Annotated in this window: 44 protein-coding genes and 4 pseudogenes (1 of these 48 running past the window's edge); 17 read left to right on the top strand and 31 right to left on the bottom strand. The window is 71.4% G+C overall.

Annotated features, from left to right (window positions below; all coding sequences use genetic code 11):
- Window positions 1-300 precede the first annotated feature (300 nt).
- Genes OUQ99_RS13080 through OUQ99_RS13070 form a run of 3 tightly spaced genes read left to right on the top strand, consistent with a single transcriptional unit; the run spans window position 301 to window position 3,159 of the window.
- Window positions 301-1,341, top strand: coding sequence for a FecCD family ABC transporter permease (locus OUQ99_RS13080; RefSeq protein WP_267950366.1), 1,041 nt, complete (start codon window positions 301-303; stop codon window positions 1,339-1,341).
- A complete protein-coding gene (locus OUQ99_RS13075; protein WP_267949713.1) occupies window positions 1,341-2,168 on the top strand; it encodes an ABC transporter ATP-binding protein in 828 nt (275 codons plus the stop codon). Before OUQ99_RS13080 ends, OUQ99_RS13075 begins: the two co-directional genes overlap by 1 nt.
- The gene (locus tag OUQ99_RS13070; protein ID WP_267949712.1) at window positions 2,149-3,159 is read left to right on the top strand and encodes an ABC transporter substrate-binding protein; all 1,011 of its coding nucleotides are present in this window, start codon (window positions 2,149-2,151) and stop codon (window positions 3,157-3,159) included. Before OUQ99_RS13075 ends, OUQ99_RS13070 begins: the two co-directional genes overlap by 20 nt.
- Window positions 3,160-3,288: 129 nt before the next feature.
- On the opposite strand, the gene OUQ99_RS13065 is transcribed toward OUQ99_RS13070, so the two are convergent.
- From OUQ99_RS13065 to OUQ99_RS13055, 3 genes are read right to left on the bottom strand one after another with little or no spacing between them, the layout of a single operon-like run.
- Window positions 3,289-4,329, bottom strand: a complete 1,041-nt coding sequence (locus OUQ99_RS13065) for a pyridoxal-phosphate dependent enzyme (protein WP_267950365.1) — start codon at window positions 4,327-4,329, stop codon at window positions 3,289-3,291.
- 2 nt (window positions 4,330-4,331) lie between these two features.
- Window positions 4,332-5,153: a Rossmann-like domain-containing protein gene (locus OUQ99_RS13060; RefSeq protein WP_267949711.1), complete on the bottom strand. Its 822-nt coding sequence runs from the start codon at window positions 5,151-5,153 to the stop codon at window positions 4,332-4,334.
- Window positions 5,150-5,908, bottom strand: a complete 759-nt coding sequence (locus OUQ99_RS13055; protein ID WP_267949710.1) for a methyltransferase — start codon at window positions 5,906-5,908, stop codon at window positions 5,150-5,152. The genes OUQ99_RS13060 and OUQ99_RS13055 overlap by 4 nt, the downstream gene beginning before the upstream one ends.
- Window positions 5,909-6,163: 255 nt before the next feature.
- On the opposite strand from OUQ99_RS13055, the gene OUQ99_RS13050 reads away from it, so the two are divergent.
- The gene (locus OUQ99_RS13050) at window positions 6,164-7,396 is read left to right on the top strand and encodes an MFS transporter (RefSeq protein ID WP_267949709.1); all 1,233 of its coding nucleotides are present in this window, start codon (window positions 6,164-6,166) and stop codon (window positions 7,394-7,396) included.
- 199 nt (window positions 7,397-7,595) lie between these two features.
- Here the strand turns inward: OUQ99_RS13050 and OUQ99_RS13045 are convergent, their stop codons facing one another.
- Genes OUQ99_RS13045 through OUQ99_RS13035 form a run of 3 tightly spaced genes read right to left on the bottom strand, consistent with a single transcriptional unit; the run spans window position 7,596 to window position 10,446 of the window.
- A complete protein-coding gene (locus tag OUQ99_RS13045; RefSeq protein WP_267949708.1) occupies window positions 7,596-8,441 on the bottom strand; it encodes a citryl-CoA lyase in 846 nt (281 codons plus the stop codon).
- Entirely contained in the window at window positions 8,438-9,658 is a 1,221-nt protein-coding gene (locus OUQ99_RS13040; protein WP_267949707.1) for a CaiB/BaiF CoA transferase family protein, read from the bottom strand. Before OUQ99_RS13040 ends, OUQ99_RS13045 begins: the two co-directional genes overlap by 4 nt.
- Complete coding sequence (locus OUQ99_RS13035; RefSeq protein WP_267949706.1) at window positions 9,655-10,446, bottom strand: IclR family transcriptional regulator; 792 nt, start codon at window positions 10,444-10,446, stop codon at window positions 9,655-9,657. Before OUQ99_RS13035 ends, OUQ99_RS13040 begins: the two co-directional genes overlap by 4 nt.
- Window positions 10,447-10,751: 305 nt before the next feature.
- Here OUQ99_RS13035 and OUQ99_RS13030 point away from each other — a divergent pair, with 305 nt between their 5' ends.
- The 4 genes from OUQ99_RS13030 to OUQ99_RS13015 all read left to right on the top strand — a co-directional run bounded on the left by OUQ99_RS13030 (window position 10,752) and on the right by OUQ99_RS13015 (window position 14,628).
- Entirely contained in the window at window positions 10,752-11,744 is a 993-nt protein-coding gene (locus OUQ99_RS13030; RefSeq protein WP_267949705.1) for a Bug family tripartite tricarboxylate transporter substrate binding protein, read from the top strand.
- Window positions 11,741-12,373 (top strand): tripartite tricarboxylate transporter TctB family protein, encoded by a 633-nt coding sequence (locus OUQ99_RS13025; RefSeq protein ID WP_267949704.1) that lies wholly within the window; start codon window positions 11,741-11,743, stop codon window positions 12,371-12,373. Before OUQ99_RS13030 ends, OUQ99_RS13025 begins: the two co-directional genes overlap by 4 nt.
- 1 nt (window position 12,374) lies before the next feature.
- A complete protein-coding gene (locus OUQ99_RS13020; protein WP_267949703.1) occupies window positions 12,375-13,943 on the top strand; it encodes a tripartite tricarboxylate transporter permease in 1,569 nt (522 codons plus the stop codon).
- 382 nt (window positions 13,944-14,325) lie between these two features.
- Window positions 14,326-14,628 (top strand): hypothetical protein, encoded by a 303-nt coding sequence (locus OUQ99_RS13015; RefSeq protein WP_267949702.1) that lies wholly within the window; start codon window positions 14,326-14,328, stop codon window positions 14,626-14,628.
- 142 nt (window positions 14,629-14,770) lie between these two features.
- Here OUQ99_RS13015 and OUQ99_RS13010 read toward each other — a convergent pair whose 3' ends face one another.
- The 7 genes and pseudogenes from OUQ99_RS13010 to OUQ99_RS12985 form a co-directional block, all read right to left on the bottom strand.
- Entirely contained in the window at window positions 14,771-16,426 is a 1,656-nt protein-coding gene (locus tag OUQ99_RS13010) for a serine/threonine-protein kinase (RefSeq protein ID WP_267949701.1), read from the bottom strand.
- A 75-nt stretch (window positions 16,427-16,501) separates the two neighbouring features.
- Window positions 16,502-19,723, bottom strand: coding sequence for a type I restriction endonuclease subunit R (locus tag OUQ99_RS13005; RefSeq protein WP_267949700.1), 3,222 nt, complete (start codon window positions 19,721-19,723; stop codon window positions 16,502-16,504).
- Between the two features lie 11 nt (window positions 19,724-19,734).
- The gene (locus OUQ99_RS13000; protein WP_267949699.1) at window positions 19,735-20,706 is read right to left on the bottom strand and encodes a restriction endonuclease subunit S; all 972 of its coding nucleotides are present in this window, start codon (window positions 20,704-20,706) and stop codon (window positions 19,735-19,737) included.
- A gap of 87 nt (window positions 20,707-20,793) precedes the next feature.
- Window positions 20,794-21,015: pseudogene (locus tag OUQ99_RS31680) on the bottom strand (hypothetical protein); the annotation flags it as partial.
- A complete protein-coding gene (locus tag OUQ99_RS12995; protein ID WP_267949698.1) occupies window positions 21,012-23,042 on the bottom strand; it encodes a type I restriction-modification system subunit M in 2,031 nt (676 codons plus the stop codon). The gene OUQ99_RS12995 and the pseudogene OUQ99_RS31680, both read right to left, overlap by 4 nt.
- Entirely contained in the window at window positions 23,039-24,772 is a 1,734-nt protein-coding gene (locus tag OUQ99_RS12990; RefSeq protein ID WP_267949697.1) for an N-6 DNA methylase, read from the bottom strand. The genes OUQ99_RS12995 and OUQ99_RS12990 overlap by 4 nt, the downstream gene beginning before the upstream one ends.
- Window positions 24,773-25,239: 467 nt before the next feature.
- Window positions 25,240-26,847, bottom strand: coding sequence for an endonuclease NucS domain-containing protein (locus tag OUQ99_RS12985; protein ID WP_267949696.1), 1,608 nt, complete (start codon window positions 26,845-26,847; stop codon window positions 25,240-25,242).
- 139 nt (window positions 26,848-26,986) lie between these two features.
- Between OUQ99_RS12985 and OUQ99_RS12980 the strand changes: the two are divergent.
- Window positions 26,987-27,762 (top strand): annotated as a pseudogene (locus OUQ99_RS12980) (IS5 family transposase).
- Between the two features lie 357 nt (window positions 27,763-28,119).
- On the opposite strand, the pseudogene OUQ99_RS12975 reads toward OUQ99_RS12980, so the two are convergent.
- The 12 genes and pseudogenes from OUQ99_RS12975 to OUQ99_RS12920 form a co-directional block, all read right to left on the bottom strand.
- Window positions 28,120-29,267 (bottom strand): annotated as a pseudogene (locus tag OUQ99_RS12975) (IS3 family transposase).
- Between the two features lie 96 nt (window positions 29,268-29,363).
- Window positions 29,364-29,720 (bottom strand): annotated as a pseudogene (locus tag OUQ99_RS12970) (transposase); the annotation flags it as partial.
- Window positions 29,721-30,341: 621 nt separating this feature from the next.
- Window positions 30,342-31,214, bottom strand: a complete 873-nt coding sequence (locus tag OUQ99_RS12965; RefSeq protein WP_267949695.1) for an HpcH/HpaI aldolase/citrate lyase family protein — start codon at window positions 31,212-31,214, stop codon at window positions 30,342-30,344.
- Window positions 31,211-32,419, bottom strand: a complete 1,209-nt coding sequence (locus tag OUQ99_RS12960; protein WP_267949694.1) for a CaiB/BaiF CoA transferase family protein — start codon at window positions 32,417-32,419, stop codon at window positions 31,211-31,213. The genes OUQ99_RS12965 and OUQ99_RS12960 overlap by 4 nt, the downstream gene beginning before the upstream one ends.
- Window positions 32,416-34,545 carry an SUMF1/EgtB/PvdO family nonheme iron enzyme gene (locus OUQ99_RS12955; protein ID WP_267949693.1) on the bottom strand — a complete coding sequence of 710 codons (2,130 nt, stop codon included), beginning with the start codon at window positions 34,543-34,545 and terminating at the stop codon, window positions 32,416-32,418. Before OUQ99_RS12955 ends, OUQ99_RS12960 begins: the two co-directional genes overlap by 4 nt.
- Window positions 34,542-35,909 carry an ADP-ribosylglycohydrolase family protein gene (locus tag OUQ99_RS12950; RefSeq protein WP_267949692.1) on the bottom strand — a complete coding sequence of 456 codons (1,368 nt, stop codon included), beginning with the start codon at window positions 35,907-35,909 and terminating at the stop codon, window positions 34,542-34,544. Before OUQ99_RS12950 ends, OUQ99_RS12955 begins: the two co-directional genes overlap by 4 nt.
- Window positions 35,906-37,096, bottom strand: a complete 1,191-nt coding sequence (locus tag OUQ99_RS12945; protein ID WP_267949691.1) for an ADP-ribosylglycohydrolase family protein — start codon at window positions 37,094-37,096, stop codon at window positions 35,906-35,908. Before OUQ99_RS12945 ends, OUQ99_RS12950 begins: the two co-directional genes overlap by 4 nt.
- A 130-nt stretch (window positions 37,097-37,226) precedes the next feature.
- Window positions 37,227-38,498 (bottom strand): ABC transporter substrate-binding protein, encoded by a 1,272-nt coding sequence (locus tag OUQ99_RS12940; RefSeq protein ID WP_267949690.1) that lies wholly within the window; start codon window positions 38,496-38,498, stop codon window positions 37,227-37,229.
- Between the two features lie 47 nt (window positions 38,499-38,545).
- Complete coding sequence (locus tag OUQ99_RS12935) at window positions 38,546-39,373, bottom strand: carbohydrate ABC transporter permease (RefSeq protein ID WP_267949689.1); 828 nt, start codon at window positions 39,371-39,373, stop codon at window positions 38,546-38,548.
- Between the two features lie 2 nt (window positions 39,374-39,375).
- A complete protein-coding gene (locus OUQ99_RS12930) occupies window positions 39,376-40,338 on the bottom strand; it encodes a carbohydrate ABC transporter permease (protein ID WP_267949688.1) in 963 nt (320 codons plus the stop codon).
- Window positions 40,335-41,393 carry a LacI family DNA-binding transcriptional regulator gene (locus OUQ99_RS12925; RefSeq protein ID WP_267949687.1) on the bottom strand — a complete coding sequence of 353 codons (1,059 nt, stop codon included), beginning with the start codon at window positions 41,391-41,393 and terminating at the stop codon, window positions 40,335-40,337. Before OUQ99_RS12925 ends, OUQ99_RS12930 begins: the two co-directional genes overlap by 4 nt.
- A 235-nt stretch (window positions 41,394-41,628) precedes the next feature.
- Window positions 41,629-42,069 carry a nitroreductase family deazaflavin-dependent oxidoreductase gene (locus OUQ99_RS12920; RefSeq protein WP_267949686.1) on the bottom strand — a complete coding sequence of 147 codons (441 nt, stop codon included), beginning with the start codon at window positions 42,067-42,069 and terminating at the stop codon, window positions 41,629-41,631.
- A gap of 309 nt (window positions 42,070-42,378) precedes the next feature.
- Here OUQ99_RS12920 and OUQ99_RS12915 point away from each other — a divergent pair, with 309 nt between their 5' ends.
- Complete coding sequence (locus OUQ99_RS12915) at window positions 42,379-45,450, top strand: alpha-mannosidase (protein WP_267949685.1); 3,072 nt, start codon at window positions 42,379-42,381, stop codon at window positions 45,448-45,450.
- A 23-nt stretch (window positions 45,451-45,473) separates the two neighbouring features.
- Complete coding sequence (locus OUQ99_RS12910) at window positions 45,474-46,253, top strand: IclR family transcriptional regulator (protein ID WP_267949684.1); 780 nt, start codon at window positions 45,474-45,476, stop codon at window positions 46,251-46,253.
- 70 nt (window positions 46,254-46,323) lie between these two features.
- On the opposite strand, the gene OUQ99_RS12905 is transcribed toward OUQ99_RS12910, so the two are convergent.
- Window positions 46,324-47,076, bottom strand: coding sequence for a metal-dependent hydrolase (locus OUQ99_RS12905; protein ID WP_267949683.1), 753 nt, complete (start codon window positions 47,074-47,076; stop codon window positions 46,324-46,326).
- A 120-nt stretch (window positions 47,077-47,196) separates the two neighbouring features.
- Between OUQ99_RS12905 and OUQ99_RS12900 the strand changes: the two genes are divergently transcribed.
- Window positions 47,197-47,331, top strand: a complete 135-nt coding sequence (locus tag OUQ99_RS12900) for a hypothetical protein (RefSeq protein WP_267949682.1) — start codon at window positions 47,197-47,199, stop codon at window positions 47,329-47,331.
- Window positions 47,332-47,534: 203 nt separating this feature from the next.
- Here the strand turns inward: OUQ99_RS12900 and OUQ99_RS12895 are convergent, their stop codons facing one another.
- Genes OUQ99_RS12895 through OUQ99_RS12880 form a run of 4 tightly spaced genes read right to left on the bottom strand, consistent with a single transcriptional unit; the run spans window position 47,535 to window position 51,751 of the window.
- The gene (locus OUQ99_RS12895; RefSeq protein WP_267949681.1) at window positions 47,535-48,395 is read right to left on the bottom strand and encodes a carbohydrate ABC transporter permease; all 861 of its coding nucleotides are present in this window, start codon (window positions 48,393-48,395) and stop codon (window positions 47,535-47,537) included.
- A 5-nt stretch (window positions 48,396-48,400) separates the two neighbouring features.
- Entirely contained in the window at window positions 48,401-49,339 is a 939-nt protein-coding gene (locus OUQ99_RS12890) for a carbohydrate ABC transporter permease (RefSeq protein ID WP_267949680.1), read from the bottom strand.
- Window positions 49,340-49,362: 23 nt separating this feature from the next.
- Entirely contained in the window at window positions 49,363-50,715 is a 1,353-nt protein-coding gene (locus OUQ99_RS12885) for an ABC transporter substrate-binding protein (RefSeq protein WP_267949679.1), read from the bottom strand.
- Window positions 50,716-50,743: 28 nt separating this feature from the next.
- Window positions 50,744-51,751 carry a LacI family DNA-binding transcriptional regulator gene (locus OUQ99_RS12880; protein ID WP_267949678.1) on the bottom strand — a complete coding sequence of 336 codons (1,008 nt, stop codon included), beginning with the start codon at window positions 51,749-51,751 and terminating at the stop codon, window positions 50,744-50,746.
- A gap of 167 nt (window positions 51,752-51,918) precedes the next feature.
- Between OUQ99_RS12880 and OUQ99_RS12875 the strand changes: the two genes are divergently transcribed.
- Window positions 51,919-52,917, top strand: a complete 999-nt coding sequence (locus tag OUQ99_RS12875; RefSeq protein ID WP_267949677.1) for an ADP-ribosylglycohydrolase family protein — start codon at window positions 51,919-51,921, stop codon at window positions 52,915-52,917.
- The gene (locus tag OUQ99_RS12870) at window positions 52,907-53,941 is read left to right on the top strand and encodes an ADP-ribosylglycohydrolase family protein (protein WP_267949676.1); all 1,035 of its coding nucleotides are present in this window, start codon (window positions 52,907-52,909) and stop codon (window positions 53,939-53,941) included. Before OUQ99_RS12875 ends, OUQ99_RS12870 begins: the two co-directional genes overlap by 11 nt.
- A 420-nt stretch (window positions 53,942-54,361) precedes the next feature.
- Here OUQ99_RS12870 and OUQ99_RS12865 read toward each other — a convergent pair whose 3' ends face one another.
- Window positions 54,362-54,751 (bottom strand): ArsR/SmtB family transcription factor, encoded by a 390-nt coding sequence (locus tag OUQ99_RS12865; protein ID WP_267949675.1) that lies wholly within the window; start codon window positions 54,749-54,751, stop codon window positions 54,362-54,364.
- A gap of 165 nt (window positions 54,752-54,916) precedes the next feature.
- Between OUQ99_RS12865 and OUQ99_RS12860 the strand changes: the two genes are divergently transcribed.
- From OUQ99_RS12860 to OUQ99_RS12850, 3 genes are all read left to right on the top strand, one after another.
- The gene (locus OUQ99_RS12860) at window positions 54,917-56,023 is read left to right on the top strand and encodes an NADH:flavin oxidoreductase/NADH oxidase (RefSeq protein WP_267949674.1); all 1,107 of its coding nucleotides are present in this window, start codon (window positions 54,917-54,919) and stop codon (window positions 56,021-56,023) included.
- Window positions 56,024-56,196: 173 nt separating this feature from the next.
- Window positions 56,197-56,634 carry a DUF6892 domain-containing protein gene (locus OUQ99_RS12855; RefSeq protein WP_267949673.1) on the top strand — a complete coding sequence of 146 codons (438 nt, stop codon included), beginning with the start codon at window positions 56,197-56,199 and terminating at the stop codon, window positions 56,632-56,634.
- A 147-nt stretch (window positions 56,635-56,781) separates the two neighbouring features.
- Window positions 56,782-57,209 carry the 5' portion of a PepSY-associated TM helix domain-containing protein gene (locus OUQ99_RS12850; protein ID WP_267949672.1) on the top strand. It continues 1,006 nt past the right edge of the window, so only the first 428 of its 1,434 coding nucleotides appear in the window; its start codon is at window positions 56,782-56,784; the stop codon falls past the right edge of the window.

Raw genomic sequence — 57,209 nt, 5'->3', positions numbered from 1 at the left:
GATTCCGGCCGGGCCCCCGCGCTCGCGGCCTCGCCGGAACCCCTGCGGGTCCGACGTTCTACCCCCTTGTCCCTTTCGGGCCCTTTTCGCCCTTCGGACCGGCGAATCCGTGCCCCGATCACGTGCGCGAGTGGTGCAATTCAAGCCTAGAATGATAACCATTGTCATTATCGCGCATATCGGAAGGGAGACCCGGTGCGCCAACTGTCCGTCCCCCCGGACGAACCACGGCAGGCACACAGTCCCGACCCCCGCTCCGCTTCCACCCCCGCCCCGGCGGGCCCGCGCCGGGTCCGCCGCCTGTCCACCCCCGCCGGCGCCGCGCTGGCCGCGGTCGTGCTCGGCGCCGTCCTGGCCGTGTCGATGGTCCTGGCGATCGGACTGGGTTCGGCGCTCGTCCCGCCCGGCGAGACCGTGCGCTACCTGTGGGCGGCCCTCACCGGCGGCGCCATCCAGGCCGACGAGGTCGTCCGGTACCAGATCATCTGGCAGATCCGGACGCCGCGCGTGATCCTCGCCGCCCTGGTCGGCGCCGGCCTCGGCGTCGTCGGCGTCGCCGTCCAGGCGATGGTGCGCAACGCGCTCGCCGACCCCTACATCCTCGGCGTCTCCTCCGGGGCCTCCGTGGGCGCCGTCCTCGTCGGCGTGTTCGGGGCCCTCTCGGCCCTGGGCGTCTACGCGGTCTCCGCCGGCGCCTTCCTCGGGGCCCTCGTCGCCACCCTCCTCGTCTACCTCATCGCCTACTCCCGGACGGGGGTGACACCGCTGCGCCTGGTGCTGACCGGTGTCGCCCTGTCCTTCGGGTTCCAGGCGGTCATGAGCGTGATCATCTACCTCGCCCCCAGCAGCGAGGCCACGAGCACGGTCCTGTTCTGGTCCATGGGGAGCTTCGGCGCGGCCACCTGGGGCTCCCTCCCCGTGGTCGCGGCGGTGGTCGTCCTCGGGGCGGTGATGCTCCGCGGCCTGGCACGCCCGCTCGACGTCATGGCGCTGGGCGACGAGACGGCGGCCAGCCTGGGCATCGGCGCGGACCGGCTGCGCCGGTGGCTCTTCGCCCTGACCGCCGTCATGACCGGGGCCATGGTCGCGGTGAGCGGGGCGATCGGGTTCGTCGGCCTCGTCATCCCGCACATCGTGCGCATGCTCGTGGGCGCCGACCACCGCCGGGTCCTCACCGTCGCCCCGCTGGTCGGCGCGGTCTTCATGGTGTGGGTCGACCTCGCGTCCCGCGTGGCCGCGGCCCCCCGCGAGCTCCCGCTGGGCGTCATCACCGCCCTGATCGGCGTCCCGGTGTTCATCACCCTGATGCGCCGCAGGGGCTACCTGTTCGGAGGACGCTGATGGACCTGCGCCTCGACGGCCTGTCCGTCGAACTCGGCGGCGAACCGATCGTCCGCGCGCTGACACTGGACGTCCCCGACGGGCAGGTGGTGGGGCTGGTCGGCCCCAACGGCTCGGGCAAGTCCACCGCCCTGCGCTGCGTGTACCGGGCCCTGCGCCCCGACGCGGGCCGGGTGTGGCTGGGGGCGGAGGACCTGTCCTCCCTCAGCCTGCGCCTGAGCGCCCAACGGGTCGCGGCGCTGACCCAGGAGAGCGGCAGCGACCTGGACTTCACCGTGGAGGAGGTCGTGGCCCTGGGCCGCGCCCCCCACCTGCGGGGCAACCAGGCGCTCAGCGCCCGCGAGCGCGACCTGTGCCGCAACGCCATGGAGCTCCTGGACGTGGCGCACCTCGCGCACCGGGGCGTGCTCGAACTGTCCGGCGGGGAGCGCCAGCGGGTCCTGGTGGCCCGCGCCCTGGCCCAGGAGCCCCGGGTGCTCGTCCTGGACGAGCCCACCAACCACCTCGACGTCCGGCACCAGGTCGAACTCCTGTCCCTCGTACGGGGGGCCGGGATCACGGTGCTCGTGGTCCTGCACGACCTCAACCTGGCGTCGGCCGCCTGCGACCGGATCGGTGTGCTCTCCGAGGGCGCCCTGGTGGCCGCGGGCACCCCCGACGAGGTCCTGACCCCCGCCCTGCTCCGCGAGGTCTTCGGCATCGAGGCCTCGGTGGTGCCCCACCCCCTGACCGGCGACCCCCAGGTGCTGTACCGGCTCCCTCCCCGTCCAGGCCACCTGGACTCCGTGATGTCGAGAAAGGCGTCCCATGACGACCAGCGTTCGTGAAGGCAGTTCCCCCTGGCGGTCCGTGCTCCCCGTGGCGGCCGTCTCCGTCCTCCTCGCCGGGTGCGGCGCCCAGGTCCAGGAGGGCTCGGCGGCCGCGGACACGGTGACCGTGGAGCGCTGCGGCGAGGAGGTGGAGTACACGACCCCGCAGCGCGCCGTCGCCTACGAGGGCGGCAGCGCCGACAAGCTGTTCGCCCTCGGGCTGGCCGACCAGGTGCACGGCTACGTGATGCCGCCGGCCAACCCGCCGGTGGAGGAGTCCCCCTGGGCGGAGGACTACGCGAGCGTCGAGTTCCTCGGCGACGACCTCCTCGACCGCGAGACGGTCGTGGACGCCGAGGCGGACCTGGTGGTCGCGGGCTGGAACTCCGGGTTCAGCGACCAGCGCGGCATCACCCCCGAGATCCTGGACGGCATCGGGATCCAGAGCTTCATGCACGCCGAGTCCTGCTTCAACTACCCGGGCTTCCCCGAACGCGTCACCCCCTTCGAGGGCCTCTACACGGACCTGGACCGGCTGGGCCGGATCTTCGGGGTCGAGGAGCGGGCGACGGAGCTCGTGGAGGGCTACAGGGAGCGGGTCGCGGCGGTGGAGGAGCAGGTGCCCGAGGGCGACCCGGTTCCCGTCTTCCTGTACGACTCGGGCGCCGACCAGCCCTTCACCGCCGGCAGCCAGGTGCCGCCGAACGACATCATCTCCTCTGCCGGGGGCGAGAACATCTTCGGCGACCTCGACGAGCGGTGGACCCAGGTCGGCTGGGAGGCGGTCGTGGAGGCCGAGCCGGAGGTCGTCATCATCCTCGACTACGGCGACCAGCCCGCCCAGGAGAAGATCGACTTCCTGACCTCGTTCCCCGCCATGTCCGAGGTCCCGGCGGTGGTCGAGGAGAACTTCTTCGTCCTGGACTACAACGAGGGCATCTCCGGCCCGCGCAACATCGACGGACTGGAGAGTTTCGCCGAGTACCTGCGGGAGCTGGAGCGGGGCTGAGCCCGGTCCGGCCGTGAGGCGCACCGGCCCCGCGATCGCGTGGCGGTGCCGGTGCGCCCGGCCCGCCTCCCCGTGCGCGGGCACGCGCACGGGGAGGCGCCCGCCGGAGGGGGACTCCGGCGGGTGTCCTCACCCCTCCAGGGACGTGACCAGGTCGTCGGTGTGGACGGCGCGGGAGGGCGGCGCGGCCCCCTTCCACTCCATCCGCGACCACGGGAGCTCCAGGTCGTCCGGATCGAGGACCTCCCGCGGAGCCAGGTCCTCGATCGCCGCGGCCTCCCCGTGGCGCGCGAACACCGACTCCACGTACCGGTGGCCGGTGTCCGGCGCCAGGAACACGACGCGGCGCCCCGGGCTGCGGCGGGCCTCCCACCGCGCCACGAGGTGGGCCGCCCCGGTGGAGAGCCCCGCGAACACCGCGTGGCGGCGGAGCAGGTCGACGCTCCCCGCCAGTGCGGCCGAGAACCCGGTCCAGTGGACGGTGTCGTAGAGCGAGTGGTCGACGTTGCCGAACGGGATGGAGCTGCCGATGCCCGCGATGATGATGTCCCGGTCCTCGACGCCGTCGCCGCCGAACGTGACGCTGCCGAAGGGCTGGACCCCCACCAGCGCGGTGCCGGGCTCCCTCTCCCGCAGGAAGCGGGCCAGGGCCCCGGTCGAGACGCCCGTCCCCACGCCGCCCACCAGGGTCAGCGGCTCGCCCCCCGTCTCCCGGGCGATCATGTCGGCGGCCTCGCGGTAGCCGAGGGCGTGGACGTCGTCGTGGTACTGGCGCATCCAGTGGAATCCGGGGTTGTCCCGGATCACCTCGCGGACCCTGCGCACCCGGCGGTTCTGGTCGAGCCGGAGGTCGTCGGAGGGCGGCATCTGCTCCAGGGTGGCGCCGAGCACGGCGAGCTGGACGCGCAGGGTCCGGTCGACCGTCGTGGAGCCGATGATGTGGCAGCGCAGGCCGTAGCGGTGGGCCGCCAGGGCCAGGCCGTGGGCGTACATGCCGCTGGAGCTGTCCACGAGGGTGTCGCCCGGGCGGACGGCCCCCGTGTCGAGCAGGTGGCGGACCGCCGCCACGGCGGAGGCCACCTTCATGGACTCGAAGCGCAGGCAGGCCAGCCCCCCGCCCAGGTCGATCAGGTCGGGTCTGCCCACGGCCTCGGAGAAGTGCTCGTCCACGGTCACCCCTCCCCTCCCCCGGCCGTTCTCCGGTCCGCACCGTGGGCCCGGTAGCGGTAGAGGGAGGTCGGGTCGGCGCTGAACTGGGAGAACGGGAAGGGTTCGGCCGACAGGGCGCTCACGCCCGCGCCGAGGAACGCGCGGGCCACGGCCGCGCCGCTCTGCGCGTAGACCACGAGCGGGACGTCCCGTTCGCGGCAGCGCTCCAGGATGCGGTCGAAGGTCCCGTTGCCCAGGGTCATCCCGGTGGCGACGACGGCGTCGGCCTCGGAGAGGACCTCCTCCATGTCCGGGGTGACGGGGTCGCCCCACTGCGTGCTCCGCAGGTTCAGGTCGCAGGGAAGACAGCGCCCTCCCCTCTCGTGGATGGCGGCGACGAGGGGGTTCACCACGCCGATGAGGCCGACCTTGCGGCCGTCGGGCTCGGGGACGAGACCGGCGACGGCCGCGTCGCGTGCCAGGGCCCGCTCCTCCGGGGTGCCCCGGGGCAGGACGACCTCCTCGGCGCGGGGGTCCTCGGCGTGCGGCGCGGCCTGTCCCAGGTAGGCGTCCAGGGCGGCGAGCCGCAGCGGGAGCGGCCCGTGCAGGAGGAGGTCGCGCAGGGGGGCGCCGGAGGCCTCGGCGCAGACCGCGGGGTCCAGGGCGCCCTGCTCGAAGGCGCACGCGCCGAAGGCCCGGCCGACCCTGACCAGGACGTACTGGTTGAGGTAGGTGACCCCTCCCCCCGCGAGCCGGGTGCCGTGGTGGACCCAGAACACGCTGGTCGCCGGGGGCAGGTCGGGCTCGGCCAGCACCGACCGGAAGAGTGTGTCGAGGTCCTTCATCGGACGGCCTCCAGGTCGCGGTCCCCGTCCCCGGCCCCGGCGGGTCCGCGGGTCAGCCGGAACAGGTGGGTGAGGACGCCGTCCTCCCAGTCGTGCAGGTGGTGGATCTGTGCCCTGAACCCGGTGGCGGCGGCGTGGCCGATGATGCGGCGCAGGTCGGCGGTGTTGGACACGATGAGGTAGACCTCCCCGCCGGGGGCCAGCAGGTCGCGTTCGGCGATCTGCGAGAAGAAGGCCTCGGTGACCGCGGCCCCGGCACACACGTTGCGGACCACGTCGGGGTCGTCGCTCACCGGCTGGCTGACCGCCGGGGGGTTGAACGTGACGACGTCCGCCTGGTGGCCCTCGGGGAAGCCCGCGAAGACGTCGGAGACGACCGGGACGAACTCCGGCGCCTGCGCGCCGGTGACGAGCCTGCGGTAGTTGTCCCCGGCCGCGCGGACGCTGTCGGCGTGCACGTCCACGGCGTAGACCCGCGCCGCTCCGCGCAGGCCCGCCACGGCGGTCTCGACCCCCAGGCCGACCCCCATCGCGGCGTAGCGCCTGCCCCGCACCGCGATGTCGCCGTCGAGGAGGCGCTGGTGGATCATCCGGCTCGTCTCCCCCGGCATGAACACGCCGGGAGGGACGGTGAAGTCCCATCCGTTCCAGGTGTAGGTGCGGTGGGTGCGGAGGTCGGCCTTGGGCTGGTTCATGCCGATGATCTGCTCGGCCGGAAGAGGGGGAGGGAGCTGGGCGATCAGGGAGGGATCCACGCGGGTCCTTTCGACGGCGGAGGGGTACGTCTCGGAATGCGGACACGGGGCGCCGGCACACACGCCCCAGGTCGCATCTCGGACACCGGACCGACCGCGCGGGGCGGCAGGGGCGGCTCTGGCGATGACGACTATAGGGGAAATGAAAATCATTGTCAGCAGATGGCGGCGATGTGAATACGAGCGTTAGTGGTTATCGTTTTCACTAAGATGGAACAGACCCCTGCCGAACCGCCAGAGAGCGAGAGACCACGCGTGTCAACGACGACGCCGAACCAGACCGATCCCCGCCGGCTACGGGGCTCCCCCCTCCTCGACCCCGCCTTCGTGCGCCTGTGGTGCGGAACCACGGCGTCGGGCCTGGCGACCTGGGCCCTGCCGTTCATCCTCGGTCTGGCGGTGCTCGACGGCTCCCTCGGCGCCGTGGGCCTGGGACTGGTCCTGGCCACACGGACCGCGGGCTTCCTGGTCGCGGTCCCCCTCGGCGGGCTGCTCGCCGACCGCCACTCCCGGCGGTCCGTCGTCCTGTGGTCGGGGCTCGCGGCGGCGGCCGCCACACCCGTCCTCGCCCTGGGGCTGGGCACCTCCACCGCGCTCATGGCAGCGGCGGCGGCCGTGGTGGGCGTCGGCCAGGGCGCCTGTCGCCCCGCGTTCCAGGCGCTCACCGCCGAGGTCGTCGCCCCCGAGGACCGGCAGCAGGCCAACGCGGCCCTCACGTTCTCCGTGCGGGGCGCCACCCTGCTCGCCCCCGGGCTGACCGCGCTGCTGTCGACGGTGACCGGCACGGGAGCCCTGCTCCTGGTCACGGCCGCGCTGTGGCTCGCGGCCGCGCTCCTGCCCCCGGCGGGCGCCGCGGCGGGGACCGGGGAGCGGGCCCCGCGCGCCGCCTTCCACACCGAGTTCCTCGAAGGGCTCGCCGAGGCCCGCAGGCACCCCTGGTTCGTCGCCGGGCTGGGCGCCCTCACCGTGGTGATCGCCCTGGGCTACTCCGCCACCAACGTCCTGCTCCCCCTGGCCAGCCGCGACCACTACGGGACCGAGGCGGTCCTGGCCGGGGCGCTCACCGCCTACACCGGCGGCGCCCTCCTCGGGGCGGTGCTGGTCTCCCGGTGGCGGCCCCCGGCCCAGGGGTGGACCGCCCTGGCCGGGCTGGCCCTCTACGGCCTGGCCCCGCTGAGCCTGATCCTGCCCGTGGGCCCCCTGGCGGTCATGGCCGCGTACGCGGTGGTGGGGGTCGGCGTGGAGCTGTTCAACGTCCCGTGGTTCACGGCGGCGCAGCGGGAGGTGGAGCCCGGCAAGCTCGCGCGGGTCTCCTCCCTGGACTTCCTGTTCTCCTACGGGCTCGCGCCCGTGGGCCTGGCCCTGATCGCCCCGGCCGCGCAGGCCTTCGGCGCCGGGCCGGTGCTCCTGGCGTGCGCCCTGCTGTGCGTGGCGGCGCCCGCGCTGGCCGCGCTGGCCCCCGGGGCCCGGGAGTTCCGGACCCCCTGAGCCCCGGGCCGGGGCGGCCGGCGCCGAGCAGGGCCCCGTAGTGCCGTGGCCGAAAACGTCGCCGATGTGATGTGAGGGGTCCCGACCCCGATGATCTTGTACTTATAGACGTTCTCGACGCCCAACCTCGCTATAAGTACAAGATCACGGAGGGAAGGCGGAGCGGAGCCGTGAACCTTCCCGGGGACGGGACCGGCCCTCAGGCCCTCCGGTCCGCGGGGACGTGGCGGGTCGGCGGCCCGGTGTACTCCGCCAGGACCGAGCGGGGGAGCGGCCCCTTGATCCTGGCGCCCGACCCGTGCTCCTCCCAGGCGTGGGCGAGGATCCCGACGGAGCGGGAGAGCACGAACAGCCCCCGCGCCAGTTCGGCGGGGAACCCCAGGGACGCGTAGACGACCGCCGTGGCGCCGTCCACGTTCATGGGGACGGGCCTCGCACGCCCCTCGGACAGGGCGGCTTCGAGGGCCAGGGCCGACTCCAGGGGGCCGCCCGGCACCACGCCCTCCTCCACGGCCTCCCCGACCAGGCCCAGGAGCGGGTCGCGGCGGGGGTCGCGGGGGTGGAAGCGGTGGCCGAACCCGGGCACGTACTCCCCCCGGGCGCGGTACCCGGCCACCTCGTCGGCGGCCACGCGGTCCACCGGGGCACCCCCGGCGCGCAGGGCCGCCATCCGCTCCAGGAGCTCCACGCACTGCTGGCCCGCTCCGCCGTGGACGTCCCCGAGGAGGTTGACGCCGGTGGCGACGGCGCTGTTCAGGCCGACGCCGCAGGTGGCCGCCATGCGCGCGGCCGCGATCGACGGCGCCTGGGGGCCGTGGTCGACGGCGGCGACCAGGGCCGCCTCCAGCAGGCGGGACTGCCGGGGATCGGGCAGTTCCCCGCGCAGCATGAGCCACACGGTGTCCACGAACGAGGCCTGCCCGATCAGCTCCTGGACGGGGTAGCCGCGCGGCTCGATCTCGCCCGGGGCGATCCTGATGACCCCCGTGGACCACCAGTTCCCGATCTCGCGGCGGGTCATGGACTCCTGGCCGGTGTCGCTCATACGGTTCCCTCCTCGCGCAGCCTGTCGATCTCCTCGTCGCCGAAGCCCGCCTCGCGCAGGACCTCGGCCGTGTGCTCCCCGAGCACGGGGGGCGGTCCGGGCGGGGCGAGGGCGGCCCCGTCCACGTGCACCCCGCTGCCGAGCACCCGCAGCTCGCGCCCCTCCTCCCCGGGGAAGGGGAGCGTGTGCACGAGGCCCCGGTGCTCCACCTGGTCCAGGTCCAGCGCCTCGGCCACGCTCAGGACGCGGGCGGCCGGGACGCCCGCCTCGGACAGCTCCCGCTCCCACTCCCGGGCCGTGCGCCGGGCGAGGTGCTTCTCCAGCTCCTCCCGCAGGGCGTCCCGGTGCGTCTTGCGGTCCTCGCGGCGGGCGAAGCGCGGGTCCGAGGCCAGGTGGGGCGCGCCGACCAGGGCGCACAGGGTCTCGAACTGCTCCTGCTTGTTGGCGGCGATGTTGAGCGCGCCGTCGGCCGCGGCGAAGGTGCCGGAGGGGGCGGCGGTGGCGTTCTCGTTGCCGATGGGGGACGGCTCGACGCCGGTGGTCAGGAAGTTGGAGACCCCCCACCCCATGGCGGTGATGGCGGTCTCCAGCATGGACACGTCCACGCTGGCGCCGATCCCGGTCCGCTCGCGCCGCACGAGCGCGGTGCTGACCGCGAAGGCCGCCGCGAGGCCGCCCAGGACGTCCGCGACGGGGAAGCCGGCCCGGAGCGGCCCGGTCCCCGGGGTGCCGGTGGCGCTCATCATCCCCGAGAGCCCCTGGACGATCTGGTCGTAGGCGGGGCGCCCGCTCATGGGGCCGTCGGCCCCGAACCCGGAGACCGCGCAGTACACCAGCCGGGGGTTGATCTCGCGCAGCCGCTCCCAGCCGAAGCCCAGCCGTTCCAGGACCCCGGGGCGGAAGTTCTCCAGCAGCACGTCGGACCCGCGGACCAGCCGCTCCATCACCTCGCCGCCCCGGGGGGACTTGAGGTCGAGCGTGAGGGAGCGCTTTCCGGCGTTCTGCGCCAGGAACGACGCGCCCAGGCCCCGGGCGCTGAGGTCGGGGGCGGCTCCGAGCCGCCGGGCGAGGTCCCCGCTGCCGGGCACCTCGACCTTGACCACCTCCGCCCCCATGAGGGCCAGCTGGTAGCCGGCGTAGGGTCCGGCCAGGACGTTGGTCATGTCCAGGACGCGGACCCCGGCCAGCAGGGGTTCGGGCTGTTCCGCCGCGCTCATCGGGCCGTCCTTCCGGGGCCGGCGGGCCCGCCCAGGGGGTCGAGGCCGATGCCGGTGATGCGGCCCGCCGCGCCGACGACGGCCGAGGTGAAGCTCTCGACCGCGGCGTCGGTGAAGCGGGCGGTGGGCCCGCCCACGGCCAGGGCGGCGACGGGGACGGCGCCGTCCGATCCGTACACGGGGGCGGCGACGCCGGAGGCCCCGGTCTCGCGCTCGCCGTGGCTGACCGCGTAGCCCAGCCGCGCGGCGCGCTCCACCTCCTCCTTGAGCCGGTTGAGGTGCCCGGGGCCGTGGGGCGAGGCCGCCGAGACGCGCAGGAGCAGGGACTCGGGGGCGCCGATGAGGAGGACCTTGCTGGCGGAGCCGCCCCACAGGACCATCTCGTCACCGGTGTTCACGACGTGGCGGAGCCGCTGGGGGCCCTCCTCCTGGGCGACGCACACGCGCACCGCGTCCGCGCGGACGTAGAGGTTGACGGTCTCCGCGGTGTCCGCGACGAGTTCGCGCATCACCGCCCGGACCGCCTCGGGGACCCTCCAGACCGCGTGGGCCAGGCGGGCCCACCGCAGCAGTCCGGGACCCACCCCGATCCGGCCGTCGGGCCGGGTCCACAGCAGCCCCCGCTGTTCCAGGGTTCCCACCAGTCGCAGGACGGTCGTCTTGGCCAGACCCGTCCGTTCGGTGAGCTCCCGCACGGTGTGGGCCTGGTGCGTCTCGTCGAACAGGTCCAGCAGGTCCAGTGCGCGCGCCACGCTGCGCACGGAGCCGTCCGCGTCGCCTCCCGGCATGTCTCCTCCTCGCCAGTGGTCCACTGTGTGGTCTCTCTGATCCATCAGGTGGACTCGCGGCGACAGCCTAGCGCACGGGGCGGATTCCCGTACAGGCCCGCCCGCGACGGGCGCCCCCGCCCCCGACGCCGATCCGGGAAAAAAGTCGCTGGAAGAGGCACGTACACCCGGACCGCGACAAACACGTTACGGGCGCGTGTCATCCTCCCGTTGACAGGAGCCATTGTGACCCGCATCATTTCCGGAACCAGCAAGCGGCCCTACTGGTCCACCAGGTGGACCAGAGGGTCGAGAGGAAGTGAAGGATGAAGAACCAGCGGATCCTCCGCTCGGTGGGAGCCGTGGCCTCCGTCCTCGTCGTCGGCGCCGCCGCGGCCAACGCCGCGCTCTCCGACACGGGCGCGTCCGAGGCCCGGGCCCGGGTCGACATCGTCGTCCCGGCCGACCCCGGCGGAGGCTGGGACCTGGTGGCGCGCGAGGCACAGCACTCCCTGCGCGTCAACGGCATCGTCGAGAACACGCAGGTGATGAACCTCCCCGGGGCCGGCGGCACGATCGGCCTCGCCCAGACGGTCCGCCGGGAGGGCGACGCGACCACCCTGATGACGACGGGCACCGTCATGATCGGCGGCATCATCGTCAACGACTCGGCGCAGACCCTGGAGGACGTGGTCCCCATCGCCCGCGTCGCCGACGACTACGAGGTGTTCGTGGTCAGGGAGGACTCCCCGTTCGAGGACATGTCGGACCTCGTCGCGGCCTGGGAGGAGGACCCGGGCGCGGTGGCGGTCGGCGGCGGCTCCCTGGGCGGCACCGACCACCTCCTCGCGGGCCTGGCCGCCCAGTCGCGCGGCGTTGACCCCCAGAGCGTCAACTACATCCCCTTCGCGGGCGGCGCCCAGGCGCTCACGTCCCTGCTCTCGGGCAGCGTCGACGTCGGCGTCTCCGGCTACAACGAGTTCCGCGACCAGGTGGAGGCGGGCAACCTCCGCGTCCTCGGCGTCTCCGCGGAGGAGCGGGTCCCGGGGCTGGAGGAGCACCCGACCCTGCCCGAGCAGGACGTGGACGCCGTGCTGCCGAACTGGCGCGGCTTCATGGCCGCGCCCGGCATCAGCGACGCCGAGCGCGAGGAGCTGACCGCCATCGTCGAGGAGATGGTCCGCACCCCCGAGTGGCAGGACACCCTCGAACGCAACCGGTGGGAGGACACCTTCCAGTCCGGCCCGGAGTTCGAGGAGTTCCTCGCAGCCGAGATCGACCGCATCACCACCGTCACACAGGACCTGGGACTGTCATGAGCCTGAGCAGCACACCCGCGGAACCGCGCGGGACCGACACCGGACCGCGCCCCGCGCGGCCGGCCCGGCACTGGTGGAGGGGGCGGAGCGAGATCTTCGTCGGTCTGCTCACCATCGGCATCGGCCTCTTCCTCGGCGAGCAGACGCTCACCATGCACGTGCCCGACAACTCGGCCTCGCCGGGGCCGCAGTTCTTCCCCTCCGTCGTCGCGGTCCTGATGGTCGTCCTGGGCACGGCGCTCGCCGTCCAGGTGATCCGGCGCCCCGCCCCGGAGCCGGAGAGCGGCCTCGCCGACACCGAGACCAGGGCGCACGACCAGGCCGGAGCCGTCGGAGAGCTGGTCGACGGCGAGCGGCCCCCGGCGGGCGCGCCCGCCACCCACAGCGACTGGCGCACGGTCGGCATCGTGATCGGCTCCGTCGCGCTCTTCGCCCTGCTGCTGCAGCCGGTGGGCTGGCTGCTGTCCGGGGCCCTGCTGTTCTTCGGCGTCGCCTGGGCCTTCGGCGACAAGCGGCGTCCCGTGTTCGAGGCCGGCGTGGCGCTGGTCTACTCCTCCGTCGTCCAGCTGGCGTTCGTCGCCGGCCTGGGCCTGAAACTCCCCGCGGGGATCCTGGGAGGGGTGCTCTGACATGGAGACGCTCGGACTTCTCGGGGGCGGCTTCGCAGCCGCCCTCACCCCGGAGAACCTGCTGTGGGCGCTGGTCGGCGTCGTGCTCGGCACCGCGGTCGGCGTCCTGCCCGGCCTGGGGTCGGCGATGGCGGTGGCCCTGCTGCTGCCCGTCACATTCAAGCTCGACCCCACGGGCGCGTTCATCATGTTCACCGCCGTCTACTACGGCGGGCTCTTCGGCGACTCCACGACCTCGATCCTCATGAACACCCCGGGCAACAGCTCGGCCATCGCCACGGCGATCGAGGGCCACAAGATGGCGCTCAAGGGCAGGGCCTCCCAGGCCCTGGCCACGTCGGCGATCGGCGCGTTCATCGGCGCGGTCGTCTCCACGGCCGTGGTGGCGTTCTTCTCCAACGTCATCATCGACATCGCCCTGCGCTTCGGCCCCGCCGAGTACTTCGCACTGGCCGTCTTCGCCTTCCTGGCCACCTCGGCGGTCGTCGCCCAGTCCATGGTGCGCGGCCTCATCGCGCTCTCCATCGGCCTGTCCCTGGCCATGGTCGGCATCGACTCCCAGAGCGGCGCGGCCCGCTTCACCCTGGGCATCCCCTCCCTGTTCGAGGGGGTCAGCATCATCACGGTGACCGTGGGCCTGCTCGCGCTCGGGGAGGTCCTCCACGTGGCCTCGCGCGTGCACCGCGGAGGAAGCGGGACCACCGAACTCCTGCGCACCACCGGCACCCCTTGGCTCAGCGGACGCGACCTCAAACGCGCCGTGCCCGCGTGGATCCGCGGGCTGGGCTTCGGACTGCCCTTCGGCGCCGTCCCCGCGGGCGGGTCGGAGATCCCCACGTTCCTGGCCTACGGCACCGAGCGCAAGCTGTCCCAGCTGCGGGCCCGCAGGGGCAAGCGCCCCGACGAGTTCGGCGAGGGCGCCATCGAGGGCGTGGCCGCCCCGGAGACCGCCGCGAGCGCGACGGCGGGCACCGCGATGGGCGCGCTGCTGGGGCTGGGGCTGCCCACCTCGGCCACGGCGGCGATCATGCTCGCCGCCTTCCAGCAGTACGGCATGCAGCCCGGCCCGCTGCTCTTCGAGCGCAACGCCGACCTGGTGTGGGCGCTCCTGGCCAGCCTGTTCATCGGCAGCGTCATGCTGCTCATCCTGAACCTGCCCTTCGCACCGCTGTGGGCAAAACTGCTCCTGATCCCGCGCCGCTACCTGTACGCCGGCATCACCGGTTTCGCGGTGCTGGGGGTCTACGCCTCGTCCTACTCCGTGATCGAGCTGTGGCTCCTGATCCTGCTGGGGTTGCTCGGGTTCATGATGCGGCGGTACTCGATCCCGGTGGCCCCGGTGCTCATCGCGGTCATCCTGGGCCCGCTCGCTGAAACGGAGCTCCGCCGTGCACTGGCCATCGGCCAGGGGGACGTGGGCGCGCTCTTCTCCGGACCGATCACCATCGGCATCTACACGGTCATCCTCGCGGCCGTGGCCCTGGTCGCCGTCGCCCGGATGCGCTCGGCTCGCCGGAGCCGGGCCCAGGCCGAGGCCGAGGCCGCCGAGAAGACGGAGGTTGCCGGGTAGCCGGGGGAGGCGGGTCCCTCTGCGGAGGCCCCGGGCACGGCGACCGCCGTGCCCGGGGCCTCCGTCGTGGGTGCCTCGTGAGCGGGGCCTTCTCCTCCAGCAGTCGCCGGTCCGAATCCTGCCGAGTGTGCCACGAACTCCCGGGACGGAAGGCTGACACGAGCACCTCACAAGGGGTCTTCGCCGCGTCTCCGTCCCCGAGGTGCTCCCCGGTACCGGCTCCTTCACCGGAACCGGAGCGCTGGCCTCGGGCCGCTAGCCTGCCGGACATTCACCCAGTCGAACTCTCCAGCGCCAGGCTCACCCTCCGGGAACCGCGCGCCACCGACGTCGACGACCCATTCCGGGTCCACGGAGACCAGCAACTGTTTCGTGCCGGGTCGTGTTCACGACACGGCTCGGGATCGTCCCAACGGAGCTCCTCGGAGGTCTCCAAGAGGACTCCTCCGAGCTCGTTTCGCGGCTGGTCGTCGCCATCGTCCGCGCACAGTACGGGTATGCGGTCCGAGACCTGCTCACTGCATGGGGAGGAAAGCTTTCATCCGATCAGATGGGCAGCCTGATTCCTGTACTCGAATCCTCCGGTCTTGACAGGCAAACCCTCCCTGAGCCGCTGTTCCACGAGCTCCACACTGCGATCAACGAAGCTAGCCGAAGACTCGGCGATCACTCGGTTCTTACATGACAGACGGTCCCGTAGCTAAGGGGGGTTTCCTGGTAGTACGGCCGGGCTGCCTTGTTGGCCCCATACAAACTGCCACTGTCGGAAGCCGGTCCGGAGGGAACACGTACGTGTCAGCCTTGACGGATCCCGAGACGTCAGGCGGTCAGCCCAGGTCTTGGCGAAGGCAGCGAAGGTAGGTGTCGATCTGCCCCAACCCGGGCCAGTCGCTTCCCCGGAGGCGTACCGTCTCCGATCGAAGCCAGTCGCCTACATGCAGTGCCTGCGGGAGGCTTTCCGCCGCAGCATGCAGACTCATCAATCGTGCGAGGACGTCCAGATAGCGGTTGGTAGCGTCCTCGTCGTCAGGCTCAGGCGTGCTCTCGCTGACGTGGTTGAAGGCTTGGATGGCGGCGGTGGCTTCGCCGAGTTCCATCCGGCACTGCGCGGCGTAGTACCAGCACAGTTGGGCTTGCTCGTCGCCGGCGCCGTACCGGTCGGTGTAGTGGTGGGCGAGCGGCTCGAAGAGCGCGAGGGCCTCACGGTGGCTTCCGGCCAGGAACTTCACCTGGGCGAGGCTGAACTGCATGCCCTCCCGTAGCTCCGGGTCAGCGGCTCTCGCGATGGCCTCGGCGAGTGCGTCGGCGGCCTGGGTGAACTGGCCGTCCTGAGCCAGCTGCGCTGCCCGGTCGGAGACCGCGTCCGCCTCCTGCTCGGTCAGTGCGGCAGGGCCTGGCTCCGGCCCCTGCGGTGCGGCTGCCGGTGGGGGCGCGAGCGGTGAGGGGATGACGACTGTGGGGGTGTACGAGGGGGCGACACGGGAGCTGGGCGCCCGGCCGCCGAAGGGGCGCAGGAACGGCAGACGGGGGTCGAGGATGCCCTCATCGGTCGTGGCGGGGGTGCCCGTGGAGGCGTGGACGAAGGGCAGGAGGGCGTCATAGACCGCCATCGCGTCCATTCGTTGCTCGGATTCCTTGGTGAGCATCCCCAGCAGGAGCTTCTCGATATCGGCCGGCGCATCCGGGCGCAGGACACGGATGGGCGGGGGCTGGGTGTGGACGTGATGCCACATGTGGGAGCGGCTGTCATCGGGGATGAACGGCGGTTTGCCGGTGAGGAGTTCGTGGAGCACGCAGGCGAGGGCGTAGACGTCTGCGGCGGGTCCCACAGCGTTGGCCAGGCTCTGTTCGGGGGACATGTAGGGCGGGGTGCCTACGGTCATGCCAACCTGGGTGAGGCGGGGCAGGGTACCGACTCCTCGCAGGGCGGCGACGCCGAAGTCAAGGACCTTGACCACACCTCCGGGGGTGAGCATCAGGTTGGCCGGTTTGATGTCGCGGTGAACGACGTCGTGATGGTGCACGGTGTCAAGGACGGAGGCGATCTGGGCGCCGACGGCCGCGGCCCAGGAGACGGGGACCGTCTCGCTTTCGTAGTCGGTCTCATCGATGAACGTCTGCAGTTCGCGTCCCTGCAGGAGCTGCATAACCACGAACAGACGTCCGCTGGCCTCGTCGACTCCGGTGTCGTAGACGGCCGGCACACCCAGGTGCTCGATGCCAGCGGTGATCTGGACCTCGCGCAGGAATCGGGCGCGGCGGATCTGCAGGGTCTCCTCGAAGGCCGCGCCCTGGAACCCGGGCGGGACCGGGCTCTCGGCCAGCATCATCTTGACCGCAACCCGGCGGTCCAGTCGCTCGTCGTACGCCTGCCAAACCTCGCCCATGCCGCCCGCACCGATGGGCGTGTGCAGCCGGTACCGGTCCGCGATCACGCGGGCCGGTACACCAGCGTCGAAGCTCGGCGTGCCGCCCTGCACCATGCGAGGTCCCTCTCTGTGTGGCCGGAGCGTGACCACCCCGTTCGGCCTATTGCCTGACGTGCTGCAGAGCACAGGCTATGCGGTCGGCGGTTCCGCCCGACGGCTTCCGGACGACTTGAGCTCGGCGGCCCGCTGCTGGGTGGTCCGGCGCTCGGCCTCGCGTCGGACCGGCCGCCGGATGAGCTGGTACGCCTGCTGGGTCGCGACCTGCTTGAACAGGCGGTTGACGTCGGTGTCGTCGAAGTAGCGGACCATCAAGGCGTCGTTAGACGCCGCCTGGTCGATAACGATCCGGTCGAGGTCCTTCTCCAGTTCTCCTCCGAAGACGTCCTGGTCCTGGTGCAGGGCGATAGCCCGGAGTTCGGGGTCCTCGCTGACGGCGACAACAAGCTGGCTGAGCAGGATCTGGTCGGCGGTGGAGAGCCCGGTCCCGTACTCGTCGTTGACGGACCGGATCAATTCGGCCAGCGACATCTCCTCCGCCTCGGCCACCGCTCCGGCGGCCTCGGCTACCAGGCCGGACAGTACCTGCGCGCCCGCCGCCTCCAGGCGCAGCTCCGGGGTGCCCGTCTGAGCGATGCGCATGTGACTCGGTGCTGTCGCGCCAATGTCGGCGCCAGCGCTGCGATCGGGCGCCGGCAGGCGGCGCAGCAGGAAACGCCCGTACTGGTAGAGCCGTTCCAGTTCGAGATTCTCAAATCCGATCACGTGGGAGAGCCAGCCATACGCCTTGGTGTAGGAGTCCAGGGCGCGGCGGAACTCGGCAGCGGTGTCCGGTTCGGTGGCATTGAGGGCATTGAAACGGTCCAGGGCGGGCTGCAGGTATCCGTAGAGGCGGGCGTGGGCCTTCATGATGGCGGTGTCGGTGGCCGAGCCGCTCTGGAAGGCCGCGAAGTACGCGGTCACGAAGGCGTCCATCTCGGCTTCTACCAGGAGCTGGTAGGACATCACCTCGCGTTCGCGGTCGAACAGGAGGTTGGGGTCGGTGGGCTCACTGACCGACCCCTCGTAGTACTGCTGGAAAGCCTGCTCGATGTCTTCGGGCCGGTTGGCGAAGTCGAGAATGAACAGGTCCTCGGTAGTCTTGAGCCGGTGGGTGCGGTTGAGCCGGGAAAGCGTCTGCACCGCGGCCAGCTTCACCAGGATCTTGTCCACGTACATGGTGGTCAGCAGCGGCTGGTCGAAGCCGGTCTGGTACTTCTCGGCGACGACGAGGATTCGGTGCTCTGGCTTGGGGACGGAAGGCGGGTTCGGGTCGTCCGCGCGGGTGTAGCCGAAACGTGCCGACAGTTCGCGTTCGGGGAAGCCGTTGAGCTTGGCCTCGGTGTACTCGATCCCGTCGAGGGTCAGTGCCCCGGAGAACGCGACCAGGGTGCCGCAATCGGTGAAGCCCCGCTGGTCGATGTAGGCCCGCATGGCCTGGTACAGCCGAACGGCGTGGTCACGGCCAGAGGTGACCACCATCGCCTTGGCCCGGCCTCCGAGGCGCGGGCTGGAGTGTGAGCGGAAGTGGTCGACGATGATCTTCGCCCGGGAGGCCATCGAGGCCTCCGACATCAGCGCGGCCCGCACCAGCTTCGAGCGGGCCTTGCGCGGGTCCACCTGCTGCTCCGCCTCTTCGGCGGCAGCTTCCTGGAGCTTGAAGTACGTGGCGTAGGTGATGTAGTTGCCGAGCACGTCGAGGATGAAGCCTTCCTCGATGGCCTGCCGCATCGAGTAGGTGTGGAACGGGCCCTTCTCCTGCTCCCCCGAGCCGGGATTGCCGTAAGGGGTACCGAACAGGTCGATCGTCTTCGCCTTGGGAGTGGCCGTGAAAGCGAAGAAGGACAGGTTCGGCTGCTTTCCTCGTGCCAGGGCCGCGGCTGTCAACGGGTCGCCGTCCTCGTCCACCACGTCCGAGCCCAGACGTCCCAGCGCCTTCTTCAAAGCCGCCGCGCTCTCTCCACCCTGTGAGGAGTGCGCCTCGTCGATGATCACCGCATAGCGCTGGCCGCCCAACCCCGCGACCTTGTCCAGGACGAAGGGGAACTTCTGCACCGTGGTGATCACGATCCGGGCCGTCGGCCCTGTCAGCGCGTCCGCGAGCTGCTGGGAGTTCTCGTCGATCCGCACGACCACGCCAGCTTTGTGGTCGAACTGGTAGATGGTGTCCTGGAGCTGCTTGTCCAGTACCCGCCGGTCGGTGATGACGATGACCTTGTCGAAGACCAGCCTGTTCGCCCCCAGGCCGGAGGCGAGTGCAGCGGGCGCGATCTGGCCAGGATCGTGAGAGGTGTGCAGGCTGGACAGGTGGTGCGCGAGCCAGGCGATGGTGTTGGACTTGCCCGAGCCAGCGGAGTGCTGGATCAGGTAGTTCTCCCCCGCCCCGTGGCGGGCCGCGTGCGCGATGAGCTTGCGCACCGCATCCCACTGATGGAAACGGGGGAAGATCAACGGCTGCGTGTGCGCGCTGCCCGGCTTGTGCGACGGCGCCCGACCGGCCTTCGCGGCGGCATCCTCCACGTGCAGGAACCGCTGAAGCAGTTCCAGCCAGTTGTCCCGAACCCACACCTGGTCGAAGAGGTAGGAGGTGGGGTACTTCCCATCGGTCGGGGCCGGGATGTTGCCCGCTCCGCCGATTTGGCCAGGGCCACCGGAGCCGGTGTTGAACGGGAGAAAGCGAGTGGCGTCGCCAGCCAGGCGGGTCGTCAGAAAAGCCAGCGTCGGATCGACCGCGAAATGGACCAGGCTGCGCTTGGCGAAGAACAGCTCCTTCGGTTTCCGGTCGCGGCGGTACTGCCGCTTGGCGTCCTCGACAGTCTGGCCCGTCAGCCCGTTCTTCAACTCCGCTGAGGCGACGGGGAGTCCGTTGAGGAAGAACGCCATGTCGAGGCTGTCGGTCGGGCGCGCGGCGGAGTAGTGGAACTGGCGCACGAAGATGAGCCGGTTGGCGTCGTACTCGTCCAAGGCGCCAGAGGCGAGGGTGTGAGCGGGACGGAAGTACGCAAGCTGGATCTTCACGTTGCGGTCATTCACACCCCGACGCAGCACGTCCAGCAGGCCGCGCGAGTCAATCTCCCGAGCCACGCGCTTCGCGAACCGACCAATGGCCTGCTCTTCATCCTCGCCATAGGCGTCCCGGAGCGCCAACCACGCGTCGTTCTGCGACGCACCAAGGAACGCGGCCAGCTCGGAAGTGTCAATGCCAAGCGTGGGGTCGTAGGTGTTCGACAGCCCGCGCTGCCAGCCGCTGCGCAGCAGCGCCGCTTCCACGGCGTTCTCAAATGCTTTCTCGGTGTACACGCGGGCATCGTTCATCTGGATCCCCCTCAGAGGCCGTGGTCGTGCGCGGGGCGGGCGGTGGTGACGTCGAGCTGGCCGGTTACGGCAGCAGTGATGAGTGCTTGGCGGCGCTCGCCGAGGAGTGCAATCTGCCTGGCGCGTGCTCCCTTTTCGTTCTCGATCCCAATGATCTGATGCTGGATCTCGTCGGCTATCGACTGTTGCTTCCGAAGCTCAGGGATCGGGACTTTCAAGTCCCTCAGATCGGGAAGTGAGAGCTGGGTTTTCGTGCCACCATACTGGCTCCCAAGAAGAGAATCTTGGATGAGGGGGGACGAGAGGAGGTAGGCCAGCCACCTCCCAGACACAAGCCGGGAGGGGCGGAGCAAGCAGACATGCTGACTGATATTCGCCCCTACGACGTCCTGATTCGCTAGGCATACCCATCCAGTATTTGCACCGGTAATACCAACGAGAACGTCATCAGAGTGGATCGTGGATCGGCTAGACTCCGCCAATGCAGACGACGGAGGTTCAACATAGGCAACCGAGGTGAGTTTCGGCTCCGTGGAATCACGCCACAAGTTAGCACTCCGAAAGAACATGTTTCCCTCGACACCGATATAATCACTCCACCCACGCGGGCCGCTAGTCACCAAACTAAGGAAGTACCCCAACCTCACCACACGATCTTCGGGGCGGCAAGTTGCAGCAAGTACCGCCCGTCGGCGGCTGGAAAGCAATTCGTCCTGAGAGCGCATTTTTTCCATGAGGTGGTCAATCCGAGAGGTCTCGGCGTCGAGGAAGCCAGCGATGCGGCGCTGCTCCTCCAGTGAAGGAAGTGGAACCGGAGCCTCTCCAAGGCGTTCACGGTTGAGCTCGATTTGATTTGTTGCCCCTACGACAAGGGCAGCATAGACGTACTCCTGGAACGGCTGAGACACGAGCCAGTAGTAGGAGAATCGGTGATGCAATGCGCGATGATCTGCGCGCGCAATCGTTACATGACCATCCGCCATACATGGGATTCCATCCGGAGATCCCATGAACTGACCTACTCGGCCCAACGTTCCCGTCCCGGTGGAGTTTATAATCACGTCTCCGGGCTGCAAGTAGCCCTTCAACTTTCGCGGGTCCCCCGAGAATGTGTGGAACCTTGTCCGAGACCAATCCAACCCACTCGGTTGGTTGGCTGCCTGGCTCACAGCACGCACGGACCCGTCGTCTGCGTAGTCAGGAGCTGATCCTCGATTCAAGACTGTGGTGACGTGCTTCAGGGGAGAAGAAGACCACCCACTGGGAAGCGACGTGCCGAGAACGAAGGTCACTTTGCCACCTCCCCCAGCAAGGCCTGGATCTCGGCCTCCAGAGCCTTCAGTTCTGCATCGATCTCCGCGAGCGGCCTCGGCGGCGTGTAGACATAGAAGTGGCGGGTGAAAGGAATCTCGTACCCCAGCTTGAACCGCTCCATCTCCTTGGTCTTCGGGTTGCGGGTCTCGGCAATCCAGGCGTCCGGGACGTGCGGCAGCACCTCGCGGGCGAAGTACTCGTCGATGTCCTCGCTCAGCGGGACGTTCTCGTTGTCGCGCAGGCCCGGGTCAGGCTCGGGCTTGCCCTTAATAAGCTGGACCTCGCCTTCTGGGTCGGTCACGCCCACCGCGTCGCGCAGGGCCTTCTGAAACGGCGCGGTGGAGGGCCACAGCACGCCGCCAGCCACCATCGCCGTCCGCATGGCGTCCCATGCCTCAGCCTTGGTGGACCACTGCGATCCAAGCAGCGGCTTGAGCGCGGCCAGAAACAACTCGACCGCCGCCTCGCCCCCAACCGCCTTCTTCGCAGCGGCCGATGCACCGAACTGAGCGAGGCTGTCCTCGGTCAGCTCGAAGCGGAGCTTGAGAGGCCGGTCCACGGTGATGCGCTGGTAGCCGAAGTCTCGGTTGGAGAAGACCTTCACCCGCCCGTGATCCGGATGGTTATCGTCACCGACAATACTCAGCGCATCGCGATAGATCGCACAGATATTTCCGATCTGCTCCCGCGTGATCTCCTTGCGCTTCTCACCGAGGGACTTGCGCATCTTGGACCACTGGTCACGTGCGTCGAGCAGGATCACGCGGCCCTTGCGATCGACGGGCTTGCGGTTAGTGACGATCCAGAAGTATGTAGAAATGCCGGTGTTATAGAAGAGCTGATCCGGAAGGGCAACGATCGCCTCCAGGTAGTCGTGCTCGATGATCCACCGGCGGATCTCCGACTCGCCCGACCCTGCCCCACCGCTGAACAGCGGGGAACCGTTGAAGACGATGGCCAGGCGGGTGCCGCCGACCTCATCGCCCGCCGCGTCCTTCTTGAGCGGCTGCATCTTGCTTATCATGTGCTGCAGGAAAAGCAGCGAGCCGTCGTTGATCCGGGGTAGGCCAGCGCCGAAGCGGCCGTCGAATCCGCGGTCCTCGTGCTCCTGGCGGACGGTCTTCTCGACCTTCTTCCACTCCACACCGAAGGGTGGGTTGGCGAGCATGTAGTTGAAGGTCTCTCCGTCGTGGCCGTCCTGACTGAAGGAGTTACCGAAGCGGATGTTCTTGGCGGTATGGCCCTTCAGCAGCATGTCGGAGCGGCAGATAGCGTACGACTCGGCATTCAGCTCCTGTCCAAACAAGTTCACGCGCACGCGCGGGTTCAGCTTGCGGATGTGTTCTTCGGCTGCCGAGAGCATACCGCCGGTGCCGCAGGCCGGGTCGAGGATATTGACGACCTGGCCCGCCCCCGTCAGCCGGTCGTCGTCCGGGGCGAGCAGCAGCTCGACCATCAGCTCGATGACCTCGCGCGGGGTGAAGTGCTCACCGGCAGTCTCGTTGGAGGCATCGGCAAACTTGCGGATCAGCTCCTCGAAGACATAGCCCATATCGTGGTTGTCCACGGCTTCGAAGCTCAGGTCCAGGCCAGCGAACTTCCGCACCACCTGGTAGAGCAGGTCGGCGTTGTCCAGGCGGTCGATCTGGAGTTGAAACTCGTAGCGGTTGATGATCTCGGTGGCCTCCGAGGAGAATCCCCGGATGTAGTCTTTGAGGTTCTTCGCCACATTGGCCGCGTCGCTGCTGATCGATTCGAAGGTCTGCTCGGAGAGGTTGTAGAACTTCAGCTTGGAGGCTGCAAGCAGCAGTCCGTCCTTGTTCTCTCCGGTGTAAGAGGCCGCCCGGTCCCACACCGCCTGGCGGGTCGGGGCCATGACGCAGTCCAGCCTGCGCAGCACCGTCAGCGGCAGGATGACCTTTCCGTACTCCGAGCGCTTGTAGTCACCACGCAGTAGATCGGCCACCGACCAGATGAAGTCGGCCAGGTCCTGGTTCTTGCTCAAAGCGTCCTGTCCTCTCGCCCTACTGCGGCGTCTCTGTCGTTCGACGTGCTTTGGTGTTCAGCGTTGGCGCCGTCAAAGGCTGGCAACGGATCGAGTGCACCTTCGGTGAGACCGTCACGGGCGAGCCTCGCAGCCCGGTCGCCCATGCTGGCAAGCTCGGCGAGTTCTCGCTCGAACGCGCCCAACAAGCGAAAGGCGTCGCCGTAGCGGTGCTGTCGCTCAGCGTCCATGCGGGGTAGGCGCGCCGCCTGCACGTCCGCTCGGAACGTAGCCGAGGAGGACGTGCTACGACGGGCGTTCGCCGCGCTATTGGCGAATCCGCGTACGTAGTCGGGATCCAACTGGTCGCTGGCGGAGACGAGCTCGTCACCATCCAGGCTGACCAGGCCGGCGGCCAGCAGGTCACTCACCGCGATCGGGACACCATCGTCCAGGGCGTCGGCCCGGCCACGTGGTGGCAGCTCAGGAAGTAGCGCCCGCAGACGGCTCAGGCGAGTGTCGAGATCCTCGCGCAGCTTGGCGTACTCCATCGCGTAGTCGGGTTCCGGCTCACGTACGTAGCGGCTGGGCGTGAGATCCACCTCGTTGTCCAGCAGATCGATCAGCGGCACCTCCGCAACCTGGTGCGGCTGAGGTTCCCACGGTCCGTCCGGGCTGTTGGTGCTGAGATCCACCATGCGTACGGTCCCCGCTGCCTGCCCGGGGCCAGAGGGACGGCTCAGCAGCCACAGGTGTAGCGGAAGTGCGTGGCTGGCGGCGAGGCCCGGCGGTAGAGCCACCACTGCGGCGACACAGCCGCGGCGCACCAACTCCGCCCGAATTCTGCGACCAGAGCGGCGATGGGCGACCGATGCCGGCAGAACCACCACGGCGCGCCCGCCGGGTGCAGTGTGGTGGTAGCAATGCTGAAGCCAGGCGAGTTCGCTCTCCCCTCGCGAGGGCACACCCATCTCCCAACGCGGATCGACGAGCAACTGCTCGCGACCCCAGTCAGCCACGGTGGTTGGTGGCTCGCACACGACCACGTCCGCGCGGAGATCGGGGAACGCGTTGGCCCGCAATGAGTCGGCCGCCACGATCTGAACCGGTGCCGTCGCCCCGGTGGCGGCCAGGGCCGCGCGTACCCGGGCCACGCGCGTCGCTTCTATGTGAGTGTCTTGCCCCAGCCTGCTACTAACCGCACCACCGCCCACTGCAACAAGAAGGGAGCCGATGCCACACGCCGGGTCGAAGACGGTCCCAGAGGTCTCACCGGCGAACTCTCGGACAGCGCAAGCCAGCCGCAATGTCGAGGCCCCGTCCAACGCGGCGCGTGCGGTGGACTCCAGCAACCGGGCGACCAGGCCCTCCATGACCTCGGTGGGCATTCGGTCGGCGATCAGCCCGTCCACCGCCTCGCGGGCGGTCTGGTCGGTCAGCTCGTCCACATCCCCTCGGAGATGTTCTCCTACAGCAGCCAGCGCCTTGACCATTTCCTCGCCGTAGGTGCCGCGCAGTGCCTGCCAGAGCCGGACCTCCCCACTGACCTCTCGCCCTTCGCGCTGCCCTTCCAGCCATTGCTGTACCTCGGCGAGCGAGAACAGGGGACTCGCCGAGGTGCCGCCGACGGGTGCGGGAAAGTCCGAGCGGCGCCTGCGCCAGTTGGACACCGCAGCGCGCGTCACGCCTGCTAACCGTGCGATCTCCGCAGCGGTCACCATGGCATCGGATACCTCGTTTCCTCTGCCCATGGCTCGAACGTACACGAGTAGCATTCTGATCGCCAAGTTACATTCAGTTGACGGCGCTAACAAGCTCCCATTCGCTGGGTGTCACGCGCCAGAAAAGCTGACACACCACCCAGCGCCGAGAGGAGGTCCGGGCAGGAGCACGAAGTCACGCGGATCGAGGAGAACGACCCCGCGGACACCGACCTCCGACACACCCGGGACCGACTACCAAGGCTCTGATCCGCCTCGAGCGAGAAGTACCAGATCCCGTGACCGCGCGACCGCAACCGCGGACATCCGCTCCTGAGCCTCCTCAAGGTACGACCCACCCGGCACCCGCACCGCTTGAACACCGAACCAGAACTCATGACCACCACTTCCGGCCCCATTCTCATCCCGGAAAGCTGTGTTCGGAGAAGGATGAACAACGGGAGGCGATCCCGAAATACACTGCAGCCTCCACCAACCTCAGTACGAGACAGTCTCCATCAGAAGGGCTGAATCACCTTCAGATACTCGCCAATGAACGCGTGCATCTCGTTCCGGTGGGCAGACACGAAATCGGTGAGCAAGAAAAGCTTGCCATCAGGACGCACATAAGGAGATTCACACGGAGGCCCCAAGACCTGTTGTAGATGATCATCCTCAAAGAGCTGCAGCCGGCTTACTCGGGGAGCGGCGGCACCGAGCTCCATATCAACCAGAACATAGCGCAGGCCCAGGAGTTCCAGCAGCAGGGGGTCGTGCCGCCACACTTCACCGTAGTGGTGGTAGACGGCGTAGTGGTGCGCATCAGAGAAGACCATTTCGATGCGCTTCATCAGGTCCGGACGGTATTGGCCGTCCCAGGCCAGGGCACCCAGGGTTATCCGACGTAGACGACTGGAGTCCCAGGCCAGCGCCGATATGCTCGGCGTATATAGCTCGAAGGGGCGTTCTGGGTCAAGCAATCCCCAGAAGAATGTCTGCAGCAGATCACAGGGGTTGTAAATCGAAACGCGCACGTCCGTGAGATCGGAGTCCGCCGAGATCTCGGCGAACCATGCACGCATCAAGGCGGACCAGTCCTCGTTCCCGGCCAGGGGCTCAGACGCTTCCTTGGTGAAGGTCGCCCAGCGCGGACGGACTCGTGGGTCGGCTGAGCCTCGGAAGAGGACTTGGGCTTGGCCATCTCGTCCCGCCACCGCGTCGTAAAGGTCGCGATCTGTTAGGGCATCCGAGGCAGCATAGGCACCAGTACGGCGTACGTCTCCCATCTCCCAAAGCGGGTCCTCCAAGAGTGCAGAGAACTTATCGGGTTGTCCGATTTCAATCGTGACTGCCAGGCTTCCGCCGTTGTTGATGTGGTGTGAGGCACGATACTCAGCCACACAGTCGTGATAACTCGCCGGAACCTCGTAATAAGGATTATCCTCGTCACCTTCGTCCGGGACGACGTCCAGGCCAGCCTGAAGCTCGGCCAGGTCAGGGTTGATCCTGCCGATCGCATAGTAGAGGGCGTGGTTTCCGACGACACGATCGTGTTCGGCCACCCGATCAAAATCGAAACCGACCAGGTTCTGTGCCTGCGCTTCCTCGGCCAGCTCTACGATGCGCTCCCAGCCACGGTCGCGACCCTCGGGGGTTTCGTAGAAACAGACCATGTGGACCTGCGTGGGGTGATGCTCGAAGGGTTCAGGCAGGAGTTGCACAGTCTCACACGAAAGCACGCTTCCGTTCGGGCCGGTAGTGATCTTCTTGCCCCGTAGGTCGTGTCCCCAGTCTCTGGCCAAGTTACTCACCGGGGTCAGGAGGTCATGCCAGTCGCTAGAGACGATAATGCTTCGGATTCGGTCCTTGCGCACAGACTTTTCACGACGCAGGAGTTCGGTGTATTTGGTGACCTCGTTCAACGCCTGCCTGGCGCTGTCCCTGGAGCGTTTCAGTTCGATGACCACCCATATCTTGTGGTGGTCCCTAGCAAGGATGTCGATGAATCCTCGGGCGCCAGTGGAGTTGGGTAGGTAGTACTCGACCTTCTCCAGACGGAGGCCCTCTTCGATCAAGTCGAGATGAACTGCCAGGTAATCCCGGATATGTTTTTCATGTGTATGCATCACAAAGAGCTTATCGATACCCGTGGACGGCTCCACAGCGAGGGATCAGTAGCGGATACCAACCATAGTCGAGTCCTGCCTTAAGAGCTCATCTCGAAAGTCCTGCGAGGTGGCTCTGAGCCTGGCATGATCACGTGCTGTGAGCGATGTGTTGCCTGACGGGCTCTGGGAGATCGTCCAACCCCTGCTGCCGCCGGCCCCGAAGACCGGCCGCCCCCGCGCCGACCAGAGAGCGGTCATGACCACCGTGCTGTTCCTGGGAGAAGGCCGACGGCCTGTTCGGCGTCACCCGCGCTACCGCCCACCGCTGGTTCCAGACCTGGACCGAAGCGGGCGTATGGCCCACGATCCACCGAGCTGTTCTGGACGAACTGGGCAGAAGGGCCCTGCTGGACTGGTCCCGCGCCACCGTTGACTCTCAGTCGATCCGCGCCAAGAGAGGGAGAGAACACGGGGCCAAACCCCACCGATAGGGGCAAACCCGGCTCCAAGCTCCACCTGCTGTGCGACAACCAGGGTCTCCCGTTGACCTGCGCGGTCTCCGCGGCCAACGTCAACGACATCGAAGCACTCCACCCCCTGGTCCGGGGCGTCCCTGCCGTGCGCTCACGCCGAGGCCCCCGCAGGCGGCGTCCGACCAAACTCCACGGCGACAAGGCCTACCACTCCAGGGGTCAGCGCCGCTGGCTGCGCGAACGCGGCATCGGGGTGCGCATCGCCCGCCCCGGCGTCGAGTCCTCACAACGGCTGGGAAGGCACCGGTACAAGGTCGAGCGCTCCATTGCCTGGCTGGGCTCCTACCGCAGACTGAACGTGCGCTGGGAACGCAAGGCCTCCACCTTCCTGGCCATGCTCGGCATCGCCTGCATCCTCATCTGCTACAAGCACCTGACCAAGCACAGCGACGACTTTTGAGATGAGCTCTAAGGGCTACTTCCAGGATGTACTGATGAGGAATCATCGCTGGTCAAAAGCCTTTGGACTTGATCTTCCATGACGCCTCACTGGTCAGACCGGGGTGTTCTGAGCTGACCGGATGGTAACAACCCTGGCGCGAGCATGGCAATGTCCTGGTTTGCTCGGGTCAGCGCCGGAATCCAAAGATCCCGGAAAATGGTTCCTCACCTTCATCGGTGCAGGACAGAGCCGATCAGGTTGGAGCGGAAAGCGCCCGCAGCCGGTCGATCGACGCAATCAGCAGCCCTGTCTCGTGCCGGGTGTGATGGAGGCTCTGGCATGTACCGGCTTCGGTGGAGCAGTGTTTTCGAATTCTCAGGCCACGGTGCTCGGTAGTCTCTTCTCGAACTCTACGGGTGTCAGCCAGCCGATCGCCGAATGCCGCCGTTGCCGGTTGTGGAAGATCTCCAGATACTCGAAGATCGCGTTGGCCAACTCCATGCGGGTCCGCCACCTGCGCCGATCCAGCAACTCGACCTGCATACGCGACCAGAACGACTCGATGACGGCATTGTCGTAGCAGTCCCCGATCGATCCCATCGAGGGCACCAGCCCGGACTCCTTGGCCCGACGCGTGAAGGCCCACGACCCGAACTGCACGCCATGATCGGAGTGAATCACCGTCCCCGGGTGTGGTTCACGGTTGTCGATGGCCATCCCGAGCGCGTTCGTGGTCAACGCCGCCGTAGGCGAGGAATCGATCGCCCACCCGACCACACGCCGCGAGCACACCTCCAGCACCACCGCGCAGTACACCTTGCCCTCCCGGGTGGGATGCTCGGTGATATCGGTGACCCACAGCTGATCCAGGCCCTGGCGGGCGAACCGGCGATCCACCAGGTCGGAAGAGACCAGGTCCGGACGCGCACGCCGCCACTTCGGGCGGCCGGCGATTCCCTTGACGCCGGCCCGGGACATCAGCATCGCCACCGTCCCATGCCAGACGCGTAGTCCACGGCCCAAGGTGGGTTCGGCGTGCACACGCCGCACCCCGTAGACGCCATTGGATGCGGCGTGGATCTGGCGGATGGCGTCGGTGAGCAGCACATGCCGGACCGAGCGGGCCGAAGGGCCGCGGTCGCGCCAGGCGTAGAACCCCGACTCGGACACCCCCAGGACCCGGACGGCGACCTGGACCGGATGTCCCTCGGTGGCCGTCACCGCGATCGCCTCGAACCGTCTTTTGGGGGCACCACCTTCCCCAGCAGCTCACTGGCCCGGCGGTGGATGGCCAGTTCGGTCTCCAGTTCGGCGATGCGCTTGTTGGCCGCGGCCAGCTCGGTCTTCTCGGTGCTGGTCAGGCCCGGGGCCAGGCCTTGGTCGATGCGGTCCTGGCGCCGCCAGGCATAGACCGTCTCGGTGCTGAGGTCCAGATCGTGTGCCACGTCCGCGACGCTGCGTCCGGCCTGGACCAGGTCCAGGACCTTGCGGCGGAACTCGGCGGGGTATCCACGACGTCCCACGATGCCCTCCTTCAAGGGTCACGTGGTCCCAGGATCCAGAAAACCGACTCCGAAAAACGCAGGACACACCATCTCGATCCGCCCGGCGGTGCCCTAGTACTGGCGGGCCGCCCCGGCCGACTTCGTGCCTTTCTTGAGGAACCCGGTGTCGTCCAGGACCAGCACACCGTGGTCGGGGTCGCCCAGGGCCTGCACCACCAGATCGCGGACATCGTCGCGCGCACCGGCGGTGTCCCAGGCGTAGAAGTTCAGCAGGCGCTGCAAGCGCTGGGGGCCGTGCTCGCCGGTCATCTCGGCCAGGGTCCACCCGTTCTTGCGCTCGAGTTCGCTGAGGAGTCCGCGCAGGTAGGAGGTGGCTTGGCGGCGGAGTTCGATACGGGGGAAGCGGTGCGCGAAGGACGCGGTGAACTCGGAGAACGACCGAAACCAGGTCCCGAGATCAGTGGTGGCCACACACGAATACCTACCGTTTGTGGCCACCACATCGCAAACTGTCGTTGCAGTACTAATCCGATGGTTACGTTCGTCCCAGGGAAGCATCGAAGTCGATCTTGTCAGCGGTACGACCAGAGTAATCGCATCATCGGACGTCTACGCGCGCCGAATCCGATGCCGATCTTGGCCGGCGATGAGAGACGCTCGACGAGCACATGAGACGCATGCCCGGTCCTCTGTCTCCGCAGCCGAAGGCCGCGTTCCTTCACCAGCCTCCCCCAGCGGTCCTTGCGGTCGAACCGACTGGCGATCTGCCTACCCGGCGACAGCACACCTGTCTCACACTCGCGGTCCAACGCCCATGACCGAGCCCGAGCCGGGAAAGGGGCAAGGGCTCGTTGGAACCGGCTTCCACGTTTCCACCGCCCCGAAGGGATCGGAGGCCGAAATCCGGAAGCGGCGTTGATCCGGTGTTCGCCGACACCTTTTCGGGCTCGGTCTCTTCCGTTCGATGAAGGTCCTGTTGGTCGCTTGCATACGCGGTGCGTGCCCACTTCGCGGCGGGGCTGGAATCCACGGGCGACGCGACCGTCCGAACCGGTCCCCCGTCAGGGGGCGGAGTCCGACCCGGCCGGGGCGTCAGCGCACCGGGGCGTGCGGCGCGTCCCCGCGACCCGCCAGGGCCAGCACCGCGCGCGCACGCTCGACCATGGCGGCGTCGAGGAAGGTCCCGTCGGCCAGGACGACCACCCCCGTCCCCGCGTCGGCGGCCCCGGCGACGCGGTCCAGGACCGTGCGCGCCCGCTCCACCTCGTCCGGCGAGGGCAGGAACGCGGCCCGGATCGTGTCGAGCTGGGCCGGGTGGATCGCGGTGCGGCCGCAGAAGCCGAGCGCGCGCCCGGCGCGGCAGGAGGCGGCGAGGCCCTCGGGGTCGCGCACGCGCGTGTACGCCGACATCGCGGGCGGGGGCAGCCCGGCCGCCCTGGCCGCGTTCACGACGCGGGCGCGCGCCCAGGCCAGGCCCTCCTCCCCGTCCACCCGCAGGTCCGAGCGCAGGTCCGCCTCGCCGAGGCAGATCGACGCCACCGCGGGCGAGGCCGAGGCGAGGTCGAAGGCGCGCTCGACCCCGAGCGCGGACTCCACGAGCAGGTGCAGCGCGCGGCCGGGCAGGGCGTCGGCGAGCGCCCGCACCCCGTCGGCCGACTCGGCCTTGGGCACGCGGGCCCCGACGCCGGCGGGCAGTCCGGCGAGCGCGGCGACGTCGGCGTCGTGCCACGGCGTGGAGCGGTGGTTGACCCGGACCTGGACGGGGCGGTCCGCGGAGGCGAGCAGCCGCACGGCGTCGCGCCGCGCCCCGTCCTTGCGGGAGGGGGCGACCGCGTCCTCCAGGTCGACCAGCACCACGTCCGCAGCGGAGCCGAGCGCCTTGGCCACCCGGTCCGGCCGGTCGGCGGGCACGTACAGGAGCGTGAGGGGAGGCGCCGCGCCCGGGTCGCGCGCCGCGCCGCTCACACCTCCCCCCGCTCCCGCAGCTCGGCGATGCGCTCGGGCGCGAACCCGAGCTCGCCGAGGACCTCGTCGGTGTCCGCGCCGTGGGGGCGGCCGGTGAAGCGCACGACGCCGTCGTTGTCCGACAGCCGGAACAGCGGGCCCTGCATGAGCATCGGCCCGAGTTCGGGGTCCTCGACCTCGTGGACCGTCCCCAGTTCCCGGAACTGGGGGTCGGCGACGATGTCGGACGCGTCGTAGACCGGGGCGACCGCCGCATGTGCCTCCTCGAACGCGGCGACGACCTCGTCGCGCGTCCTGCGGGCGATCCACCCGCCGACCGCCTCGTCGAGCTCGTCGGCGTGGCGGGCCCGGTCGGCGCCGCGCGCGAACCAGGGCTCGTCGACCAGGTCGGGGCGGCCGACGAGCCTCACGACGCGCTCGGCGATCGACTGGGCGGAGGTGGAGACGGCCACCCAGTGCCCGTCCCCGGTCCGGTAGGTGTTGCGGGGCGCGTTGTTGGACGAGCGGTTGCCGGTGCGCGGCTGGACCGTTCCCAGCTGGTCCCAGCGGGTGATCTGGGGTCCGAGCACGGCCAGGATCGGCTCGATGATCGCCGTGTCGACGACCTGTCCGCGCCCGGTCCCCGCGCGGGCGGACAGCGCCACCATGACGGCGAACGCGGTGGCGAGCGAGGCGACGCCGTCGGCCAGCCCGAACGGCGGGAGCGTGGGCGGCCCGTCGGGCTCGCCCGTCATCGCGGCGAACCCGCTCATCGCCTCGGCGAGCGTGCCGAAGCCGGGCCGCGTCCGGTACGGGCCGATCTGGCCGAACCCGCTGACGCGCGCGAGCACGAGCCCGGGGTTGCGCTCGCTGAGCTCGTCGTAGCCCAGCCCCCAGCGCTCCAGGGTGCCGGGGCGGAAGTTCTCGACGACGACGTCGGACTCCGCGGCGAGCGCGAGGAACACCTCCCGCCCGCCCCCGCTCCCGAGGTCGGCGGTGACGGTGCGCTTGTTGCGCCCCAGCGTCTTCCACCACAGGTTGACGCCGTCCTTGGCGGCGCCGTGCGTGCGCGAGGGGTCGGGGCGGGAGGGGTGCTCGACCTTGACGACGTCGGCGCCCATGTCCCCCAGGTGCATGGCGGCCATGGGGCCCGCGAAGAGCGTGGAGGCGTCCACGACGCGCAGGCCGGCGAGTGCGCCCGAGGAGGGGTCGCGCGAGACGGTCACGCGACCACCTCCCCGGTGCGCTCCGGCGCCGAGGCGGAGGGCGCCGTTCCAAGAAGGTCTGTGTCCGTCAGGTCCCACGCGCAGCGGAAGCCGACGGTGGCGCCCCGGGCCAGGCCCAGGCCGGGCAGCAGCAGCTTGACGCTGCGGTCGGGTGCGTGGCGCCCGCCCTCGACGTACCAGTCGGACCCCTCGGCGGCGTAGTCCGCGCCGCCCTTGAGCATGACGAACCTGGTCCGGCCGTCGCTGTGCTCGCTCTCGGTCCAGTTCCAGACGGCGGGCTCCCCGCGGCGCAGGCCGCCGGCCTCGCCGGCGAGCTGCCACTCGTCCTCCGTGGGCAGGCGTCCGCCGCGCCAGGCGCAGTACGCCCGCGCGTCGTCCAGGTCCACGAACGACACGGGTTCGTCCTCCGTGCCCGGGGCGGGGCGCCCGTCCTGCCAGTGCGCGAGGAAGCGGTGCGGGAACGCGGGCTCGTAGCCCGTGGCGTCGAGGAACGCGGCGAACCCGGCGTTGGTGGCCTCGCTCGCGGCAACCGCGACGGGCGCGGCCAGCGCCCCGTCCCTCTGGAGGGTGCGCGCGTCGTGCAGGCGCGGCGGGAGCGGCTTCCACTCGTCCACGTACGGGGCGCCCTGGTACATGCCCGTCTCCCGGGCGCGGTAGCGCACGGTGAGGACGTACGGCCCCGCGGGCACCACGGCCGCGTCCGGCTCCGGGCCGCCCGCCGCGTGGGCGCCCGCCGCGTGGGCGCCCGCCGCACCGGTCCCGGGGGCCGCGGGGCGCAGCCGCGCGGCGAGGCGGTGCCGGAACCGCGCGTCGGGGTCGTGCGGCGCGGCGGCGAGCAGGTCGAGAAGGCCGGGCAGCCACTCGGGCTCGGGGGCGCCGTCCGCGACGTGCATGAGTGCGGCGATACCGCGCCCGGGCACGGTCACGTGTCCGGCCTCCCCGCGCCCGCCGCCCGTGAGGTCGACGAGCGTGCCGCCGGGGGCCCGGGCGCCGTCCCCGTGCGGGAGCACCGGGCCCGTGTGGTCGGCCTCGCCTCGGTTGACGAGCGTCCACAGGGTCAGGCCGTCCAGCTCCCACCGGGAGGCGTACACGCCGGCGGCCTCCGCCTCGGGGGCGAGCTCCGCCAGGGGCGTCCACTCCCCGTCGAGGAGGAGGTCGCCCGCGGCGCGCTGGACGGCCGTCATGCGGCTCACGGTGGCCGCGTCGCGCGGTGACCAGCCGACCCAGGCCCCGAACACGACCTCCCACACCATGACGCCGACCCCGTTGAGCCAGGCCGACTGGAGCTCCTCGGAGTGGTCGCGGTGCCAGCGGCGCACGTGGTGCTGCATGTGGCGCCGCTCGTACCAGTGCGCCCTGAGCACCCCGGGCACGGGCGAGTCGGCGAAGAACTGCGCCCACGAGGTGGCGTGGTCCTCGATCCGCTCGACGGCCAGCTTCGACTCGCCCTCCAGGACCACGCCGGGCCGGGCGGCGTCCAGGCGGGCGACGAGGTCGGGGTCGGCCTTCTTCAGGGTGTCGAGGAAGACGCCGTCCGCGTCCAGGTCGGCGACGAGCGACGCGAGCTCGGTGACGTCGTCGGCGCCCCGGCGGGTGCCGACGTCCCAGGGGTTGTAGTCGACGAACACGTGCAGTCCGGCGCGGTGGAGGGCCTCGACGAGGCCCCCGGGGCCCGCCAGCCCGGGCACGTCGCGGTAGTGGTCCCACTGGTTGCGGTCGTCCAGGCCGATCACCGGATAGGCGTGCCAGAGCACGACGGCGTCGAGTCCGCCGAAGCGCTCGCGGGCGTCGGCCAGGAAGCGCTCGGGGGTGAAGCGGTGCTCGTCGAAGGAGTACAGCAGCTCGTCCCACAGCCACACCTGCGCGACGGTGTGGCAGCGGGCGGCCCACGCCGCCCCGGGGTGCTCGTACACGGCGCCCCGGTAGCCGTGGCGGGTCCGGGCGTCCTCGCGCCACGCGTGCAGGCGCTCCCGCCAGGCGGGGCGGTCGGCGGGGTCCGCCGGGGCCGCGAAGACCTTGGCCTCGTCGAGGGCCCGGAGCCGGTCCGCGGAGGGTTCGCCGTCGAGGGGCACCTCGGTGGGGAGGTCGATCGGTCGGGGGACGAGCGGGTCGAACAGGTAGGTCACGGCGTGCTCCTCTCGGTCGTGGCGGCGGGGGCCGCGAGGGCCGCGGTCCGGGCGGCGAGGTCGTCGATCCGCTGTTCGCCCCCCGGGAGCGAGGTCGCGATGCGGCCGTCGAGCGGGTCGGACCACCGGGCGCCGATGCCCCGGGCGCCCCGGAGCGCGCCCACCACGCCGCCGACGGTGGCCGCGGCCGAGTCGGTGTCCCACCCGGCCGTCACCGCGTGCGAGACGCTCGGGCCGAACTCCCCCGCGCCGCGGGCGAGGGCGTACGCGATCACGGCCGCGTTGTTGAGGACGTGCACCCAGTGCAGGTCGCCGTAGGCCTCGTGCAGCCGGTCGAGCCCGGCGCGCACGTCCCCCTCCCCGGCGGCGGCGCGCCCCAGCCGGACGGCCGCGGCGAGGCGGCTGTCCGGCGGGACGGCCGCGTCCGCGGCGTCCAGGACCTCGTCGACCGTGTCGTGGACCATCGCCGCCGACGCCAGCGCCGCCGCCCACATGGCCCCGTAGACGCCGTTGCGGGTGTGGCTGAGCCTGGCGTCCGTCCAGGCGAGCCGGGCGGCCCCGCGCACGTCGCCTGGGCTGGCCCATCCGAGGACGTCGGCCCGGATGAGCGCCCCGATCCACTCGCGGAAGGGGTTGTGGTGGGTGGCCGTCTCCGGGACGGGGCGCGCGTCGAGGATGTTGCGGTAGGCGGCGCGCTCGGCCGTGAAGACGCGGCCCGCCGGGAGGTTGTCGAGCCAGAGCTGGGCGACGTCCTCGGTCGTGAACCCGCGCCCGTGCCGTTCGAGGAGGGCCAGGGCGAGGATGGGGTAGTTGAGGTCGTCGTCCTCCGGCATCCCGTCGATGTTCTCCTCCAGGGACGTCGGCGCGCTGCGGCGGTTCCACGGCCAGCGGGCGGCGACGTCGTCGGGGAGCCCGGCGGCCGTGAACCAGCGGTCGAGCGGCCAGCGCCCCGTGGAGCGCAGGATCTCCTCGATGCCCTCGCGCGGGATCTTCTCGACGGGTTTGCCGAGCAGGCATCCCGCGGCGCGGCCGGTCCAGGCGCCGCGCATCCGCTCGCGGAGGTCGCCGCCGGGTGCGGGCTGCCGGGGCACCGGGGGCAGGACGGCCTCGATGCCGGCCCAGTCGTCGGGTTCACCGGGGGCGGCGGGGGCGGGCAGGGCGGCCAGTTCGTCGAGCAGCGCGCGTGCGAGTTCTCGCAGCTCCGGGGAGGCGGGCACGGGTCCGGCGCCGCTCACCGCGGGGACGGGGTCGCCCCCGGCGTCGGCCCACCGGTCCCGGATCGCGGCGACGTCGCGCCCCTCGGCGGCGGACTGGACGAGTTCGTGCGCGAGCAGGTCCTCCGGCTGCGCCCAGGTGAGCCTCATGTCGTCCCTCCCGCCGGGACCGCGGCCGGCGCGCGATCGATCGCGTCGATGTCCCGCAGGCGGGCGGCGGCCCGCTCACGGTCGGCGCGCAGGATGTCGGCGGCGGCGGAGGCCATGAGGCGGCCGGTCTCGCGGATGTCCATGCGGCTCGCCTCCTCGACCGCGTCGAGCCAGTCGGCGGGGACGGCGGACGTCCCACCGAGGCCGGCGCAGACCGCGCCCGCCATGACGGCGATGGAGTCGGCGTCGCGGCCGTAGTTGACGGCGCCGAGCACCGCGCCCCGGTAGTCGCCCCGGTGCCCGAGGACGAGGCCCAGCGCGGCGGGCAGCTCCTCGATGGCCTTGGTCCGGGAGGGGCGGCGCGCGTCCATCGACATCTGCCGGTAGGCCGGGCCCACCGAGTCGAACGGGGCGACCGTCTCGCGGACGAGCCGCGCCAGGGCGCGCTCCTCCTCGTCGGTGCGGGGCGGGGCTTCCCAGCCGTCGAAGGCCCCGACGACGGCGCGCAGCGCGGCGGCGGTGCCGTCGTGGGCGACGTCGAGCGCCGCGGCGACGACGTCGTCGAGGGCGGCCCCGGGAGCCACGGAGGCCGCGACCATGGCCGCGAAGACCCCGGCGGCCTCGCGCCCGTAGCTGGACTGGTGCGCGCCGGTGAGGTCGATCGCCTCCGCGTAGGCGCCCCGGGGGTCGCCCGGGTTGGCCAGGCCGACGGGCGCGACGTACATCGCCGCGCCGCAGTTGACGACGTTGCCGACGCCCGCCTCGCGGGGGTCGACGTGGCCGTAGTGGATCCGGGCGACCATCCACTTCTCCGCGAGGAAGACCCGCTGGAGCAGCAGCGCGGTCGACTCCAGCTCGGGGACCCAGCGCGGTTCGCCGATCATGAGCGGGACGAGGTCCTCGGCCACCGCGTAGGCGTCCAGGTGTGCCCGCCGCTTCGCGTAGACCTCCACCAGGGCGCGCGTCATGAGGGTGTCGTCGGTGACGTGTCCGTCGCCCTTGTGGTACGGCGCGATCGGGCGGGCGTTGCGCCAGTCCGGGTACCACGGTCCGACGATGCCGGTCACCCGTCCGCCGTGGCGCTCCTCGATCTGCTCGGGCGTCCACCCCTCGGTGGCGCCGCCCAGGGCGTCTCCCACCGCCGCTCCGGTGATCACGGCCACCGCTCGGTCGTCCAGCCAGGTCATGGGCCCACTCCCCTGTCGTTGTTCGTCTGCGCTGCGGGCCCGTCGTCGCGGGCCCGCCCACTCGTCCGTCCCGGGACGCGCCCTGGACTCCCCGGGCCGGGGGCGTGGCGCCCCCGGCCGCTCCGGGTCCCTACCGCGTGATCTCCTCCCAGCCGTTCTCCAGCTCGGCCGCGAGGCCGTCCGCGTCGATCTCCTGGGCGAGGAAGCGCTGGTAGGCGGGGGTCGCGACCGTGTCCTTCCACTGCGCGTAGGCGTCGACGAACAGGTACGGGGAGGACTCCAGGTACTCGCCCGAGGCCAGGACGGCGTCCCAGCCGTTCTCGCCCTCCAGGGAGGAGCCCATGACCTCCCTCGCGGAGGTCGTCGCCGGGATGAGCGAGTCGGCCTCGTTGAGTGCCGCGAGGTTGTCGGTGGAGGTGAAGAACTCGATGAACGCGGCGGACTCCTCGACGTGCTCGGAGTCGATGTTCACCGACAGCGTCTGCGGGTTCGCGGCCTGCCACGGGCCAGCGGGCCCCTCCAGCGGCGGGAGGACGACCCAGTCGAGGTCCTCGGGCGCGTCGGCGGCGATGTTGGCGGCCTGGAAGGAGCCCTGGACCGTCATGGCGACGTCGCCCGCGTAGAAGGACGGGAGCGCCTCCGTGCCCGACTGGGTGAGCGTGACCGGCAGGATCGACCGGTCCTCGTGGGCCATGGCGTCGACGAGCTCGGGCAGGGCCATCTCCCCCTCCCCGATCGCCAGGGCGGCGTCGGGGCCGGAGCCCTCGAAGTAGCTCCCGCCGAAGGCCGGGGCCATGGCCATGAACACGGCCGTGGGGCTCGACAGGCCCCAGCCGAGCCCGTGGGCGTCGGGGGTGGTCGCGGCCAGCGCGATCTCGCGCAGGTCCTCCCAGGCCATGGTCTCGCCGGTCGGGACGTCGACGCCCGCGTCCTCCAGCATGCCCCGGTTGGCGAAGACCACGTAGGACTGCATCTCGGTCGGGTACGCGATGACCCGGCCGTCGACCGTCACGGAGTCGAGGACGCCCGGGGGGATGTCGCCGCGCGCCGCCTCGGACATGTGGTCCGAGAGGTCGGCGAGGTAGCCGTCGACGGCGAAGGGGACGACGCCGGCGGCCTCGTAGTGGATGATGTCGGGCGCGGCGCCGCCGTTGAACTGGGTGATCAGCTTGTCGTAGATGCCGTCCCAGCCGGCGGGGACGATCTCGACCTGTGTGTCGGGGTTGGCCTCGTTCCAGGCCGCGACGATGCTCTCCGTCGCCTCGATGGCGGCGGGCTGGTCCGAGAGGGACTGGAACTCGAGGGTGACGGGGCCGCCGTCCCCCTCGCCGGAGCCGCAGGCGGTGAGGAGCAGTGCCGTGGCGGAGAGTCCCGCGGCGACGGACACGAAACGTGTCTGCATGGGTCTACCTTTCGTCGGGGGGTGCCGGTGGGCGACGGTCGCGGGGGTCATCCCTTCACCGCGCCGGCCATGAGCCCGCCGGTGAGCTTCTTCTGCATGATCGAGAAGAAGACGATGCTCGGGATCGCGGCGAGCACGGATCCCGCCGCGAGCGGCCCGAGCGCCACCTTGCCCTCGCCGCCGATGAACATCTTGAGGGTGATGGGCAGGGTGTAGTTCTCGGGCGACTGGAGCAGCACGAGGGCGAAGAAGAACTCGTTCCACGAGGAGACGAAGCTGAACATGGCCGTGGCGACGACGCCCGGGGCCAGGAGCGGGAGGATGATCAGGCGCAGCACGGTGAGGCGGTCCGCGCCGTCCATGGCCCCCGCCTCCTCCAGGTCGACGGGGATGCCGGACACGTAGCCCTGGAGCATCCACAGGGCGAACGGCAGCGTGTAGGTCGTGTGGACGAGGGTCAGGCCGACGAGGCTGTCGGTGAGCCCGATGGTGCGCAGGACGAGGAAGAGCGGCAGGATGACGAGGATGACCGGGAAGACCTGGCTCACGAGGATCCAGCCGACGCCCGCCGTGCGGACCCTCCCCTTGAGCCTGGCGAGGACGTAGGACGCGGGCAGCGCGATGAGGACGACGAGCGCCGTCGACACCAGGGCGACGAACACGCTGTTCCACGCGGACCGGACCAGGCCCTGCCGGGCCAGCGCCTGCGCGTAGTTCTCCCAGTGCCACTCCTGCGGCAGCAGGCTCACGGTGAGCGAGTTGAGCTCGCCCGAGGACTTGACCGAGGCCGAGATCAGCCACAGCAGCGGGAAGCCCAGGAAGAGGACGTAGAACGCGAGGGCCGCGTACTGGGCGGGACGGACGAGGGAGCGCACGGTCAGCCCACCTTGCCTTCGCGGTCGTCGCGGAACTGGGACCGCAGGTAGAACGCCAGGAGCAGGACGACGACGATGACGAGCACCATGCCCATGGCCGCGGCGTAGCCGATGTTGCGGTTCTTGAACGCCTCCAGGTACGTGAACAGCATCGGGAGCATCGTGCGGCCGCCCGGACCGCCCTCGGTGAGGACGTACACCAGCGAGAACGAGTTGAAGTTCCAGATGAAGTTCAGCGACGTGATCGAGGCGACGATCGGCCGCAGGCCCGGCAGGGTGACTCCGGTGAACCTGCGCCAGGCGCCCGCCCCGTCCATGGCCGCCGCCTCGTGCAGCTCGGGCGGGATCTGCTGCAGCCCGGCGAGGAGGGTCACGGTGGTCTGCGGCATGCCCACCCAGACGCCGACGACGACGACGGCGGGCAGCGCGGTCGAGAAGTCGGCGAGCCAGTTGACGTCGTCGGGCAGGCCCAGTGCGCCCAGGGCGGCGTTGAGCGGCCCCGCGTTGGGCGAGTAGATCATCTGCCACATGATCGCCACGACGACCGGGGGCATCGCCCACGGGATGAGGGCGAGGACGCGCGTGAGGCCCTGGAACCTGAGGCCGGCGTCGAGCAGGAGCGCCAGCCCCATCGCGGCGACGAGCTGGAGCAGCGTCACGGAGACGGCCCAGACCATGCCGATGCGGAACGACTCCCAGAAGTAGGAGTTGTCGAGGAGGCGCACGAAGTTGTCGACGCCGACGAACTCGTAGTCCGGGCGGCGCACCAGGCGCGCGTCGGTGAACGCCAGCGCGATGCCCATGACCAGGGGCGCCACGCTGAGCACCAGGATGGGCAGCAGGGAGGGCATGACCAGGGCGGCCGCCTCGCGGCGCCGCGCGCGGGCCGTGCCGCCCGGCCGGGGCGGGGCCCCGCGCGCGGGGCGGGGCGGGGCCGTGCCCCGCGGGGAGGAGGGCGCCGTCATCGGACGCCTTCCCCGGGCGCGGACGCGCGGGCCGGCCGCGGGACCGTGGACTCCCGGACGACCAGCCGGGGTCCGACCGAGGTCGTCTGCGGCTCGCCGGCGTCCCCGTCGACGAGCCGCAGCATGATCCGCGCGGCGGCGTGCCCGCGCTCGTCCGAGCCGAGCGAGACGCTCGTGAGGCTGGGCTGGAAGACGCGGCCCAGCTCGGTGTCGTCCATGCCCGTCACCGCGACGTCCTCGGGCACGGACAGGCCGAGTTCGCGGGCGGCGCGGATGGCGCCGATGGCGAGGAGGTCGTTGGCGGCGACGACCGCGTCGAGGCGGGCGCCGCCGTCGGGCGCGCCGGCGAGGAGCCGGTGCGCGGCGGCCACGCCGGCCGCGACGGTGAAGTCCTCGGCGAGGGCGACCTCCACGCGCTCGGCGGCGAACCCGGGGTCGGAGGCGGCGGCGTCGAACCCGCGCCTGCGCGCCTCGCCCGGGGTCGTGTCGGGGGGGCCGTTGAGGAAGCCGATCCTGCGGCGGCCGGTCTCCAGCAGGTGCCGGACGGCCTGGCCGATCCCGCCCGCGGAGTCCGTGGACACGGAGTCGATGCCCTGGTCCCCGAGGGAGCGCCCGATGACCACGACCGGGACCGGCGCCTGCTTGATGGCCCGCACCAGCCCGTCGTCGGTGCGCAGCGGGCTGAGGACCATCCCGTCGACGAAGCCGCTGCCCAGGCTGCGCACGAGCTCCGTGGTCGAGGCGGGGGTGTCACCTGTGGTCATGACCACGACGCGGTAGCCGTGCGGGGCCAGGACCTCGTGGATGGCGGTCATCATCTCGACGTAGACGGGGTTGCCGATGTCGGCGACGGCGAACGCGATCTGGAAGGTCTTCCTCAACCGCAGGGAGCGGCCGGTGACGTCGGGGCTGTAGCCGAGCTCGGCCGCCGCGGCGCGTACGCGCTCGACCATCGCCTCGCTGGCCCCGCTCCCGTGCAGTGCGCGGGAGGTCGAGGCCAGCGAAACCCCGGCGCGTTCCGCCACCTGGATCAGGGTGGCGCGTGATGACGTCATCGCGGCTCCAGTCACGCTGTGCTCCGGAAGGGCTTGGAAACGTTTCCAGAAACATGGCGCAATGCGCCGGACATCTCCTGGAAACGTTTCCGGGAAACTATCGTGACCCAGTTCACCCTGTCAACAGGTTCAACTCCCCCACCCCTGGTCGCCGGGGACGGGAAGGGCCGCGCACACCGTTGCCGGGTGTGCGCGGCCCGTGGACCCCTCGGCCGCCGGTCGGCCGCTCAGCCGGTCATTCGGCCCGGTCGACCACGAAGACGGGGATGAGGCGGTCGGTCTTGCGCTGGTAGTCCGCGTAGTCGGGGAAGGCCGCGACGGCCCGCTCCCACCACTCCTCGCGCTCCGCTCCCCCGACCTCGCGCACACGGGCCGCGAAGGGGGCGGGGCCGTCCTGCAGGGTGACGGCGTCGGGGTTCTCGCGGAGGTTGTGCACCCACATGGGGTCCTCCGGGGCCCCGCCCTGGGAGCCCACGAGCGCGTAGCGCCCCTCGTGCTCCACGCGCATGAGGGCGATCTTGCGGATCTTCCCGGTCTTCCTCCCGCGCATCGTCACGATGACGACCGGCAGGCCGGTGTCCCCCAGGGTGTTGCCCTCGGCCCCGCCGGTGCGCTCGTACAGGGCGACCTGCTCGCGGACCCACGCGGACGGACTCGGTTCGTATTCGCCTTCCACGGCCTTCTCCCTCTGGGCGTGTCCGCGGCGGACGGGCGGCCCGCCCGCCCCGGACGGTCGGCGCCCCGGCCCGCGCGGCGCCCGCGGCGCACGGGTGCGACCCGGTCGCGGGCGCCGCGCCGCCCCTTCGGCGGGGCGGGGCCGTGAGGCCCCGGCGGAGCACCCACATGGTGCCACGGCGGCCCCGCGCGGGGGCGGGCGACGCGGCCGGGACCGGGCCACCCGCTCCGGCCGGGCCGTTGACGCGGTCTCCGCGGCGGTGACAACGTACCCACCACCTGTCAGGGGACGATCGAACGGAGAACCACCGTGCACGACGACCGGCGGCTGACCGAGGCACGGCTGCAACGGGTACTGGGCGAACGCGTGTGGCCCGCGATCTACACGAGGTCGGTCCCCCTGGAGGTGGCGCGGTGGGACGCCCCCGGCGAGCCGGTGCCCGCGGCGGAGGGGATCGCCGCGGACCACGTGCCCGCCAGCGTCGGCGACGCCTGGGGGCCGGCCTGGGGGACGACGTGGTTCCGGCTGCGGGGCGAGGTGCCCCGGGAGTGGGCCGGGCTGACGGTGGAGGCCGTCGTCGACCTCGGCTTCGACAGCGGCATGCCGGGCTTCCAGAGCGAGGGGCTCGTCCACCTCCCGGACGGCGCCGTCGTCAAGGGCCTCAACCCGCGCAACGCCTGGATCCCGGTCGGCTCCCCGGCCGGGGGCGGGGAGGCCGTGGAGTTCCACGTGGAGGCCGCGGCCAACCCCGTCATCCTCGGGAACCCGCCGTTCCGGCCCACGGAGCTGGGCGGGGGGCGGGGGCCCGAGGACGAGCCCCTGTACCGGCTGGCCCGCGCCGACCTGGCGGTCTTCGAGACGGCGGTGTGGGAGCTGGCCATGGACCTCGACGTCGCGGGCGGGGTCATGCGCTCCCTCGACACCGGCGACCCGCGCCGCTGGGAGCTGCTGCGCGCCCTGGAGAGGTCCCTGGACGCCCTCGACCTCCACGACGTCCCGGGCACGGCCGACCGCGCGCGGGAGGCGCTGGCCCCGGCCCTGCGCTCCCCCGCGGCGGCGAGCGCCCACCGGGTGTCGGCGGTGGGCCACGCCCACATCGACTCCGCCTGGCTGTGGCCCGTGCGGGAGACCGTGCGCAAGGTGGTCCGCACCAGCGCCAACGCCGTCGCCCTCGCGGAGGAGCACCCGGGGTTCGTCTTCGCGATGTCCCAGGCCCAGCAGTGGGCGTGGCTCAAGGAGCACCGGCCCGACGTCTTCGCCCGGGTGGTGAGCGCGTCCGAGGCCGGGCAGTTCGTGCCGGTCGGAGGCATGTGGGTGGAGTCCGACACCAACATGCCCGGCTCCGAGGCGCTGGCCCGGCAGTTCAGCTTCGGCAAGCGGTTCTTCCGCGACGAGCTGGGCGTCGACACCCAGGAGGTGTGGCTCCCCGACTCGTTCGGCTACTCGGCGGCGCTCCCCCAGCTCGTGCGGCTGTCGGGCTCGCGGTGGTTCCTCACCCAGAAGATCTCCTGGAGCCGGACCAACGCGTTCCCCCACCACACGTTCTGGTGGGAGGGCATCGACGGCACACGCGTCTTCACCCACTTCCCGCCCGTGGACACCTACAACTCCGAGCTCACCGGCTCGGAGCTGGCGCACGCCTCCGGCAACTTCCGGGACAAGGGCGGCGCGTCGCGGTCCCTGGTGCCCTTCGGACACGGCGACGGCGGAGGGGGCCCCACCCGGGAGATGCTCGCCCGTGCCCGGCGGACCGGCGACCTGGAGGGGTCCCCCCGGGTGGAGGTCGAGCACCCCTCGGAGTTCTTCGCCAAGGCCCACGCGGAGTACCCCGACGCACCCGTGTGGCTGGGCGAGCTGTACCTGGAGTTCCACCGCGGGACCTACACGAGCCAGGCGGCCACCAAGCAGGGCAACCGGCGGTCCGAGCACCTGCTGCGCGAGGCCGAGCTGTGGGCCGCGACCGCCGCCGTGCGCACCGGCGCCCCCTACCCGTACGAGGCCCTCGACCGGGTGTGGAGGACGGTCCTGCTGAACCAGTTCCACGACATCCTGCCCGGGAGCTCGATCGCGTGGGTCCACCGGGAGGCGGCCGAGTCCTACGCGGAGGCCGCCGCCGAGCTGCACGGGATCGTCGCGTCGGCCCAGGGGGCGCTGGCGGAGGACCCCGGCGAGGCCGGCGGCACCCTGGTGTTCAACGCCGCCCCGCACGAGCGCGACGGCGTGCCCGCGCTCGGCGCGGTCCCCGCCGCGCTCACGGGCGCGCCCGGCGCGGCGGCGGCCTCGGTCGACGCCTCGGACGGCGGCTTCACCCTGGACAACGGGCTGCTGACCGTGCGCGTGGACGGCCGGGGGCTCGTCACCTCCGTCCTGGACAGGGTCGCGGAGCGCGAGGTGCTGGCCCCGGGGTCACCGGGCAACCTGCTCCAGGTGCACCCCGACCTGCCCAACCAGTGGGACGCCTGGGACGTCGACGCGTTCTACCGCAACACCGTCACCGACCTCACCGGCGCCGACGCGGTCGAGGCCCTGGAGCCGCGGCCCGGGGGCGCCGCCGCGCTGCGCGTGGCGCGCACGTTCGGCGCGTCCTCGGTCGTCCAGGTCCTGTCCCTGAGCCCCGGCGCGCGGCGCCTGGACGTGGAGACGGTGGTGCACTGGCACGAGCGGGAGAAGTTCCTCAAGGCGGCCTTCCCGGTCGACGTCCGCGCGGACGAGTCCTCCTCGGAGATCCAGTTCGGGCACGTGAGGCGGCCCACCCACTCCAACACCTCGTGGGACGCGGCGAAGTTCGAGATCTGCGCGCACCGGTGGGTGCACGTCGGGGAGCCCGGCTACGGCGTGGCGGTCCTCAACGACTCCACCTACGGGCACGACGTGACCCGCGCGGTCCGCGGGGACGGGGGCACCACGACCACGGTGCGGCTGTCGCTGCTGCGCGCCCCGCGGTTCCCCGACCCGGAGACGGACCAGGGCGAGCGCCGCTTCCGCTACGCGCTGGCCCCGGGCGCGACGGTGGAGGACGCGGTGCGCGAGGGGTACCGGATCAACCTGCCCCCGCGCGAGGTCCCCGGCGGCGGCGCGGTCGAGCCGCTGGTGCGCGTGGACGACCCCGGGGTGGTGGTGGAGTCGGTCAAGCTCGCCGACGACCGGTCGGGCGACGTCGTCGTGCGGCTGTACGAGGCCCGCGGCGGGCGGGCCCGCGCGACGGTGGCGCCGGGCTTCCCGTTCGCCGGGGTCCGCGCGGTGAACCTCCTGGAGGAGGAGTACGAGGGAGCGCCCGAGCTCGACGTGCGGACCGCGTCCGGCGACGGCGGGCACGGGCACGGTTCCGTGGCGTTCGGGCTGCGGCCGTTCCAGATCGTGACGCTGCGGTTCGCCCGGTAGCGCGGCCGTCTAACCTGGCACGCATGCACAGGCAGAGCACCACACCCCCCGGCACGCAGACGCTGCGGCGGGGGCTCGACGTCGTCGCCGCCGTGGCGCGGGGGGCGTGCGACCTCCGGGCGGTGTGCGAGAGGACGGGGATCAGCCGCAGCACCGCGCACCGGCTGCTGCAGCTGCTCGTGCAGGAGGGCTACCTGCGCCGGGGCCCGGAGAACACCTACCTGCTGGGGCCCGCGCTGATCGAGTACGGCTTCCTCGCCCTCCAGCAGAACCCGGTGCCCCTGGTGGCGCGCCCGGTCCTGGAGCGGCTCTCCGGGCGGTACCGGGACACGGTGCACCTGGCCATCCGCGACGACGACGAGGTGCTGTACCTGGACAAGATCGCGAGTCTGCGCGGCGCGGAGACGCGTTCGCGGATCGGCTACCGCATGCCCCTGACCACCACGGGCATCGGCAAGTCCCTGATCCTGGACGAGGGGGAGGAGGTCTGGGAGCGGCTCTTCGCCGCCGAGCGGGAGGGCGGCGGTGGCGGGGACCGGTCCCTGGACCGCTTCCTGGAGACGATGCGCCGCTACCGCAGGCTGGGCGCCACGATGGACCTGGAGGAGAACGAGCCGGGCATCCGCTGCGTGGCCGCCCCCGTGCGGGACGGCAGCTCGTCCGGCGTGGCGGCGGTCAGCATCGCCGCCACCCGCCCCTACATGCCCGTGGAGCGCATGCGCGCCCTGGTCCCGGTCCTGCGCGAGGCGGCCGAGGAGATCTCCGGGCTCCTGGGGTACCCCTCGGCGGGGTCCCCGGCCTGACCCCCGCCCTCACGCCGCAGGCGGGAGGGGCGCCCGGCCACGTCCGTGGGGATGGGGCCGGCGACCTGCCTCACGCCGCAGGCGGGAGGGGCGCCCCCAGCGCCAGCAGCACGGGGAACCCGATCAGCGCCCCCACCCTGATGGCGTCCTCCACCCTGCTCCGGCCGGTGTGGAAGGCCACCGGTGAGCGCAGCATCCACCACCGCTTGCCCCGCACCGTGAACGGCCAGGCCAGCGGCACGCCCGACCGGGTCAGCCAGTCCCCCAGCACGTGCGTCAGCGCGCCCGCGAACACCACCAGGCCCACGAGCCACGGCGCGGGGCCGTAGCCCTCCACGAGCAGCGTGCACGCGCCGAGGACGAGGGCGGCCACCAGCGCCGCCCGCCTGCGCCGCCGGACCGTGCCCCACGCCCTCCAGGGCCGGACCACGGTCCCCAGGCCCAGGGCGGACATCGCGAACACCACCGCGGCGGCCCCGAACGGAGCCAGCGCCGCCCCCAGCGCGACCAGGCCGAACACCAGGCACGCCGGGACGGTGTGGGTCAGGTGGCGGTGTCCGCCGTCCTTGGGCGCCTCCAGCTCCCGCGGGGTGGCCGTGCGGCGGTAGACCCGTCTCGACAGGCCGCGCAGGCCGGTCGAGACCAGTTCCGTCACCCGCCCGAGCGAGCGCCCCGCCGAGGAGCCGGGCTCGTCCAGGTCGGGGAGGAGCGCGGCGCCGGCGCCGACCGCGGCGCACGTCAGCGTGACGGGCACGTCCGCGCCGCAGAGCAGGGCGACGGCGCCGCCCGCGAGCACGCCGGTCGCGGCGTGCGAGGTACCCATCATCGAGGTCTCCGTAGGGGGTGGGGAGGTCTGCCTCCCCGACCCTCTCTCGGACGCGCGACAGCGCTGCGCCCGGGGCCCCGTCCACGCCCCGCCGGGCGGGGTGGGGCCGGTGCCGTCATGGCGCTGCGCGGCCGCGGGGAGCCGGGCGCCGAAGGGGTACGTGCGACCGAGCGGGCGGCTGTGGCCGAACCCGATGGGGCGCTCGTCGTCGCCGTCGGGAGCCCCGCCGCCGTCGACACGGTCCTCTCCTGAGCGCGCCCGCCCCGGGCCGGCGCCGCTTCGCGCGGCTCCGGCCCGGGTGGGCGTGCCCCCTGCCCTCCGCACGGGCCGTCAGGCCCGGCGGGGGCTGCCCGGACGGGCGGGCGCCGAGGCGCCCGGCCGTCCGGGGCCGGACCCGTGCCCTAGGACGGAGGGCGCGGATCCGGCGGCTTCGGGACCCCTCGCGGGGCCCCTGGTCAGTTGGCCATGCCGGTGGACGCGTAGCCCGACACGAAGCGGCGCTGCATGACGAGGAAGACCGCGAGCATGGGCAGCAGCATGATCAGGCCGGCCGCCGCCACCAGGGCGTGGTTCACGGTGAAGCCCTGCTGGAACGAGTACAGGGCGATCGAGACCGGCAGCGCCTCGGAGTCCTGGAGGAACGTCACCGCCAGGAGGAACTCGTTGTACGCCTGGAGCCCCGCGACCAGGCCCGCCGTGAGCAGCCCGGGCCAGATGAGCGGCAGCACGATCCGGAAGAACACGGTGAGCTCCCCCGCGCCGTCCATCCGGGCCGCCGCCTCGTAGTCCGGCGGGATGGCGATGAGGTAGGACCTCAGGAGCAGGGTCGCGAAGGGGCTGTAGATCGCCCAGTAGATGAGGATGAGGCCGAACTGGGTGTCGTACAGACCCAGCCGCGTCCACCACGACAGCAGCGGGACGAGGAACAGCTGGATCGGCAGCGAGGTCACCACCAGCAGGTACATCGTGATCGCCCCGGGAGCGGGGACGTCCAGGCGCACCATGGCGTAGGCGGCGGCGCCCGAGATCAGGCACACGCCGACGGCGGTGCAGGACACGATGACCGCGCTGTTGGCCAGGCCGGTGGCCATGTTCGCGCTCTGCCACGCGGTGGTGAAGTTGTCCCAGGCGGCGTCGGCGGGCAGCCCCATCGGGTTGGTGCTGAGCTCCGCCGGGGTCTTCAGCGCGCTGAAGACCATGACGACGATGGGCCCCAGCGCGTACGCGGCGAGGATCACCAGCAGCAGGTAGGTGAGGGGGCGCCCCCGGTCCAGGAGACGCGCGGCGCGTCTGGCCCGTGTCGGTCGTGCGGGCATCGGGGTCACACCTCCCATCGGAGTCGGCGGCGCAGGACGAGGTAGCCCGCGATGGTGACGGCGCTGATGACCGCCATGACGACGCCCACGGCGGAGGCCACGCCCGCCCGGGACTCGCTGAACGCCGTGCGGTACAGCAGGGTGCTGAGCATGTCCGTGGAACCCGCCGGGCCGCCCTGGGTGAGGATGTAGACGAAGTCGAACACCAGGAACGACCAGATGATCGTCATCAGGAACAGGAAGACCAGGGTCGGCCGGATCCCGGGCAGGGTGACGTGCCAGAACTCCCGGAACCTCCCGGCCCCGTCCAGGCGGGCCGCCTCGTACAGCGACGGGTTGACCGACTGCATGGCGGTGAGGAAGAGCATCACCAGGAAGCCCCACCACTGCCAGTTGTTGATCATCGCGATCGCGCCCAGGGCCAGGTCGGGGTCGCCCAGGGCGTTGACGTCGCCCACCCAGGGCACCCCGAAGGAGGCCAGGGCCGGGCCGATGCCCGCGTCGGGGCTGAGGATCTGGCGCCACACGGCGGCCGAGACGACGGTGGCGACCACGTACGGGATGAAGAACGCGATGCGGAACAGGGTCCGCCCGCGCCGCACGCGGCTGAGCAGGTAGGCGCCGAGCAGGCCCATCCCCATGGGCACCGTCAGGAAGAACAGCGTCCACACCAGGTTGTGGCCGAGGGCCCGGTGGAAGGCCGGGTCGCCGACGAGGGCCTCGTAGTTCGCCGTGCCGACGAAGTCCGGGGTGTTGATCCCGTCCCAGTCGGTGAACGAGTACGCGACCGACATCATCGCCGGACCGGCGATGACGAGGACGTTGACGATGAGGAGCGGGGCGAGGAACAGCAGGCCCGTGAGCCTGCGGTTGGGGCCTCGCCTGCGGGCCGGGGGGCGGGGCGGTCGGACCGCCCCGCCCGTCCCGGTGACAGCGACGGACATCGGGTGGGGTTTCCGGTTTCTCTCTACTGCGGAGTGAACGGCGTCGGCAGGCCGCCGGCGCCCAGCTCCTGCTCGAAGCTGGTCTTGAGGAAGTCCGCGTACGCCGACGGCGACATGTCGCCGGTGATGACGCCGTCGAACTCGGTGTAGAGCGCGGTGTTGGTCTGCGGGGGCAGGAAGGTCCAGCTGGCGTAGCCGATGTTGTCCGACGCGGGGATCTCCTCGTACAGGCGCTGGGCGCGCGGGTCGATGCCCTCGGGGAAGTCGTCGGCGCCGTAGGCGACGGGCGGCGGGTTCTCGCCCTGCTCGGCCAGGTAGCCCAGGGAGCGGGAGGTGTCGCCGACCAGGTGGTCCAGGAAGGCGGCGGCGGTGTCGGGGTCGCTGCTGTCGGAGCTGATGGACAGGGCGGTGCCGATCGCCATCGGGAACACGCCCGGCTCGACGCCCTCGGCGAGCGAGGGCAGGGGCGCCCAGTCCCAGTCCTGCGGGTCGTTGCCGGAGTCGGTGAAGAACGTGCCCATGGAGCTGAAGCTCCACGTGCCGCTCATGTACATGGCGACGTCGCCGTTGGCGATGCCGGTGCACATGTCGGGGTCGGTGTTGGTGAACCAGCGCTCGGCGCCGCCGCCCCACCAGCCCTTGTCGATCTGGGACTTCATCGTCTCCAGGGCGTCGACGACGGCCGCGTCGTTCCAGTCGCGGTCCCCGGTGAGGATCTCGTAGAGGTTCTGGGGGCCCACGGCGGCGTTGAGCACGCAGCTGAGGTACCACTCGCTCTGCGCCGGGTAGCCGCTGTTGCCGGCGCCGACGGGGATGATCCCCTTGGAGTCGGCGTCCTCGCACAGGGCCTCGAACTCCGCCTTGGTCGTGGGCGGGGTCCAGCCGTTCTCCTCGAAGACGGCGCGGTTGTAGTACATCACCAGCGAGCCGTAGGAGGTGGGCACGGACTGCATGGCGTCTTCCACGCGGCTGAGCTGCTGCGCCCAGGGGAGCAGGCGGTCGTTCCAGCCGTACTGGTCGGCGTAGTCGTCCAGGGGGATCGTGCGGTTGCCCTGGGCGTAGGACACCGTGGTCGTCGGGCCGGGCGAGTAGATGATGTCGGGGGCGTTGCCGGAGGAGACGGCGGTGTCGGTCTGCGAGGCCAGGTTGGTGAGCTGCTTGGTGGTCATCTTGACCTGGCGCTCCGACGACTCGTTGAACGTGTCGATGAAGTGGGTGCGGAAGTACTCCTCGGTCTCCGGGGTGGGGAAGGCGCCCCAGTAGTCGATGGCGGAGGAACCCCCGCCGGAGCCGCCGCACCCGGTCAGGAGCCAGGCGCCCGCGAGGGCCCCTCCGGCGAGTTTGAAGGCGTCACGGCGAGGAAGGTGGTGGGTCACAGGGGATCCTTTGGATCGTGCACGGTGTTCAGGTGGATTCGCGGACGATGAGTTTCTGGGGGAGGACGACCTCGCGCGCCCCCTGGGCGGGGCCTTCGGAGAGGCGTTCGAGGATCAGCCGGGCGCAGGTGCGCCCGATCTCCCGGGCGGGGTTGTGGACGGTGGTGAGCGGGGGCGACAGCAGCGACGCCGCCTCGATGTCGTCGAACCCGGTGACCGCGACGTCGCGGGGGACGCTCAGGCCGCGCTCGCGGACGGCGTCCAGGGCGCCCACCGCTATGAGGTCGTTGGCGCAGACCAGGGCCTCGGGCGCCGGGTCGAGCGCGAGGAGGGCGTGGGCCCCCTCCACCCCTCCGGCCCGGGTGAAGGGGCCGGAGACGACGAGGGACTCGTCGAACTCGACCCCGAAGTCGCGCAGGGCCCGTTCGTAGCCCGCCAGGCGGAGCCGTCCCGGTGCGGTGTCCGGGTCCCCGTTGACGAAGCCGATCCTGCGGTTCCCGCGTTCGAGCACGTGGGTGACGGCGTCCGCCATGCCTCCGGTGTCGTCGGCCCGCACGATGTCGCCGAAGCGCGGGTCGAGCTCACCGCTCAGCCGGACCAGGGAGGCGCCGGCGTCGGTGATCGCCGCGTAGTGGCGCTCCTGGGCGGTCAGCGACGCCAGGACGACCCCGTCGACCTTGCGGTCGAGCAGGTGGCGCAGGGCGGCGTCGAGGTCCTCGGAGTTCTCCCGGACGCTGCAGATCGAGATGAGGAAGCCCTGGGGCTGGAGCACGTCCTGGAGCCCGGCCGCCATCTGGGGGTAGAAGGGGTTGGTGACGTCGGAGACCACCAGCGCGACGGCCTCGCTGCGTCCGGTCCGCAGGCCTCTGGCCGAGGGGTCGGGCCGGTAGTCCAGCTCCTGGACGACCCGGAGCACCTTGGCCTTGGTCTTGTCGCTGACCGGGCGCCGCCCGCTCAGGACGTGGGAGACGGTCGTGATGCTCACACCCGCACGCGCCGCGACGTCGGCGATGCCGGCCCTGTTCTCCTTGCTCATCTCTCTCGATTCGCATCGTATGCAAAACGTATTGCAAAAGGGTAGGGTTCATAGTGGCCAAAAACGGTGTGCAGTGTCAAGACGAGTATCCCCCTCCCCCACTCACCAGTTGGAACACGGCGGAGCGCGTCGAACTGCTGTGCGCAAAACGAAGTGAGAGGATGCCGATGGTGACTCGTGATCGGTGCCGCGGGGCCCTGGTGGGCCTGGCGGTCGGCGACGCCCTGGGGGCACCCACAGAAGGCATGACCCCCGATGCCATCCGTGCAGCACACGGGCGTGTGGTGGACTTCCTCGAGGAGGACGCCGCGGGCACCGACGACACCGAGTACGCCGTCCTGTGCGCCCGGGGGCTGCTCGCGCACGGGCACGGCCTCACGGGCGACCACGTCGCCGAGGTGTGGCGGACAGCACTCCTCGCCCAGACCGAGGGGTTCCACGGCGCCGGGTTCAGCGAGATGGTGGCCATCGCCAACCTGCGGGCCGGGCTGCGGCCCCCCGTCAGCGGCGCCGACAGCTACGAGTCCTGGAGCGACGGCGCGGCCATGCGCGTCGCGCCCGTCGGGATCCTCTGCGCCGGCGACCCGGCCGAGGCGGCCCGGCTGGCGCACGAGGACGCCATGGTCAGCCATGACGCCGACGGCGTCCACGGCGCGCGGGCCGTCGCCGCGGCCGTGGCGGTCGCCCTGGTGGCCGAGGGGCCCGACGAGGTCGTGGCGGCCGGGCTCGCGGCCATGCCCGCGGACTCCTGGACCGGGCGCCTCACGAGGCGGGCCCTGGAGATCGCCGGGGCCGCCCCCGACACCGACACGGCCGAACGGGAGCTGTACGCGCAGATCCCGCTCTTCCACTACCCGTGGCCCGACACCGCCCCCGAGGCGGTGGCCCTGGCCTTCGGGCTCTTCGCGGCCACCCGCGGCGCATTCGTCCCCACCGTGCTCGCCGGGGTCAACATCGGGCGCGACTCCGACACCATCGCCGCCATGGCCGGGGCGATGGCGGGCGCGCTGCACGGCGCCTCGGCCATCCCCGCGCACTGGCGGGAGCAGGTGACGAGCGTCTCCGGCCGCTGCGTCACCGTCACCGCAGGAACGGACCTCATCGAACTCGCCGACGCCCTGCACGCCGCCGGGCGCCACCACCAGGAGGTGGACCTTGCGCTCTGAGACCGCGCGCGGAGCCCTGCTCGGGCTCGCGATGGGCGACGCCCTCGGCCTGCCCGCCCAGTTCCACCGGCGTGTCCGCTCCGGGTGGGGGCGCGACATCCTGTGGCAGAAGAACGCCGAGCTCGACGCCCAGCGCGTCTCGCGCCCGCTGCTGCCCTTCGCCCTGAGCGGCGACGAGGGCAGCCCGCTGTCCGGCACCGACGACGCCGAGACCGCGGCGACGGCGGCCCTGGTGCTGCTGGAGGCCGAGGCCCACGACACCGCCTCGCTGTTCGCGCTGTGGCGCGCGCACTACGTGGACACCGAAAATGTGTGGTGCGGCGTCGCCGAGCGCGGCGCGGCCGTCCACGCCCTGCGGGGCGCGGTGCCTCCCACGACGGGCACGGACAACCCCGTGCACTGGGACGACGCCGCGGTCCCGGCGGCCGTGGCGGTCGGGCTGCTGCGCGCCGGGGACGCGGACGCCGCCGCCCTCCTGGCCGGGGACTACGCGAGCATCACCCACTCCCGGGACGGGCTGTGGGCGGCCCGCGCCATGGCCCACGCCGTGGCGTCGCTGGCCGGGGGCGCCCCGCTGGAGATCGCGCTGGCGGGAGCCCGCCGGACCGTGCCCGCGGACAGCTGGCTCGGGCGGGGGCTGGACCGCGCCGACGCGCTGGTCGACGGCGCCGCGGACGCCTTCACGGCGGTGCCGGACCTGGTGGACGCCTTCGGGCGGGCGCGCTACAGCCACGGGGGCGTGGCCCCCGAGACGCTGCCGACGGCGTTCGCGATCACCCGCCTCGTGGGCGGGGACCTCGCCGCGGGGCTCCAGGCCGCGGCGCTCCTGCCCCGGCAGGCCGACAGCATGCCGGCGATGGTCGGCGCCCTGTGCGGGGCGGTCGGCGGCGAGCGGGCCGTCCCGGAGGCCTGGCGCGAGCGCGTCGACCGGTTGGAGGGCGTGCTGCTCCCCCGGGTCGCGGGCGTGCGGCTGACCGAACTGGCCGACCGCCTGGTCGCCGCGGGGGCCGGAGTCCTCCGGTGAGGTGAGCTGGGCCGGGCACCGGTACCGGAGGGCGGATCGGGGCAGGCGTACCCGGCAGCGCGGGGGCGCGCCGGGTATCGGGGGCCGTGCGGGGCGGAGGATCCGTTCCGCACGGCCTTCCGCGTTCCCGGGGCCGCGCCGCTCCCGGGCGGGCCCTCGGCGCGGCTCCGGCGCCGCCCGGCGGTCGCGTGGGCGCGGTCCGGCGGCGGACGCAGTTCGGCAGCGGTGGCCCGACGGGCGCGGTTCGGCCTCCCGAGGGGCCGACCGAAACCGTTTCCGGTGGGACGCGAGAGCCTCTGACCAGGATGATCTTGTACTTATAGACGTTCTCGGCGCCCAACCTCGCTATAGGTACAAGATCACGGCGGAGGGGGTGGGCGGCGACGCCTTCCGGTCACCGCTCCGCTCCCCGGCGGGCCCTCAGCGCTCCCCGTCGGAGGGCGCCGGCACGGCGGCCGCGTCCTCGCGCTCGGCGAGGAGTGCGGCGTTCAGCACCGCGCCGAGCAGCCCCGGCATACGCGTCTCCAGGTCCTCGGTGCGCAGGCGGCTCATCCGCGACGTGCCCTCGTAGTACTGGCGGATGATCCCGGCCTCGCGCAGCACGCGGAAGTGGTGCGTGGACGTGGACTTGCTCACCGGCAGCGCGAAGGCGATGCAGGCCATGTCCTCGTGGCCGTCGGCCAGGTCGCGCACGATGCGCAGCCGCACCGGGTCGGCCAGTGCGTGCAGGACCGCGTCCACCCGGATCTCCCCGGCGCGCGGGTGCTCCAACCGGCGTCCCGGCCTTCTCGTCCCTGCCGTGTCGGCCACAGGACCGCCTCCCTCACTGAGACACCACCCACAAAGTACGAGAATCATCGTAGTTTGACAACCATCGTAATACGATGATTATCGTATGAGTTGGCGGTCAACCCGTGACCGCTCCCGACCCCGGCGCCGCCGGGGTCCCACCCCGCACCACGGGAAGGACCAACCGTGAGCACGTTGTTCACCCCCCTCGTACTGAGGTCGCTGGAGATTCCCAACCGCGCGTGGATGTCTCCGATGTGCATGTACTCAGCAGAGGCCGAGGGTCCCGCCACCGGGGTGCCGACCGACTTCCACCTGGCGCACCTGGCCGACCGGGCCGCGGGCGGTCTCGGCATGGTCATGGTCGAGGCCACCGCCGTGCGCCCGGACGGGCGGATCAGCCCGTGGGACCTGGGCCTGTGGAACGCCCGGCAGGAGGCGGGCCTCGCCCGGGTGGTCTCGGCCGTCCGCTCCCACGGCGCCGTCGCCGCCATCCAGCTCGCGCACGCCGGGCGCAAGGCCTCGGTCGACAAGCCCTGGCTCGGCAGCCGCCCCGTCGCCCCCGCCGACGGCGGATGGGCCACGGTCGGCCCGAGCGCCGAGCCCTTCCACGACCACCCGGCGCCGACCGCGCTGACCGTCGAGGAGATCGGGCAGCTCGTGCGCGACTTCGCCGCGGCCGCCGAGCGCTCCCTCGCCGCGGGGTTCCAGGTCGTGGAGGTGCACGGAGCCCACGGCTACCTCCTCAACTCCTTCCTCTCCCCCGCGGCCAACCACCGCACCGACGCCTACGGCGGCAGCCTGGAGAACCGCATGCGGTTCCCGCTGGAGGTGGTCGACGCCGTACGCGCCGTCTGGCCCGAGCACCTGCCGGTGCTCTTCCGCACCTCCGCCACGGACTGGCTCTCGGAGAACGCCGACGACGCCCGGGAGGGCTGGACCGCCGAGGACACGGTGCGGCTCGCCAAGGAGCTCCAGGCCAGGGGCGTGGACCTGCTCGACGTTTCCACCGGCGGCATGGTCCACGACGCCTCCATCCCCGCCGCGCCCGACTACCAGGTCCCCTTCGCCGAACGGGTGCGCCAGGAGACCGGCCTGCCCACCGCGGCGGTCGGCCTGATCCTGGAGCCCGCCCAGGCGGAGGAGATCGTGGCCTCGGGCCGCGCCGACGCCGTGTTCCTGGGGCGGCAGCTCCTGCGCGAGCCCTACTGGGCCCACCGCGCGGCCGAGGAGCTGGGCGGGGCCTCGCGCTGGCCCGACCAGTACGGGTACGCGGTCGCCCGTCGGCGCTGACCGCGCCCCCGGACCCGCCCGGCGCGGCGCCCCTCCCCGGGGGGCGCCGCGCCGGTGTCGTGTCCGGGGGCGGGACGGGGGCCGCCGCAGCCCGCGCCCCGCCCGGCGGGAGGCGGGCCGCAGGGCCGGACCTGGCGCGGAACGGTGTCGTACCCCCTGGCTACCGTGGCACCATGCCGACCTTCCAGGACTTCAACTTCAAACTGCTCGTCGTCGAGAAGCTCATGTACGACGACGGGACGCTCTCCCCCCGGTTCGCCCTCTCCGAGCACCTCCAGGGGCTCGGGATCACCCAGGCCCCCTACGACTACGCCTACGCGGTCGGCAAGGAGTTCCAGGTCCTGGACGAGGCGCGCGCGTACTTCGAGGCGCTGGAGATCAGCGGGGACCAGCTCGCCACCGTGGACTCGGTCCTGTTCGACGGCGGGAACCAGGCGTTCATGGAGTGCGCGCCGGTCTGGGACGGCGAGGACGACCTGTTCGACGTCCGCTCCCTGGACGACCTCGACCTGGTGCCGAACCTCCGGCGCTTCCAGGGCGCCGAGGACCTCTTCTACGAGCGGCCGGAGATGCTGGAGGCCCTGACCGCCAGGGGCATCGAGGTCGACTGAGCCGGCGGGCCCGCAGCGGCCGGCGGGGCGCCCGGGCACGGGCGCCCCGCCGTCGGGAACCCGGAGGCCCCCGCGTACGACCACAGGGGCGAAGGACGCTTCCCACCGGGCACCGGCCCGGTGCGCCGCTGTGAGGAGAACCGACGCGTGGAACGGCAACCGGACAAGTCGGCAGCGGACCGGGCCCGCCCGGGGCCCCGCGGCGCCTGGGCGGCGCTGCGCCCCCTGGTCCTGCGGCTCCACTTCTACGCGGGGGTGTTCGTCGCCCCCTTCGTCCTGGTCGCCGCCGCCACGGGGCTCCTGTACGTGTGGACGCCGCAGATCGAGCAGGCGGTGTACGCGGAGCAGCTGTACGTGGAGCCGGGGGGCGAGCCCCTGCCGCTGCACGAGCAGGTGCGCACCGCCCGGGCGGAGCTGTCCGGGGCCGAGGTCGACGCGGTGCGTCCGGCCACCGGCGAGGAGGACTCCACGCGGGTGCTCTTCGACCTGCCCGGGTCGGCCGAGAGCCACCGGACGACGGTGTTCGTCGACCCCTACGGCGGCGAGGTCCTCGGCGTGACGGAGACCTACGGCAC

Source organism: Streptomonospora nanhaiensis (assembly GCF_026642255.1).
GTDB classification, from domain to species: Bacteria; Actinomycetota; Actinomycetes; order Streptosporangiales; family Streptosporangiaceae; genus Nocardiopsis; species Nocardiopsis tropica.
This window is presented reverse-complemented; position numbering and strand designations above follow the sequence as displayed.

Excerpts from the sequence above, each read along its gene's own strand:
- OUQ99_RS12930 (WP_267949688.1), bottom strand. The coding sequence starts at position 40,338 with ATGACGGCGCCCTCCTCCCCGCGGGGCACGGCCCCGCCCCGCCCCGCG.
- OUQ99_RS13020 (WP_267949703.1), top strand. The coding sequence starts at position 12,375 with ATGGAGACGCTCGGACTTCTCGGGGGCGGCTTCGCAGCCGCCCTCACC.
- OUQ99_RS13040 (WP_267949707.1), bottom strand. The coding sequence starts at position 9,658 with ATGAGCGCGGCGGAACAGCCCGAACCCCTGCTGGCCGGGGTCCGCGTC.
- OUQ99_RS12905 (WP_267949683.1), bottom strand. The coding sequence starts at position 47,076 with ATGGGTACCTCGCACGCCGCGACCGGCGTGCTCGCGGGCGGCGCCGTC.
- OUQ99_RS12945 (WP_267949691.1), bottom strand. The coding sequence starts at position 37,096 with ATGACCTGGCTGGACGACCGAGCGGTGGCCGTGATCACCGGAGCGGCG.
- OUQ99_RS13060 (WP_267949711.1), bottom strand. The coding sequence starts at position 5,153 with ATGAAGGACCTCGACACACTCTTCCGGTCGGTGCTGGCCGAGCCCGAC.
- OUQ99_RS12890 (WP_267949680.1), bottom strand. The coding sequence starts at position 49,339 with ATGTCCGTCGCTGTCACCGGGACGGGCGGGGCGGTCCGACCGCCCCGC.
- OUQ99_RS13025 (WP_267949704.1), top strand. The coding sequence starts at position 11,741 with ATGAGCCTGAGCAGCACACCCGCGGAACCGCGCGGGACCGACACCGGA.
- OUQ99_RS12985 (WP_267949696.1), bottom strand. The coding sequence starts at position 26,847 with ATGCATACACATGAAAAACATATCCGGGATTACCTGGCAGTTCATCTC.
- OUQ99_RS12950 (WP_267949692.1), bottom strand. The coding sequence starts at position 35,909 with ATGAGGCTCACCTGGGCGCAGCCGGAGGACCTGCTCGCGCACGAACTC.
- OUQ99_RS13035 (WP_267949706.1), bottom strand. The coding sequence starts at position 10,446 with ATGCCGGGAGGCGACGCGGACGGCTCCGTGCGCAGCGTGGCGCGCGCA.
- OUQ99_RS12925 (WP_267949687.1), bottom strand. The coding sequence starts at position 41,393 with ATGACGTCATCACGCGCCACCCTGATCCAGGTGGCGGAACGCGCCGGG.
- OUQ99_RS12875 (WP_267949677.1), top strand. The coding sequence starts at position 51,919 with ATGGTGACTCGTGATCGGTGCCGCGGGGCCCTGGTGGGCCTGGCGGTC.
- OUQ99_RS12940 (WP_267949690.1), bottom strand. The coding sequence starts at position 38,498 with ATGCAGACACGTTTCGTGTCCGTCGCCGCGGGACTCTCCGCCACGGCA.
- OUQ99_RS12990 (WP_267949697.1), bottom strand. The coding sequence starts at position 24,772 with ATGGGCAGAGGAAACGAGGTATCCGATGCCATGGTGACCGCTGCGGAG.
- OUQ99_RS13030 (WP_267949705.1), top strand. The coding sequence starts at position 10,752 with ATGAAGAACCAGCGGATCCTCCGCTCGGTGGGAGCCGTGGCCTCCGTC.
- OUQ99_RS12895 (WP_267949681.1), bottom strand. The coding sequence starts at position 48,395 with ATGCCCGCACGACCGACACGGGCCAGACGCGCCGCGCGTCTCCTGGAC.
- OUQ99_RS12855 (WP_267949673.1), top strand. The coding sequence starts at position 56,197 with ATGCCGACCTTCCAGGACTTCAACTTCAAACTGCTCGTCGTCGAGAAG.
- OUQ99_RS13005 (WP_267949700.1), bottom strand. The coding sequence starts at position 19,723 with ATGAACGATGCCCGCGTGTACACCGAGAAAGCATTTGAGAACGCCGTG.
- OUQ99_RS13010 (WP_267949701.1), bottom strand. The coding sequence starts at position 16,426 with ATGGTGCAGGGCGGCACGCCGAGCTTCGACGCTGGTGTACCGGCCCGC.
- OUQ99_RS13070 (WP_267949712.1), top strand. The coding sequence starts at position 2,149 with ATGACGACCAGCGTTCGTGAAGGCAGTTCCCCCTGGCGGTCCGTGCTC.
- OUQ99_RS13075 (WP_267949713.1), top strand. The coding sequence starts at position 1,341 with ATGGACCTGCGCCTCGACGGCCTGTCCGTCGAACTCGGCGGCGAACCG.
- OUQ99_RS12900 (WP_267949682.1), top strand. The coding sequence starts at position 47,197 with ATGGCGCTGCGCGGCCGCGGGGAGCCGGGCGCCGAAGGGGTACGTGCG.
- OUQ99_RS12910 (WP_267949684.1), top strand. The coding sequence starts at position 45,474 with ATGCACAGGCAGAGCACCACACCCCCCGGCACGCAGACGCTGCGGCGG.
- OUQ99_RS13000 (WP_267949699.1), bottom strand. The coding sequence starts at position 20,706 with ATGGCGGATGGTCATGTAACGATTGCGCGCGCAGATCATCGCGCATTG.
- OUQ99_RS12880 (WP_267949678.1), bottom strand. The coding sequence starts at position 51,751 with ATGAGCAAGGAGAACAGGGCCGGCATCGCCGACGTCGCGGCGCGTGCG.
- OUQ99_RS13045 (WP_267949708.1), bottom strand. The coding sequence starts at position 8,441 with ATGAGCGACACCGGCCAGGAGTCCATGACCCGCCGCGAGATCGGGAAC.